At 64.6% G+C, this 54,748-nt stretch carries 59 protein-coding genes and 1 pseudogene (2 of these 60 only partly in view); 26 read left to right on the top strand and 34 right to left on the bottom strand.

Going from position 1 to position 54,748, the window contains the following annotated elements; all coding sequences use genetic code 11:
- The 4 genes from FIV02_RS11150 to FIV02_RS11135 all read left to right on the top strand — a co-directional run.
- Positions 1-31, top strand: partial view of a HAMP domain-containing sensor histidine kinase gene (locus tag FIV02_RS11150; protein WP_152488624.1) — the 3' end only. Its footprint begins 1,238 nt before the window's first position; 31 of the gene's 1,269 nt are visible here — the last part of the coding sequence; its start codon lies beyond the left edge, outside the window; it ends in the stop codon at positions 29-31.
- Between the two features lie 81 nt (positions 32-112).
- On the top strand, positions 113-802 hold the full coding sequence (locus FIV02_RS11145) for a class I SAM-dependent methyltransferase (protein WP_037051954.1): 690 nt from the start codon (positions 113-115) through the stop codon (positions 800-802).
- Between the two features lies 1 nt (position 803).
- On the top strand, positions 804-1,508 hold the full coding sequence (locus FIV02_RS11140) for a lipopolysaccharide kinase InaA family protein (RefSeq protein ID WP_152488623.1): 705 nt from the start codon (positions 804-806) through the stop codon (positions 1,506-1,508).
- Complete coding sequence (locus FIV02_RS11135) at positions 1,505-1,891, top strand: diacylglycerol kinase (RefSeq protein WP_047586472.1); 387 nt, start codon at positions 1,505-1,507, stop codon at positions 1,889-1,891. The genes FIV02_RS11140 and FIV02_RS11135 overlap by 4 nt, the downstream gene beginning before the upstream one ends.
- Here FIV02_RS11135 and FIV02_RS11130 read toward each other — a convergent pair whose 3' ends face one another.
- Both FIV02_RS11130 and FIV02_RS11125 read right to left on the bottom strand, forming a co-directional pair.
- Complete coding sequence (locus FIV02_RS11130) at positions 1,892-2,356, bottom strand: DUF3859 domain-containing protein (protein ID WP_037051948.1); 465 nt, start codon at positions 2,354-2,356, stop codon at positions 1,892-1,894.
- Between the two features lie 65 nt (positions 2,357-2,421).
- Positions 2,422-3,432, bottom strand: coding sequence for an amidohydrolase family protein (locus FIV02_RS11125; protein ID WP_152490111.1), 1,011 nt, complete (start codon positions 3,430-3,432; stop codon positions 2,422-2,424).
- 730 nt (positions 3,433-4,162) lie between these two features.
- On the opposite strand from FIV02_RS11125, the pseudogene FIV02_RS25245 reads away from it, so the two are divergent.
- From FIV02_RS25245 to FIV02_RS11090, 8 genes and pseudogenes are all read left to right on the top strand, one after another.
- A pseudogene (locus FIV02_RS25245) lies at positions 4,163-4,504 on the top strand (methyl-accepting chemotaxis protein); the annotation flags it as partial.
- A gap of 423 nt (positions 4,505-4,927) precedes the next feature.
- On the top strand, positions 4,928-5,068 hold the full coding sequence (locus FIV02_RS25240; RefSeq protein WP_371923278.1) for a PDC sensor domain-containing protein: 141 nt from the start codon (positions 4,928-4,930) through the stop codon (positions 5,066-5,068).
- A 63-nt stretch (positions 5,069-5,131) separates the two neighbouring features.
- Positions 5,132-5,533, top strand: a complete 402-nt coding sequence (locus FIV02_RS11115; protein ID WP_037051940.1) for an OsmC family protein — start codon at positions 5,132-5,134, stop codon at positions 5,531-5,533.
- Positions 5,530-6,390 (top strand): pirin family protein, encoded by an 861-nt coding sequence (locus tag FIV02_RS11110; RefSeq protein ID WP_152488621.1) that lies wholly within the window; start codon positions 5,530-5,532, stop codon positions 6,388-6,390. The genes FIV02_RS11115 and FIV02_RS11110 overlap by 4 nt, the downstream gene beginning before the upstream one ends.
- A gap of 60 nt (positions 6,391-6,450) precedes the next feature.
- Positions 6,451-7,257, top strand: a complete 807-nt coding sequence (locus tag FIV02_RS11105) for a hypothetical protein (RefSeq protein ID WP_152488620.1) — start codon at positions 6,451-6,453, stop codon at positions 7,255-7,257.
- 98 nt (positions 7,258-7,355) lie between these two features.
- The gene (locus FIV02_RS11100) at positions 7,356-7,904 is read left to right on the top strand and encodes a sigma-70 family RNA polymerase sigma factor (RefSeq protein ID WP_152488619.1); all 549 of its coding nucleotides are present in this window, start codon (positions 7,356-7,358) and stop codon (positions 7,902-7,904) included.
- Positions 7,901-8,614, top strand: a complete 714-nt coding sequence (locus FIV02_RS11095) for an anti-sigma factor domain-containing protein (protein ID WP_152488618.1) — start codon at positions 7,901-7,903, stop codon at positions 8,612-8,614. Before FIV02_RS11100 ends, FIV02_RS11095 begins: the two co-directional genes overlap by 4 nt.
- A 167-nt stretch (positions 8,615-8,781) precedes the next feature.
- Positions 8,782-9,561 carry a DUF4394 domain-containing protein gene (locus FIV02_RS11090; RefSeq protein ID WP_047588998.1) on the top strand — a complete coding sequence of 260 codons (780 nt, stop codon included), beginning with the start codon at positions 8,782-8,784 and terminating at the stop codon, positions 9,559-9,561.
- Between the two features lie 46 nt (positions 9,562-9,607).
- Here the strand turns inward: FIV02_RS11090 and FIV02_RS11085 are convergent, their stop codons facing one another.
- The 7 genes from FIV02_RS11085 to FIV02_RS11055 all read right to left on the bottom strand — a co-directional run bounded on the left by FIV02_RS11085 (position 9,608) and on the right by FIV02_RS11055 (position 19,555).
- Positions 9,608-10,396, bottom strand: coding sequence for a dienelactone hydrolase family protein (locus tag FIV02_RS11085; protein ID WP_152488617.1), 789 nt, complete (start codon positions 10,394-10,396; stop codon positions 9,608-9,610).
- A gap of 96 nt (positions 10,397-10,492) precedes the next feature.
- Positions 10,493-11,497 carry a two-component system response regulator gene (locus FIV02_RS11080; RefSeq protein ID WP_037051920.1) on the bottom strand — a complete coding sequence of 335 codons (1,005 nt, stop codon included), beginning with the start codon at positions 11,495-11,497 and terminating at the stop codon, positions 10,493-10,495.
- The gene (locus FIV02_RS11075) at positions 11,494-15,186 is read right to left on the bottom strand and encodes a PAS domain S-box protein (protein ID WP_152488616.1); all 3,693 of its coding nucleotides are present in this window, start codon (positions 15,184-15,186) and stop codon (positions 11,494-11,496) included. The genes FIV02_RS11080 and FIV02_RS11075 overlap by 4 nt, the downstream gene beginning before the upstream one ends.
- Before the next feature lie 140 nt (positions 15,187-15,326).
- A complete protein-coding gene (htpG, locus tag FIV02_RS11070) occupies positions 15,327-17,225 on the bottom strand; it encodes a molecular chaperone HtpG (protein WP_150609440.1) in 1,899 nt (632 codons plus the stop codon).
- Positions 17,226-17,310: 85 nt separating this feature from the next.
- The gene (locus tag FIV02_RS11065) at positions 17,311-18,558 is read right to left on the bottom strand and encodes an MFS transporter (protein WP_152488615.1); all 1,248 of its coding nucleotides are present in this window, start codon (positions 18,556-18,558) and stop codon (positions 17,311-17,313) included.
- Between the two features lie 74 nt (positions 18,559-18,632).
- On the bottom strand, positions 18,633-19,079 hold the full coding sequence (locus FIV02_RS11060) for a PaaI family thioesterase (RefSeq protein ID WP_037051907.1): 447 nt from the start codon (positions 19,077-19,079) through the stop codon (positions 18,633-18,635).
- A complete protein-coding gene (locus tag FIV02_RS11055; RefSeq protein ID WP_037051900.1) occupies positions 19,076-19,555 on the bottom strand; it encodes a PaaI family thioesterase in 480 nt (159 codons plus the stop codon). The genes FIV02_RS11060 and FIV02_RS11055 overlap by 4 nt, the downstream gene beginning before the upstream one ends.
- Before the next feature lie 303 nt (positions 19,556-19,858).
- Here FIV02_RS11055 and FIV02_RS11050 point away from each other — a divergent pair, with 303 nt between their 5' ends.
- Positions 19,859-20,155 carry a hypothetical protein gene (locus tag FIV02_RS11050; RefSeq protein WP_047588985.1) on the top strand — a complete coding sequence of 99 codons (297 nt, stop codon included), beginning with the start codon at positions 19,859-19,861 and terminating at the stop codon, positions 20,153-20,155.
- A 41-nt stretch (positions 20,156-20,196) separates the two neighbouring features.
- Here the strand turns inward: FIV02_RS11050 and FIV02_RS11045 are convergent, their stop codons facing one another.
- The 12 genes from FIV02_RS11045 to sdhC all read right to left on the bottom strand — a co-directional run bounded on the left by FIV02_RS11045 (position 20,197) and on the right by sdhC (position 34,479).
- On the bottom strand, positions 20,197-20,592 hold the full coding sequence (locus tag FIV02_RS11045; RefSeq protein WP_047588983.1) for an MAPEG family protein: 396 nt from the start codon (positions 20,590-20,592) through the stop codon (positions 20,197-20,199).
- Complete coding sequence (locus FIV02_RS11040; RefSeq protein ID WP_037051894.1) at positions 20,589-21,323, bottom strand: DUF599 domain-containing protein; 735 nt, start codon at positions 21,321-21,323, stop codon at positions 20,589-20,591. The genes FIV02_RS11045 and FIV02_RS11040 overlap by 4 nt, the downstream gene beginning before the upstream one ends.
- A gap of 107 nt (positions 21,324-21,430) precedes the next feature.
- Positions 21,431-22,744, bottom strand: coding sequence for a branched-chain amino acid transport system II carrier protein (gene brnQ, locus FIV02_RS11035; RefSeq protein ID WP_152488614.1), 1,314 nt, complete (start codon positions 22,742-22,744; stop codon positions 21,431-21,433).
- A gap of 328 nt (positions 22,745-23,072) precedes the next feature.
- The gene (gene sucD / locus FIV02_RS11030; protein ID WP_037051890.1) at positions 23,073-23,960 is read right to left on the bottom strand and encodes a succinate--CoA ligase subunit alpha; all 888 of its coding nucleotides are present in this window, start codon (positions 23,958-23,960) and stop codon (positions 23,073-23,075) included.
- Positions 23,960-25,126: an ADP-forming succinate--CoA ligase subunit beta gene (sucC, locus tag FIV02_RS11025; RefSeq protein ID WP_037051889.1), complete on the bottom strand. Its 1,167-nt coding sequence runs from the start codon at positions 25,124-25,126 to the stop codon at positions 23,960-23,962. The genes sucD and sucC overlap by 1 nt, the downstream gene beginning before the upstream one ends.
- 242 nt (positions 25,127-25,368) lie before the next feature.
- Positions 25,369-26,805 (bottom strand): dihydrolipoyl dehydrogenase, encoded by a 1,437-nt coding sequence (gene lpdA, locus FIV02_RS11020; protein WP_037051888.1) that lies wholly within the window; start codon positions 26,803-26,805, stop codon positions 25,369-25,371.
- Between the two features lie 66 nt (positions 26,806-26,871).
- A complete protein-coding gene (odhB, locus tag FIV02_RS11015; protein ID WP_037051887.1) occupies positions 26,872-28,101 on the bottom strand; it encodes a 2-oxoglutarate dehydrogenase complex dihydrolipoyllysine-residue succinyltransferase in 1,230 nt (409 codons plus the stop codon).
- Between the two features lie 65 nt (positions 28,102-28,166).
- Positions 28,167-30,998, bottom strand: a complete 2,832-nt coding sequence (locus tag FIV02_RS11010) for a 2-oxoglutarate dehydrogenase E1 component (protein WP_152488613.1) — start codon at positions 30,996-30,998, stop codon at positions 28,167-28,169.
- A 249-nt stretch (positions 30,999-31,247) separates the two neighbouring features.
- Positions 31,248-31,955 carry a succinate dehydrogenase iron-sulfur subunit gene (locus FIV02_RS11005; protein ID WP_037051885.1) on the bottom strand — a complete coding sequence of 236 codons (708 nt, stop codon included), beginning with the start codon at positions 31,953-31,955 and terminating at the stop codon, positions 31,248-31,250.
- Between the two features lie 11 nt (positions 31,956-31,966).
- Positions 31,967-33,739: a succinate dehydrogenase flavoprotein subunit gene (gene sdhA / locus FIV02_RS11000; RefSeq protein ID WP_037051884.1), complete on the bottom strand. Its 1,773-nt coding sequence runs from the start codon at positions 33,737-33,739 to the stop codon at positions 31,967-31,969.
- A 3-nt stretch (positions 33,740-33,742) separates the two neighbouring features.
- Complete coding sequence (gene sdhD, locus FIV02_RS10995) at positions 33,743-34,111, bottom strand: succinate dehydrogenase, hydrophobic membrane anchor protein (protein ID WP_152488612.1); 369 nt, start codon at positions 34,109-34,111, stop codon at positions 33,743-33,745.
- Positions 34,105-34,479 carry a succinate dehydrogenase, cytochrome b556 subunit gene (sdhC, locus tag FIV02_RS10990; RefSeq protein ID WP_037051882.1) on the bottom strand — a complete coding sequence of 125 codons (375 nt, stop codon included), beginning with the start codon at positions 34,477-34,479 and terminating at the stop codon, positions 34,105-34,107. Before sdhC ends, sdhD begins: the two co-directional genes overlap by 7 nt.
- 362 nt (positions 34,480-34,841) lie before the next feature.
- Between sdhC and gltA the strand changes: the two genes are divergently transcribed.
- Positions 34,842-36,122 (top strand): citrate synthase, encoded by a 1,281-nt coding sequence (gene gltA, locus FIV02_RS10985; RefSeq protein ID WP_037051881.1) that lies wholly within the window; start codon positions 34,842-34,844, stop codon positions 36,120-36,122.
- A gap of 58 nt (positions 36,123-36,180) precedes the next feature.
- On the opposite strand, the gene FIV02_RS10980 is transcribed toward gltA, so the two are convergent.
- The 3 genes from FIV02_RS10980 to FIV02_RS10970 form a co-directional block, all read right to left on the bottom strand.
- Positions 36,181-36,780, bottom strand: coding sequence for an START domain-containing protein (locus FIV02_RS10980; RefSeq protein WP_152488611.1), 600 nt, complete (start codon positions 36,778-36,780; stop codon positions 36,181-36,183).
- 65 nt (positions 36,781-36,845) lie between these two features.
- Positions 36,846-37,097 (bottom strand): YkgJ family cysteine cluster protein, encoded by a 252-nt coding sequence (locus FIV02_RS10975; protein ID WP_037051879.1) that lies wholly within the window; start codon positions 37,095-37,097, stop codon positions 36,846-36,848.
- A gap of 74 nt (positions 37,098-37,171) precedes the next feature.
- Positions 37,172-38,044, bottom strand: coding sequence for an NAD(P)-dependent oxidoreductase (locus FIV02_RS10970; protein WP_152488610.1), 873 nt, complete (start codon positions 38,042-38,044; stop codon positions 37,172-37,174).
- Between the two features lie 118 nt (positions 38,045-38,162).
- Here FIV02_RS10970 and FIV02_RS10965 point away from each other — a divergent pair, with 118 nt between their 5' ends.
- From FIV02_RS10965 to rhtA, 3 genes are all read left to right on the top strand, one after another.
- A complete protein-coding gene (locus FIV02_RS10965) occupies positions 38,163-38,711 on the top strand; it encodes an exonuclease domain-containing protein (RefSeq protein WP_037051877.1) in 549 nt (182 codons plus the stop codon).
- A 139-nt stretch (positions 38,712-38,850) separates the two neighbouring features.
- A complete protein-coding gene (locus tag FIV02_RS10960) occupies positions 38,851-39,132 on the top strand; it encodes a pyrimidine/purine nucleoside phosphorylase (protein WP_037051876.1) in 282 nt (93 codons plus the stop codon).
- Positions 39,133-39,202: 70 nt separating this feature from the next.
- On the top strand, positions 39,203-40,054 hold the full coding sequence (rhtA, locus tag FIV02_RS10955; RefSeq protein WP_150609431.1) for a threonine/homoserine exporter RhtA: 852 nt from the start codon (positions 39,203-39,205) through the stop codon (positions 40,052-40,054).
- Here rhtA and FIV02_RS10950 read toward each other — a convergent pair.
- From FIV02_RS10950 to FIV02_RS10930, 5 genes are all read right to left on the bottom strand, one after another.
- Entirely contained in the window at positions 40,051-41,808 is a 1,758-nt protein-coding gene (locus FIV02_RS10950) for an ABC transporter transmembrane domain-containing protein (RefSeq protein ID WP_152488609.1), read from the bottom strand. The genes rhtA and FIV02_RS10950 overlap by 4 nt on opposite strands.
- A gap of 8 nt (positions 41,809-41,816) precedes the next feature.
- The gene (locus FIV02_RS25235) at positions 41,817-42,002 is read right to left on the bottom strand and encodes a DoxX-like family protein (RefSeq protein ID WP_371923253.1); all 186 of its coding nucleotides are present in this window, start codon (positions 42,000-42,002) and stop codon (positions 41,817-41,819) included.
- A 200-nt stretch (positions 42,003-42,202) separates the two neighbouring features.
- Positions 42,203-42,637, bottom strand: coding sequence for a thiol-disulfide oxidoreductase DCC family protein (locus FIV02_RS10940; protein WP_047584302.1), 435 nt, complete (start codon positions 42,635-42,637; stop codon positions 42,203-42,205).
- Positions 42,634-43,224 carry a DUF1287 domain-containing protein gene (locus FIV02_RS10935; protein WP_152488608.1) on the bottom strand — a complete coding sequence of 197 codons (591 nt, stop codon included), beginning with the start codon at positions 43,222-43,224 and terminating at the stop codon, positions 42,634-42,636. The genes FIV02_RS10940 and FIV02_RS10935 overlap by 4 nt, the downstream gene beginning before the upstream one ends.
- A gap of 9 nt (positions 43,225-43,233) precedes the next feature.
- Positions 43,234-44,349, bottom strand: coding sequence for an ATP-NAD kinase family protein (locus tag FIV02_RS10930; RefSeq protein WP_152488607.1), 1,116 nt, complete (start codon positions 44,347-44,349; stop codon positions 43,234-43,236).
- A 147-nt stretch (positions 44,350-44,496) separates the two neighbouring features.
- On the opposite strand from FIV02_RS10930, the gene FIV02_RS24810 reads away from it, so the two are divergent.
- Complete coding sequence (locus FIV02_RS24810) at positions 44,497-44,670, top strand: PA1571 family protein (protein WP_167519224.1); 174 nt, start codon at positions 44,497-44,499, stop codon at positions 44,668-44,670.
- Positions 44,671-44,707: 37 nt separating this feature from the next.
- On the opposite strand, the gene msrB is transcribed toward FIV02_RS24810, so the two are convergent.
- Complete coding sequence (msrB, locus tag FIV02_RS10925; protein ID WP_037051870.1) at positions 44,708-45,103, bottom strand: peptide-methionine (R)-S-oxide reductase MsrB; 396 nt, start codon at positions 45,101-45,103, stop codon at positions 44,708-44,710.
- A gap of 280 nt (positions 45,104-45,383) precedes the next feature.
- Between msrB and FIV02_RS10920 the strand changes: the two genes are divergently transcribed.
- The 3 genes from FIV02_RS10920 (at position 45,384) to htpX (ending at position 48,014) form a co-directional block, all read left to right on the top strand.
- Positions 45,384-46,595, top strand: coding sequence for a pyridoxal phosphate-dependent aminotransferase (locus FIV02_RS10920; protein ID WP_037051869.1), 1,212 nt, complete (start codon positions 45,384-45,386; stop codon positions 46,593-46,595).
- 6 nt (positions 46,596-46,601) lie between these two features.
- A complete protein-coding gene (locus tag FIV02_RS10915) occupies positions 46,602-47,048 on the top strand; it encodes a hypothetical protein (RefSeq protein ID WP_037051868.1) in 447 nt (148 codons plus the stop codon).
- 93 nt (positions 47,049-47,141) lie between these two features.
- Positions 47,142-48,014 (top strand): protease HtpX, encoded by an 873-nt coding sequence (gene htpX / locus FIV02_RS10910; protein ID WP_037051867.1) that lies wholly within the window; start codon positions 47,142-47,144, stop codon positions 48,012-48,014.
- Between the two features lie 58 nt (positions 48,015-48,072).
- Here htpX and FIV02_RS10905 read toward each other — a convergent pair whose 3' ends face one another.
- A complete protein-coding gene (locus FIV02_RS10905) occupies positions 48,073-48,729 on the bottom strand; it encodes a thiopurine S-methyltransferase (RefSeq protein WP_152488606.1) in 657 nt (218 codons plus the stop codon).
- A gap of 105 nt (positions 48,730-48,834) precedes the next feature.
- Here FIV02_RS10905 and FIV02_RS10900 point away from each other — a divergent pair, with 105 nt between their 5' ends.
- A complete protein-coding gene (locus tag FIV02_RS10900) occupies positions 48,835-49,602 on the top strand; it encodes a class III extradiol ring-cleavage dioxygenase (RefSeq protein WP_152488605.1) in 768 nt (255 codons plus the stop codon).
- Here the strand turns inward: FIV02_RS10900 and FIV02_RS10895 are convergent.
- Positions 49,599-50,183: a TetR/AcrR family transcriptional regulator gene (locus FIV02_RS10895; protein ID WP_152488604.1), complete on the bottom strand. Its 585-nt coding sequence runs from the start codon at positions 50,181-50,183 to the stop codon at positions 49,599-49,601. The two genes, FIV02_RS10900 and FIV02_RS10895, sit on opposite strands and share 4 nt — an antisense overlap.
- Positions 50,184-50,287: 104 nt before the next feature.
- On the opposite strand from FIV02_RS10895, the gene FIV02_RS10890 reads away from it, so the two are divergent.
- Positions 50,288-50,725 (top strand): hotdog fold domain-containing protein, encoded by a 438-nt coding sequence (locus tag FIV02_RS10890; RefSeq protein ID WP_152488603.1) that lies wholly within the window; start codon positions 50,288-50,290, stop codon positions 50,723-50,725.
- Between the two features lie 39 nt (positions 50,726-50,764).
- Here the strand turns inward: FIV02_RS10890 and FIV02_RS10885 are convergent, their stop codons facing one another.
- Both FIV02_RS10885 and sohB read right to left on the bottom strand, forming a co-directional pair.
- A complete protein-coding gene (locus tag FIV02_RS10885; RefSeq protein WP_152488602.1) occupies positions 50,765-51,754 on the bottom strand; it encodes a YhdH/YhfP family quinone oxidoreductase in 990 nt (329 codons plus the stop codon).
- A 48-nt stretch (positions 51,755-51,802) separates the two neighbouring features.
- Complete coding sequence (sohB, locus tag FIV02_RS10880; protein ID WP_152488601.1) at positions 51,803-52,822, bottom strand: protease SohB; 1,020 nt, start codon at positions 52,820-52,822, stop codon at positions 51,803-51,805.
- 199 nt (positions 52,823-53,021) lie between these two features.
- On the opposite strand from sohB, the gene FIV02_RS10875 reads away from it, so the two are divergent.
- From FIV02_RS10875 to FIV02_RS10865, 3 genes are all read left to right on the top strand, one after another.
- Entirely contained in the window at positions 53,022-53,720 is a 699-nt protein-coding gene (locus tag FIV02_RS10875) for a histidine phosphatase family protein (RefSeq protein ID WP_037051860.1), read from the top strand.
- 57 nt (positions 53,721-53,777) lie between these two features.
- The gene (locus FIV02_RS10870; protein ID WP_037051859.1) at positions 53,778-54,089 is read left to right on the top strand and encodes an SCP2 sterol-binding domain-containing protein; all 312 of its coding nucleotides are present in this window, start codon (positions 53,778-53,780) and stop codon (positions 54,087-54,089) included.
- 296 nt (positions 54,090-54,385) lie between these two features.
- Positions 54,386-54,748 carry the 5' end (the start) of a phosphotransferase family protein gene (locus FIV02_RS10865; RefSeq protein WP_037051858.1) on the top strand. 705 nt of this gene lie beyond the right edge of the window, so only the first 363 of its 1,068 coding nucleotides appear in the window; the start codon lies at positions 54,386-54,388; its stop codon lies beyond the right edge, outside the window.

The raw sequence follows: 54,748 nt of genomic DNA, 5'->3' as shown, positions 1-54,748 counted from the left end.
CTTCCGCGTGGCCCTGAGCAGCGAGGCTTGACGTTTTTTTCACATCTCTTTGACATTGCCTTGATGCCGCGACGCCTAGGGTGACGAACGTATCCATCAGCGGACGTTCGTCATGCCCAAGCCAAGCCCCATCGAGCTGGAATTCTCCCGCAAGTACGATCTCGACCACGCCCAGCACTACCTGCACAAGCATCGCGACGGCCTGGCCCGTCGCCTGTCGCACTGGCGCGACGTACAGGTGGCACGCCATGCCCTGAAGCTGGCCGATGAACCCAATCTGGTACTCGACCTGCCCTGCGGCGCCGGGCGATTCTGGCCCATGCTCTGCGAGCAGCCCAACCGGGTGATCCTCGCGGCGGACAACTCCGCCGACATGATCGCCACCGCGCGTGCCGCGCAGCCGCCCGAGGTGGTGGCCCGGATCAACAGCTTCCGCACCTCGGCGTTCGATATCGACCTGGGCGCCAACGCCGTGGATTGCATCTTCTGCATCCGCCTGCTGCACCACATCGAGTCCGCCGAGCACCGCGTCGCCGTGCTGCGCGAGTTTCACCGGGTCAGCCGTGACAGCGTGATCGTCTCGCTCTGGGTCGATGGCAACTACAAGGCCTGGAAGCGTCGCCGCCTGGAAGAACGCCGGGCGGCCGAGGGCCGTGCCACGCAGAACCAGAATCGCTTCGTCGTACCGCGCGCAGTGATCGAAGGCGAATTCCGCCAGGCCGGCTTCGAGATCATCGGCCACCTGGACTTCCTGCCGGGCTATGCCATGTGGCGCACCTACGTGCTGCGCAAGGAGGCCTGAGATGGGCATCCTCACCGAGAAGGCCATCGGCGCCCTGCCCTCCACCGAGTTCGATCGCTGGTGGCACAGCCCCGGCGAGTGGGTCGAGCCGGCCAATCAGCGCCGTGGTGGCGAAAGCGGCGTGCTGCTCCTGCAGAGCCGGGACAACGCCCGGCCGCCGCTGTACTGCAAGCGCCAGAACGGCCACATCCATCGGTCACTGCGCCATCCCCTCGGGCGCCCGACCATCCTGCGCGAGCTGCAGGCCTACCGGGCCCTCGCCCGCCTCGGCATCCGCACGCCCAACATCGTCTACTGCGCGGCACGCCGTCAGGCCGGAGACTGGCAGGCGCTGCTGGTCACCGAAGCCCTGCAGGGTTTCATCAGCCTGGAGCAGTGGTATGCCCAGCAGATGCCCACCGCGCTGACCCGGGAGATGCTGCGCCAACTGGCCCTGACCCTGGCCCGCATGCACCTGGGCGGCTGGCAGCATGGCTGCTGCTACGCCAAGCACATCTTCGTCAAGGTACGCGGCGCCGACGATGTCGATATCGCCTTGCTGGACCTGGAAAAGGGGCGCCGCCGCTGGCGCGTCGCCAGTGCTTCCCGGCACGACCTCGGCCAACTGCAACGCCACCGTGGCGACATGCCTGACGGCGACGTGCAGTACCTGCGACAGGCTTACCAGCACGCGCTCAACAACCCCTGGGGAGTGCTGCAGCCATGAGTGAGGCTCCCGACCTCGACGCCCTGTCGTTCAAGGGCCGCAGCGGCCTGACGCGGATCCTCAACGCCACCGGTTACTCGCTGGCCGGCCTGCGCGCGGCCTATCGGGGCGAAGCCGCGTTCCGCCAGCTGGTGTGGCTGAACCTGGTGCTGCTGCCGCTGGCCTGCCTGCTGGATGTCAGCCGCGTCGAACGCGTCCTGCTGATGCTGACGCCGCTGCTGGCACTGGTGGTGGAGCTGCTCAATTCGGCGATCGAAGCGGTGGTCGACCGCATTTCGCTGAACCTGCATCCACTGTCGAAGCAGGCCAAGGACATGGGCAGCGCCGCGCAGTTGCTGGCGCTGCTGATCATTGCCCTGACCTGGGCGCTGATCCTGCTCTGATCAGCGGACCTGAAAGCGCTGCTCGGCCAGCTTGCGATCGCCCTGATAGACGATGAAATGCCACTCGCCGGGCACCACCTCGTGGTGTTCGGTGAACTCGAACGCCATCACGTCCTGCGGCGCCCCGACCACCAGCTTCTGCTGCACTTCGAACTTGTCGTGACGCTGACCATCCGGGGTGACCACGCCAGGCGTCAGGTACAGCAGGGTCAGCGGCAGATCACCCTCGCGCTTGCCGGCCAGGCTGTAGCGCATGCCGAACTTGGTGCCGAGCCTGGCGGGAATCTCCTCGGTACGCTCGATATCCTGATTGCTGCGCGTCAGCACTCGCTCTCCAGGCTGGAAATCCTTGTACTGGCTGCTGAATACGCCGTATTCGACCGGACCTTCCACACGCACATCGGCCTGGACCAGGCCGGAGCAGGCCAACAGGCCGGCAATCAGAGTCATTCGGGTGTGATGCATGACGCGCTCCTCGTTGAAATGAGCGCGAGCCTATGACGCCCGAATGACAGGTTGATGACAACGGATCAGGGGTCGAGCTCGGCCTGCACCCTGCGCGGCAGCACAGAGAGGAAATTGTCGCGCGCGACCTTGTGCGCCACGTCCTCGGGAAGCGCGTCGAGAAATGGGTCGAAGCCCGTCATGTAGTCACCCAGGCTGTCGAAGCGCCCCACCACGTCCGAGCCGATCATGAAACGCTCCGGGTAGCTGCTGACCAGGTGGACCCAGTCCGGGTCCGGCTTGCCGTCCGCATCCAGCAGATACGGGCGCAGCATGGTCCAGGACAGGTCGATGTACAGATTGGGGTACTGGCCGAGCATGCGTTCCAGGGTGTCGAGGAGAAAGTCCAGCTTCTGCTGGTGACGGTGAATCTCCGCGCTGGTGCCGGCATGCGCCCAGATGAAGCGCACATGCGGATGATTGCGCAGCGGTGCCTCGATCTCCTCCAGGTACAGCGGTTCCCGCTCGCGCTTGGAGGTGACGTTGGAGTGCAGCATCACCGGCAGGTCGTACTCCGCCGCCAGGTGAAACACGCGGGCCAGGGCTTCGTTGTCGGCGCGCGGGGCACTGCCGTGAATCAGCGCGGTCAGGTCGTCGTGCCGGGTGAACACCTCGCCGATGCCCTGCCACAACCCCGGGTCCAGTTCGAGCATGCGGCGGATATGTGCATCCGCGTTCTTGTCGTTGGGATTTAAGCCGGAGAGAAAGGGATGGAAGCGTTTGCGCTGCTCGGCCGGCAGGCGCTTGTAGGCGGCGGCGATGAACACGTCGGTGGCGCTGTACCAATAGGCGTTGGCGTCGTCACCGGCGTAGTAGCGCGGACGCTTGGGCTCGTCCTCGTCCCATTTCTTGGCCACCGGAATACCGGAAAACATCACATGCTCGACATTGTTCTCGGCCATCTTCTCCAGCAAGGCATCCATGCCGGCGCTTTCCTGGAAGAAGTCGACATAGTGCAGGTGAGCATCGCTGTAACGGTAATCGCGCGCCTCGGCGCTGCAGGCAATCGCGGCACTGAGCGCGACTATCCATGACATCTTTCGGCGTATGAGCACGTCGAGTCCTCCTGACGGTACGAGCACCATAGACCCGCGGCAGGTGGGGCAAGTTCGCCGGCCTCTTCCCGTTCGCCGCACCCCGCTGGAGCGGCCGGCACGACCGGCGCACCAGATTCGCCCGCCGCCACCCGGCTCCGCCCGCTGTCAGGGCCATGCGGGCGGTGCGGGATGATGGCACCTGGCTTGCAGTGCGTCGGGTAGACCTCAGAGGGGAACCATCATGCTGCAGTTGCTGCGCAAGCCCGCCCGCAAAGCCAGGGACGAGGCCGCACTGGATGCCTTGTTTCAACAACACGATCTCACCATCCGGTTGCCGGAACACTATCAATGGATGACGCGCCTCAACGATTTCAGCGCCGGTCTCCAGCAACGCATCCGTGCCAGCCTGGGCGCCGCCGTCGGCATCGCCGCGCATGCCCCGCAACTGGCCCGCATCGCCGCAGCCAACCAACAGAGCGGCCAGACCCTGGCGCAATCGTCGGAGCTGATCGCCAGCGCCAGCGAACAGGTCACCACCACCCTCGACGCGGAACTGGTGCCGGGTGCCGGCGCGGTCGCGCGCCTGTCGGCGGAGGTGTCCGCGACCCTGCACCAGTGCCAGAAAAGCGGCCAGGCCGTGCTGAGACAGGTCGAGGTGATCGACGCCTGCGAGGCGCAGCTGGCCCAGGTCATCCAGCGCCTGGCCGGGCAGCTCGACGAGGTGAGCAAGGTCATCGGCGTGATCGCCAGCATTTCCCAGCAGACCAACCTGCTGGCACTCAATGCCGCGATCGAGGCCGCGCGGGCCGGTGAGCATGGCCGAGGCTTCGCCGTGGTCGCAGAAGAGGTTCGACGCCTGGCGGGCCACACCACCGACGCCACCGGCCAGGTCAGCGACATCATCGAGCGCTTCCGTGAAGGCATGCAGCAGCTCGGCGATGCCGGGCAGCACATGAACCAGGCAGTGGCCGACGGTCGCGCCGGTATCCTCGCCGTCAGCGACGGCCTGGGCAGCACCCGCCAGGCCATGGACCGGCTGGATGCCCAGGTCGGCCAGATCGCCGCGGGTACCGAACAGATCGGCCAGGCGGTGCGCTCGATCAACGGCGACGTGCAGAACATCGCTCAGGTCGCGGGTGAGCTGCTGGGCAAGGCCGGTCAGGTACTGCACCACAGCAAGGCGGTGCGTGAGGATGGCGACCGCCTGCTCGCCGGCCTGGGTGACTTCCGCCTGGAAATCCACAGCGCGGTACGCGCCAGCGTCGAACAGCTGGCCAGGCAAGCGGCGCTGTCAGGGGATGTGGCGGCTGCCGAACGCCTGCTCGGCGAAACCCTGGCACGCGATGCACGCTTCGAACTCTTCTACCTGGTCGACAGTCGCGGCGTGCAGATCTCCGAGAACGTCTTCGCCGCCGACATCGCACAAGGCAGCGCGGCCAGTTGCCGGGGCCGGGACTGGAGCCAGCGGCCCTGGTTCCGCGCCGTGACCGAGCAGATGCGCAGCCACATCACCCAGGTCTATCGCTCGTCGGCGACCGACGACTTCTGCTTCACCGTGTCGGTACCCATCGTCGATGCGCAGGGTCGCCTGCTGCGTGTGCTGGGCGCCGATGTGCGGCTGTCGGCACTGGTGTGATCCTGCTGCACTGGGCTAGGCTGGCGGACATTGCCGTCCAGCCTCGCATCCTAAGGAAGAGCCATGATCCGCATCCATCACCGCAAGGGCCTGCAACAGGCGATCGAAATCGGCTCGCACCAGCTCCTCGGGGACGTCGCGCCCGAGCTCGGCGGAGAAGGTGCCGGCCCCGACCCGCATGACCTGTTCGACGCCTCGCTCGGTACCTGCAAGGCCATGACCCTGCTGCTCTATGCGCGCCAGCGTGGCCTGCCGCTGGAAGGCATCGACGTCAACGTCGAGCGTGACGACAGCGAGGAGCGCGAAGGCAACTACCGCCTGGTCGTCGAGCTGGCGCTCAGGGGGCCGCTGGACGATGCCCAGCGCCAGCAGCTGCTGCGCGTCGCCGACAAGTGCCCGATCCACAAGCTGATGACCAGCACCGACATCCAGGTCGAGACCCGTCTGGCGGGAGCACTGGCATGAGCGAGCTGCAGCTGATCCGGCCACGTGCCGAGGACATTTCCGGCCAGCCGATCCTGCGCCCCCTGCCCTCGGCACGCTTTCGCAGCATCGGTCCATTCGTCTTCTTCGATCACATGCTGGAACAGGCGTATCCCGCTGGCAGCGGCATGAACATCGCCCAGCATCCGCACATCGGCCTGTCCACCCTCACCTACCTGTTCGAGGGCCAGCTGCAGCACAAGGACAGTCTCGGCTCCGATCAGCTGGTCGAGCCCGGCGACGTCAGCTGGATGACTGCCGGCGACGCGGTGGCCCACGTGGAGCGCACCCCGCAGGCGCAGCTCGGGCAGAACAAGCGCCTGCACGGGCTGCAGGTGTGGCTGGCGCTGCCGGAGGCCGAGGAACGCTGCGCGCCCAGCTACAGCCACCACCCTGCGGCCTCCCTGCCATGCAGCGACGCGCTTGGCGTGCGCATCACCCTGATCGCCGGCAAGGGCTTTTGCCTCGAATCCCCTGTCGCGGTTCGCTCGCCGACCCTCTATGCCGAGCTGCGCCTGGCCGCCGGCGCCAACCTGGTGATTCCGGCCGAGTACAGCGAGCGCGCCCTGTACCTGATCGACGGCGACGCCGAACTGGATGGCGAAGCGCTGCCGGCCCGCGCCATGGCCGTCATCCCTGCTGGAGAAACCCCACTGCTCGGGGCCTGTGGCGAATGCCACCTGGCCCTGATCGGCGGCGAGCCCATCGGCCCACGCCGGATGAACTGGAACTTCGTCGCCAGCAGCGCGGAACTGATCGACCAGGCCCGCCAACGCTGGGCGGCCGGCGACTGGCCGCAGGTACCTGGCGAAACCGCGCGCATCGAACTGCCGCGCTGAAAACACCCATTCACCGGCAGGCAGCAGCGGCTGCCTGCCGACCCGCAAAGGATTGCCCGCATGCCCCGACTCCACTCATTGGCCTGGCTGCTGTTCCTGCCCGCCTGTGCCCTGGCCGACCTGCCTCGCTTCGAACCGCAGAACGGGTTGCAGGCCCAGGTGCTGCAACAGGGCGACGGCTACGTTCTGCAGCAGCCCGACGGCAGCCGTATCGAACTGAGCATTCCCGAGGGTAACGAGGTGGACGCTGCGCCCGGCTTCGAGGTCGACGACTACGACTTCGACGGCCATCCCGACCTGGCCATACGCGTGCCCGTGGGCATGGTCAACTCGAGCTACCACCTCTACCTCTATCGCCCCGACCGGCAGGGCTTCGAGCGCCTGCACATGCCCGAGGCCCTGCTGGACCGCGCCAACTGCGGCGAACTGTCGGAGCTGCAGGCCAAGCCGGCCGAACGCGCTCTGTACAGCCACTGCCGCAGCGGCCCGCGCTGGTATTACGACGCCTACCGGTTCGATGCCTCCGGCACGCCCTGGCTGTACAAGACGCTGCAGGTGCGTCACCACGACCCGGACGCGCCGGTGTTCTTCCACGTATTCGAAAAGACCCTCGACCCGTACGGCAAGGTCATCGCCAGCCGCGCCCTCGACGACGGTGATCAGCCCGTGAGCTGGACCGTCCCCAGCGCGCGCCTGTATCTGCATGCGCGACCGACCGCCAGCAGCCGGAGCAAGGCGTACCTGATCGCCGGTGACGTCTGCGAGGTGCTGGACCAGCAAGGCGACTGGCTGATGATCCGCTACCTCTCGCGCAAGGGCCCGCTGGAGCGCTGGGTCTCGCTCGACGAGGCCTACAGCCGCCCCTGAGGCGGCCTTACACAAGTTTTTTATTGCCTGGCGATGATCCAGTCGTCGTGCTGGCGGGTATAAGCTGCATGAGGATTTCTCAGGCCGACGGACACCCCATGGCTGCGCGCGAATTCGACTATGAAAGTTCCCTGGAAGCCTGTGCCCGCCGAGACGAGCGTGCCTTCCAGGCCCTCTACCGCCAGGAAGCCGGGCAACTGCTGGGGCTGGCCATCAGCATGCTCGGCCGTCGTGATGTCGCCGAAGACTGCCTGCACGACGCCTTCGTGCGCATCTGGCAGCACGCCGCACGCTACCGGCGAGAGCTGGGCAGCGGTCGTGCCTGGGTGCACAGCATCCTGCGCTACCGGGTGCTGAACGCGCTGCGCAGCGGCACCCGCCACATCGAAATGGACGACGGCTTCATCGAGCGTGTACTGGACGACGCTCCCCAGGCCGAAGCACAGGCACTGGAACGCTCCGAGCGACGCCTGCTGCGCCATTGCCTGCAGCGCCTGGAACGGCCGCGCCGTCAGCCGATCCTGCTGGCCTTCTATCGCGGCCTGACGCACGAACAGATCGCCCAGCGCCTGAGCCCCCCTCTTGGCACCATCAAAGGCCGTATCCGCGCCGGCCTGCGCGCGCTGCAGGAGTGTTTGCAAGCATGATTCCGCATGATCCCGAAGAACGCCGCGCCATGATCGCCGAGTACCTGCTCGGCCTGCTCGACGCGTCTGACGCCGCCGAGATACACCAGCTGCTGGAAGAGGATCAGGACGCCGCCCGCATGGCTCTGGAGTGGGAGCGGCATTTCCTCGAACTGAGCGACCAGCTGCCGCCCCAGCAGCCCTCCCCGGCACTCTGGACACGCATCAGGCACAGCCTGGGGACGACAGACACGCCGCGCAGCGGTCTCGTGGCCAGCTGGTGGAACAGCCTGCTGACCTGGCGCCTCACCACTGCGGCTCTGGCCATGGCCCTGCTGGTCGCCATCCTGCTGCCCCTGCTGCAGGCTCCACAGGTCGAAGGTGAGCGCTATACCGTCGTCCTGCAACAGCCAGGGCAAGCGGCCCAGCCCGGCTGGGTGATCCAGGTCGGCGGCGACGGCACGCTGCAACTCGAACCGCTGGTCGCCGATCGCATTCCCGAAGGCCGCACGTTGCAGTTCTGGACGCTGCAGGACCCGGCTGACGGCCCAAGATCGCTGGGGCTGGTCGAGGCTGGCCAGCCACTGCATCTGCCAGCCGAACGGATAGGGGCGGTACAGGCCGGGCAACTGTTCGAGCTCACCCTGGAACCCGCAGGCGGCTCACCCTACAACCGCCCGAGCGGACCGGTGCAATACATCGGCCGTGCCGTGCTGGCCAGCGCCAACTGATGGATCGCCGGCCCTGCGGCCGGCGATTTCACCCTCCGCAAAATATTTTCTGCCTGCCGACATCCAGCGGCGTTCTTCGCGGGTATTGCTATCAGGTGTTTCGTCGAGGCACCTGCGAAGCCACCACGCGGCTTCGTCTCGATGCTGAACCGTTGAGAGGAACCATCATGAAGCGCATTACCCTCCTGTGCACCGCCAGCCTGCTGACCCTGGGTGCAGGCGCAAGCCATGCCACCGAACTGATCGCCCTGGGCGCCGATGGCAAGCTGTTCAAGATCGATGTCGCCGACCTCAGGGTCGCAGCCAGCATGAACGTCAGCGGTGCCAGCGACCTGCGCGGCCTGGACGTGCGCCCGGCCAGCGGCCAGCTCTACGCGCTGGGTGGCAACGACCGGCTCTACACCCTGGACGCCAGCAGCGGCAAGGCGACGCCAGCCAGCACGCTGAAGACCGCACTCCCCGGCAACAGTCAGGCCGTGGTCGACTTCAACCCGGTCGCCGACCGCCTGCGCCTGATGAGCCCGGACGGCACCAACCTGCGGGTCAATGTCGACACCGGCGAGGCGGTGGTCGACGGCAAGCAGGCCTACGGGGCGGACGGCCCCTACGCGGGGCAGCAGCCGCAGGTGGTTGCCGGCGCCTACACCAACTCCTATGCCGGTACGCCGAGCACCGCGCTCTACAACATCGACCTGGCCAGCGGCAGCCTGATGCTGCAGAACCCGCCAAACGACGGCGTGCAGCAGCTGGTGGGCAAACTGGCGGATGGCTTGCAGACGGCCGCACTGGACATCGCCAGCGACGGCATGGGTGGCAATACCGCTTACGTGCTGACAGGCAAGACCCTGCACCGGCTGGACCTGGCCAGCGGCAAGCCGACCACGCTGGGAGATATCGCGAACCTGCCTGACGGCATCATCGACATCAGCGTATTGCCTGCGAAATAGCGCCACCCAGGCTGCGCCCATCGGGCGCAGCCTTCCCCACGAGGTATCACGGCTCGGCGAAGACCTCGCCGAACAGGTCGTTCATCGCCTTGAACGCCCGCGCGGCAACCACCGGGTGGTACTGGTTGCGTCCCGGCACGTTGGCCTTGGGATCGGTGAACGAATGCACCGCGCCACCGTAGCTGACCAGCTGCCAGTCGACCCCGGCGGCCTTCATCTCGGCGACGAAGCCATCCACCTGTGCCTGAGGCACCGCCGGGTCATCCGCACCGTGCAGCACCAGCACCGGCGCCTGGATGTTCTTCGCATCCGCCGGGTTGGGGGTGTCCAGATTGCCGTGAAACGAGACGAAACCCTGCAGCGGTGCGCCCGAGCGAGCCAGTTCGAGCACCGCACCGCCGCCGAAGCAGAAGCCGATGGCGCCCAGCTTGCGGGTATCCAGGGCGACCTCGTCACCCTGCGCCCTGAGCACCTCGACTGCCGCCTGGGCGCGCCTGCGCATCAGCGCGCGGTCGGCGCGCACGCTCGTGGCGGCGGCCCTGGCCTCGTCCGCATTGCTGGGGCGCACCGCCTTGCCGTACATGTCGGCGAGAAACACCACGTAGCGGCTGCCCGCCGCACGGGCGGCCTTGGCCACGGTGTCGTCGTTGACGCCCATCCAGTTGGGAATGGCCAGCAAGCCGGGACGTGGCGTGGTGACCGAATCGTCGTAGAGCAGAACGCCCTCGAAGGCTTCGCCGTCGATCTCGTAGGGAACCGCCTTGGCCACGACGGCCGCGTCGGCAAGACCGGCGAATGCTGCGCACAACAGGGGAACCCATGTCTTCTTCTGCATGCTGAGACCTGCCCTTCGCAATGGTGAGTGCTCAACGATAGACCGCCGGCGGTCGATGACCAAGCCGCAGCACCCGGCAGTGTTGCACAGGACATGTCAGGCGACGGGCTGCTCGGCCCAGCGTTCCTTGATCTGCAGAATCTCCGGCAGGCAGCCGATGAACAGCTCCACCAGGCGCGGATCGAAGTGCCGCCCGCTCTGCTCACGCAGAAAGGCCACCGCCTGCTCGACGGGCCAGGCCTGCTTGTAGGGCCGCACGCTGGTCAAGGCGTCGAACACATCGGCAATCGCGACGATGCGCCCCTCCAGGGGAATGTCCTCACCGCAGAGGCCGTTGGGATAGCCGCTGCCATCCCACTTCTCGTGATGCGACAGGGCAACCCGCTGCGCCGTCCTGAGCAGCCCGGAGCTGTGTTCGCCGATGATCCTCGCACCGATCTCCACATGCTGGCGCATCACCTGCCATTCGGCATCATCCAGCTTGCCCGGTTTGCGCAGTACCGCATCGGGAATGCCGATCTTGCCGACATCGTGCATGGGCGCGGCGTGCAGCAACTCCTCCGCAGCGCTCTCGGAGAAGCCGGCAGCCAGGGCCAGCACCCGGGAGAAGTGACTCATGCGAATCACATGCAGGCCCGTCTCGTTGTCCTTGTACTCGGCCGCCATGCCCAGGCGCTGGACGATCTGCAGACGGGTGTGCGTCAGCTCGTCGACCCTGACCAGCGACAGGTGGGTACGTACCCGGGCGCGCACGATGGGCGGGCTGATCGGCTTGGTGATGTAGTCCACCGCACCGACCTCGAAGCCGTGCGTCTCGTCCTCCACATCCCCCAGGGCGGTGACGAAGATCACCGGAATTCCCTGCAGCAGCGGGTTGGCCTTGAGCTGCTCGCACACCTGGTAGCCGGTCATGCCCGGCATCATCACGTCGAGCAGGATCAGCGCCGGTTGCTCGCGCTCGGCCATTTCCAGCGCGCGCGCACCCTCCTTGGCGAACAGCAGGCGGTAGTCATCCTGCAGTACATGCCGCAGCACCTGCAGGTTGGTGGGTTCGTCATCGACCAGCAGCAACAGCGGACGGGTATCGGCGACCGGGCTCATGATGGGGTGGTTTCCTCGTCTTGCAGCTGCAACAACAACCGATCCAGCGCAGCCAGGGCCTGATCGAAATCGAACTCGTCGAGGGCCTCGCGCAACTCGCTCATGCTGTTCGCGAAGGCCGTGCCGCTCAGTGCCTGCTCGAGCGCGGACAACGCCTGGTCGTCCAGCCCGCCCCTGACCAGCACGGCCCGCAAGTGGCCGGCGCGCTCGCGCAGCAGGGCCGGATCAGCGGCCGCGGATTCTAGCGCATTCGTCTCTTCCGGCAACTGCGGCAACGTTTCGATGACGGCCTGCAGGGCCTGTTCGAGTTCGACCAGAAGCGCGCGCAGACTGTCCTCGTCACGCGCCTCGAAGCCCTGCTCGAGGCTGCGGCCCAGCTGCGTCAGACGGGTCAACGCCAGGTTGCCGGCAGCGCCGTGAAAGCGGTGTGCCAGTGCCCGGCCTTCGTCCCACTCGGCGGCCTCGAGGAACTGCCTCATGCTCGCCACCAGCGCGCCCTGCTCCTTGATGAAGGCGGCAATCGCCTGGGCCATGCGCAGCGGACCGCCCCACAGGTGGCTGCCGCGCACCCAGTCGAACAGCCCCGTCTCCACGTGCGGCCCGCTGGCGCCAGCGGCACGGGCGGTCTCTGTCACGCCGAGCAGCCTGGCCATCTCCCAGAGCAGCGCGGTCATGTCCAGCGGCTTCGAGGCGAATGCGTTCATCCCGGCGTCCAGCGCGGCCTGACGGTCGCGGTCCAGCACACTCGCCGTCAACGCGATGATCGGTATCGCCTGGCGCCCTTCGCTGGCTTCCAGCTGACGAATCCGCCGCGTGGCCTCCAGGCCATCGACACCGGGCATCTGCACATCCATCAGAATCAGGTCGAAGCGCTCCTCGCCGAACGCCCGCAAGGCGCTCTCGCCATCGGCGACGCAGCGTACCTGGTGGCCCCGGTACTGCAGATTGAGCTGCAGCAGTTCGAGATTCTGCGGCACGTCATCGGCAGCCAGGATGTTCAGTACTCCCAGCTCCGGCAGCGTGGTCGGTTGCTGAGGCGCAGAGCGTTTACCGACCTGCAAGGGCAACTCGACACTGAAGCAGCTGCCCTGCCCCTCGACGCTTTCCACGCGCAAGCGCCCGCCCATCAGCTCGACGAGCTGACGGGAAATGGTGGTCCCCAGGCCGGTGCCACCGAAACGCCGGCTCATCGAGGCGTCGGCCTGGGCGAAAGGCTCGAAGATCTTCTCCAGGCGGTCGGCGGCGATGCCGATGCCGGTGTCCTTCACCGCCAGGCGGATCGCACCAGGCTCGCCAGAGACTTTCAGGCACACCTCGCCGTGCTGGGTGAACTTGACCGCGTTGCCCAGCAGGTTCGTCAGCACCTGCTGCAGGCGCAGCGGATCGCCGCAGAAGAAGTCGCTGACCGTGGCCGGGTAATCCAGGTGCAATCGCAGCCCTTTGCCTTCGGCGCCGAGGCGCTGGGTCGTGACGACCTGCTCGCACAGCTCGCGAAGGGAAAAGTCCAGTTGCTCCAGCTCGATCGCGCCACGGTCGAGCTTGGCCGTGTCGAGGATGTCGTTGAGCAGCCCGAGCAGCGAGCGGGAGGACTGCTGCACGGTCGTCAGGTGCCGCCGCTGCTCGCCCGACAGCGAGGTTTCCAGGAGCAGCTCGGTAAAGCCAATGATGGCGTTCATCGGCGTGCGGATTTCATGGCTCATGTTGGCCAGGAAGCTGCTGCGCGCCGCAGCGGCCGCTTCGGCGTGGTCGCGGGCAGCGCGCAGTTCCTGTTCCATCACTCGCCGCGGGGTCAGGTCAGTGGCCAGCTTGACGACCTTGAATGGCTTGCCATCGGTGTTCAGGATCGGGTTGTAGCTGGCCTGGATCCAGACCTCACGCCCGCCCTTGCCGATGCGCCGGTATTCGCCCGTACGGAAATGCCCGGCGCGCAGCTCCTGCCATATCTGGTGATACTTCGCACTGGCGACCAGTTCGGGGTCGCAGAACAGCGAATGGTGCTGCCCGAGCACCTCGGCCCTGTCGTAGCCATACAGGGCCAGGGCATTGTCGTTGATGTCGAGAATCGTACCGTCGAGGTCGAACTCCGTGAGCGCCATGGCCTTGCTGATGGCCGTCACCTTGCCTTCGTACTCGGCATTGCGCCGCTTGGTCTCGGTCTGATCCAGCAGCACGCCGTCGATCCAGCGCGGCACGCCATGCTCGTCGCAAACCGCACTGCCGCTCTCCCAGATCCAGTGCTCCGCCCCGGTGCTGTCGAACAGCCGGTACTCGACGGTGTAGTTGCGGCCCTGTTCGATCGCCTCCACCACCTCGCTGGCGACTCGCTCGTAGTCATCCGGGTGGTACATGTCGGCGATCGAGCAGCGCCGGCTGATGAAGTCGTCAGCGCTGCGCCCGGTCAGGGTCTGCACCGCATCGCTGATGAACAGCATGGTCCAGTCGCGATCCAGCAGACAGCGGAACGACACCCCCGGAATGTTGCTGATCAACGAGCGGTATTGCTGCTCGCTGTCGCGCAGCGCCTTCTCCATGCGCTGCCGCTCGCTGATGTCGGCGACGAACACCACGAACAGCGGCCGGCTGTCGACGTGGGTGATGCCGACGCTGATGCGTATGGGCTTTTCCTCGCCCTGGCGCGTCAGGCCGATCAGGTCCTGCTCGCCCCTGGGCAGGCTCAGGTTGCCGGTGCGCAGGTAGCTGGCCAGCCGCTCCTCCACCTCGCGCACCAGGCGCGCAGGCACCAGCGAGCGGATGTGCATCCCTACCATCTCCTGCGGCGTCCAGCCGAACAGGCCCGTCACTGCGGGGTTGGCGGAACGCACCCGGCCTTCGTAATCGACGGTCACGATGGCGTCCAGGGCGGTGTCGAAGATCGAGCGCAGGTGCTGCTCGCTGGCCTTGAGCTGCAGGCTCAGGCGGCGATAGCGCAGCAGGGTGTTGGCGGCCACCACGAACACCGTCAGCGCCACGGTCAGCAGGGTGATGGCGATGGCGATGTAGCCGCTGTCGACCACCGCCATCGGGCTGTCCGACTCGGGCGTGCCCACGAAGCGAGCGGCCGCCATGCCGGTGTAGTGCATGCCGCTGATGGCCAGGCCCATGACCATGGCACTGATCAGCAGGGCCCAGAGCGCAGGCAGGCGCCCTTCGAGGCCGAAGCGCACCCACAGCGCGATGATGGCCAGGCCGATGGCCACGACGATGGACAGGGCGAACATCCAGGGGTCATAGCGCAGCAACGGCGCCATCTCCATCGCCGCCATGCCGCTGTAGTGCATCGCCCCGATCCCGGCGCCGACCAGCACGCCGCCGACGCACAGCTGCACCAGGCTAAGATTGGGCCGGGCCAGCAGGCTCAGGGCCACCCAGGAGGCGCCGAGGCTGGGCAGCATCGAGAGCAGCGTGATGCCCAGGTCGAAACGCACGGCGGCACACAGCTCGAACGCCAGCATCCCGAGGAAATGCATGGCCCAGATGCCCCCGCCAAGCGCGAGCGAGCCGGTGAGAATGGTGACCTGTCGGGCGATGGGTTGAGTGCTGTTGCGGGCTTCGCCTGCGAGTTGCAGTGCCATGCCCGCAGCGAATACGGAGATGGCAAGAGACAGCAGTACCAGGACGGGGTCGTAACTGCTGAGTATCAGGACGCCGGGGTCCGCACCCATGATGAAGAACAGCTCGAGAATCGACATACAACCCCAAGGAAAACGCCGACAAATGCTATCGGAATGCAATCATCTGAAACGACGGGATAGTTCTTGTCAATTGCGGCCTGTCTATCGCGCCCCATGAAAAAAGCCCGCCGAAGCGGGCTTTTCACAAGCTTAGCCGGTCAGGCGGACAATTCCACCAGCAGCTTGTTGAGGCGCTGCACGTACGCGGCCGGGTCCTTCAGGCTGTCACCGGCAGCCAGCGCGGCCTGGTCGAACAGGATGTGCGACAGGTCGGTGAAGCGGTCTTCGTCCGGCTCGGCATCCAGGCGCTCGATCAGCGGGTGCGCCGGGTTGAACTCGAAGATCGGCTTCGCGTCCGGCACCTTCTGCCCGCTGGCTTCGAGAATCTGGCGCATCTGCAGGCCGAGGTCCTGCTCGCCGATGGCGAGAATCGCCGGCGAGTCGGTCAGGCGGTGAGACACGCGCACCTCGGCGACCTGCTCGCCCAGGGCACCCTTGAGGCGCTCGATCAGCCCTTCCTTGGCCTTGGCGACTTCCTCCTGGGCCTTCTTGTCCTCTTCCGAGTCCAGCTTGCCCAGGTCCAGATCGCCACGCGCCACGTCGACGAACTGCTTGCCGTCGAACTCGGTCAGGTAGCTCATCAGCCACTCGTCGATGCGATCGGTGAGCAGCAGGACCTCGATGCCTTTCTTGCGGAAGACCTCCAGGTGCGGGCTGTTCTTGATCTGTGCGTAGCTCTCGCCGGTGAGGTAGTAGATCTTGTCCTGCCCGTCCTTGGCACGGGACAGGTAGTCGGCCAGCGACACCGATTGCTCGTCGCCTTCACCGGCAGTGGACGCGAAGCGCAGCAGACCGGCGATCTTCTCCTTGTTGGCGAAGTCTTCCGCCGGGCCTTCCTTGAGCACCTGACCGAAGGCCTTCCAGAACGCCTTGTAGTCGTCCGGCTTGTCCTTGGCCAGTTTCTCCAGCATGTCCAGCACGCGCTTGGTCAGGGCTGACTTCATCGAATCGATGACCGGACCGGACTGCAGGATCTCGCGGGAAACGTTCAGCGACAGGTCGTTGGAATCCACCACGCCCTTGATGAAACGCAGGTACAGCGGCAGGAACTGGTCGGCCTGGTCCATGATGAACACGCGCTGCACATAGAGCTTCAGGCCCTTGGGCGCCTCGCGGTGGTACAGGTCGAACGGCGCGCGGCCCGGCACGTAGAGCAGCGAGGTGTACTCCAGCTTGCCCTCGACCTTGTTGTGACTCCAGGACAGCGGGTTCTCGAAGTCGTGGCCGACGTGCTTGTAGAACTCCTGGTATTCCTCGTCCTTGATCTCGGTACGCGGACGGGTCCACAGGGCGCTGGCGCGGTTGACGGTTTCCCACTCGACCTCGGCCGGCGCGTCTTCGCCGTGCTGCTCCTTCGGCAACTCGATGGGCAGGGCGATATGGTCGGAGTACTTCTTGACGATGTTGCGCAGGCGCCAGCCATCGGCGAACTCTTCCTCACCACTCTTGAGGTGCAGGACGATGCGCGTACCACGCTCGGCCTTGTCGATGCTGGCGACTTCGAACTCGCCCTCGCCCTTCGACGACCAGTGCACGCCTTCGCTGGCGGCAGCGCCGGCACGTCGCGTGAAGACTTCGACCTGATCGGCCACGATGAACGCCGAATAGAAGCCCACGCCGAACTGACCGATCAGGTGCGAATCCTTCTTCTGGTCGCCGGACAGGTTCTTCAGGAAATCGGCGGTACCGGATTTGGCGATGGTACCCAGGTGCGCGATCACTTCATCGCGGTTCATGCCGATGCCGTTGTCTTCGAGGGTGACGGTCTTGGCGTCCTTGTCGAAGGACAGGCGAATCTTCAGCTCGGCGCCGCCTTCGAGCAGCTCGGGCTTGGCCAGCGCCTCGAAGCGCAGCTTGTCGGCGGCATCGGACGCGTTGGAGATCAACTCGCGAAGGAAGATTTCCTTGTTCGAGTACAGGGAATGGATCATCAGGTGAAGCAGTTGCTTCACCTCGGTCTGGAAGCCCAGGGTTTCTTTTTGAGTTTCCACACTCATGGTCTTCTAACTCCATCTGCAGGACAGGAACCGCTATCGCGGCGGATGTCCTGCAGATGGGGGCAACCTGATGGATTTCAAGGGCCTAGGGTTCCAGCAGCTCCAGGTTGCCGATCTCCTGCGGCTTGAAGCTGAAGCTGGCCTGCCCGCCGCCGCTGCCCAGTTGCTGGCTGATGCGGATACTGCCGTCGTCGTCGACGCCGACGAAGCGCCCCTCCACGGTGCCCCCGCTGGCGCGCTTGAGGCGCATGCTGAGGTTGCGGTACTGCTCCGGGTTGCGCTGCAGGCGTGCCAGGCTGAAGCGCTGACGACGATCGATACGCCGGCTGAGGCGCTCCTCCGTCAGGGTCGCCTCGGACGGCGGCGCGGCCTGCGCCACGGTGGCCTTGGGCAGCGCCGGGAAATGGTCGCCTTCGACACTCCAGCCCTGGCTGGCGCTCTTGTGCAGGCGCAGCGCCAGGCGTTCGTCGCGCTGCTCGACCCGGGCCTCGACCTCCAGCTCCAGGCGGTCGCCGCCAAAGGTGAACGGCGGCAGCTTCAGGTCATGTACATCGCGGCTGGCGAAGCGTCGTTGCAGGTAGTCCTGCAGGACATGGGCAACGGTGTCGCGCGAGTCGAAACGCCTGTCGACCTGACCGTCGACATAGCGCAGGCGGTCACGATAGAGCTCGACACGGCCACTCAGGCTGGTCTTGAAGCGCGGCGGCAGGACCAGGTGAAAGTCACCGACCAGGCGATTCGGCGCCTGCGGCTGCAGATCCAGGTGCAGGGTGTAGCCTCGGCTCAGGCGCCGCGCCTCGGGCAGGTCCTGCTCCGGAAGCAGCCAGCTCAGTTCCACCTCGGGCAGATCGCCGCTGTCCTGCGGCAGAACGTCGATGCGCACGGGGCCTTCGACAGGCTGTGGCAAACGGATGCTCAGTTCGCGCAGGGCAAAGAAGTCGAGCCCTTCACGCAGGCTCAGCACGCCATCGATCAGCTCGCCCTGTTGCGGCCGAAACGCTTGGCCGTTGAGCTCGCCATCCAGATCGATGGCCAGTTCGGCCGGTGCCTGGGCTTCGGGCTTCAGCCAGTCGAGGCGAGCGATCGCGGCAAGCCGTTCGGCATCCTTGCTGGCGAGCAAGGTGAAACCGACCACCAGCGGGATCACCCCCAGGCCGATGAGCATCACGGCACTGCGCGCGCGCGCCCAATGGCGCACCACGTAGATCAGGGTGAGCGGCGGCAGCAGGCTGCCCCACCCCCACAGCAGGCTCGTGGCGAAGGCCCGCATGACCAGCCAGACCAGACCGGCCAGCATCAACAGCAGACCACCGATTATCAGCAACGCATCCATCTACAGATTCCTTGTCATCATTTCGCTGCGCTACCGATCCGTTCCGTCATGCAAGCAATCACCTCGACAAGGGCTCAGGGCTCATCGACCTTGAAATGGGCACGGGCTGTGGCAATCGGCTCGGTCTGGCTGGTCTGCCAGGCATTGATCGCCACGTTGGCGACCCGTCGCCCCTGGCGCCAGACCTGGCACTGCGCATAGGTGTCACGATAATGGCCGGCGCGCAGGTAATCTATCGAGAAGTCGATGATTTTCGGCAAATGTGGAATTCCCATGAACATCAGCAGATGCAGCATGGCGGCATGCTCCATGAACCCGGCGATCACGCCGCCATGCAGCGCCGGCAGCACCGGGTTGCCGATGCAGTCGCGATTGGCCGGCAGGCGAAAGACCATGTCGTCGCCCAGGCGCAGGCACTCGATCCCCAGCAGCTTGGCGTAGGGGATCAGGCTGATCAGCGGATCGTAGTCGTTCTGCTGGTGCGCGCGTGCGACCAGCTGCTCCAGGTTGAGCTCGCTCATGCCGCACCACCCTGCTGAATGTCTTGTTTCAGCTCTCCGCCGCCTTGCGCGGCCTTGCCCATGCGCATGAAGGCGCCGACCACGTGGGCGATGGGCTGCTCGGGGTCATCCTGATAGGCGTAGCCACGGGTGAAGATGACGTTGGGCGTCACGCGATAGCACTCGGCGAAACCGAACACATCCTTGCCCGGCTCGGCGGGATGCATGTAGTCGATGCGCAGGTCCAGCGTCGGGCAGATCTCGAACTCGGGTAGCACGCACACGGTGGAGATGCCGCAGGTGGTGTCCATCAGCGTGGTGATCGCCCCGCCATGGATGACGCCGGTATCCGGATTGCCGACGATGTGCGGCGCGTACGGCAGGCGCAGGGTCAGGCCCTTGCTGTCAGCGCGCTCGACCGCCATGCCGAGCACCTGACAATGACGCAATGCAGCAAGAAACCGCTGCGCGCGATCCTCAATCGACTGTTCACTCATCTCTCTACTCCCGACCGCACCAGCAGCAATGCCTGGGGCACTCCTGACGTCCGCATGCGTTGGACAATGGATCGCAGCTGCCAGGCGCGTTTCCGGGCGGCGCCGGCGCGGCGCAATGGCCCGACACGCGCGCTGGCAGGCTGCAAAAAGGGCTGCGCATCATAGCGCCTCGAGGCGCTGCCTCACACCGGCGTCGTGCCAGCGAAACGAAAACGCAGGGAACTTGCGCAGTCGATCAAGGTTCAGAGTGGGTGTGCGCTCTTGGGGTCAACCCAGCCACCTATAACTCTCACACATGGAGTGATGACTGTGAACAAACCTCTGACTTATGCCCTTCTGCTTGCCACCGCCCTGGGTCTCGCCGCCTGCGAGAAAACCCCGGAAGACAAGATGGAGTCAGCCAAGGAGTCAGTCTCCGAAGCCATGGAGAATCTGGGCAATGCGGCCGAGGAAACCGGCGAAGCCATCGAGCAGAAAACCAACGAGGCCCTGGGCAACGAGCCCACTACCGGCGAGAAGATCGAGAATGCAGCCGACGACGCGGCCAACGCCCTCGAAGATGCCGGCAACAAGGCCAAGGACGTCGTGGACGGCGAATAAGCCTCAGGCACCTGCGAAAAGGCCCGCATTGCGGGCCTTTTTCATTTCAATGCCGGGCTGATCATCAGCAGCAGGCTGCACGCCAGGCCCACGACCCAGACCAGGCTGCGCTGCCAGTGCAGGTCCCACCAGTAGAGCAGCAGGTACAGCACGCGACTGACGACGAAGGTCACCGCCAGCACGTCGACGAGCACACCGTAGGTCTGGGTGACATGCGCCATCAACACGCCGACGGCGAACAGCGGGAAGGCCTCGATGCTGTTCAGGTGCGCGGCCAGCGCACGTGCGCCAAAGCCGGTAAGACGCGCCTGCTGCGCGCGCGGATGGTGGTTGTCGTAGCGACCACCACCCTCCTTGGCCATCGCCTTGGCGACCGGCGCCTTGGCGATGAAGATCAACAGGGCACTGATGAACACACACCAGAACGGCAGACTCATTCACTCTTCTCCTTGGCCACGTCCGTAGCCGGTGTTGGGGTATAGACCATCACTTCCAGTACATCCGAATGGAACTCGCGGCGGTAGAGGATCAGCACCACGCCGGTGGTCACCAGCATGAAGAACCAGGGGTTGATGAACCAGGCCAGCGTCGACATCCCGAAATAATAGGCACGCAGACCGAAGTTGAACTGGTTCGCGGCCATCGAGATGACCCGCGCGGTGCGCTCGGCGAACGCCTTGCGCTCCTGCTCGGTGACATGGCGCTCCCCCACCATCGGCGCCGAACCGACCAGCACCGCAGCGAAGTTGTACTGACGCATGCACCAGCTGAAGGTGAAGAAGGCGTAGACGAAAATCACCCCCAGGCACAGCAGCTTGATCTCGGACAGGCCGCGGCTGGCCGGTTGCACGAAGGGAATGTCGGCCAGCAGCGAAAGGGCCCGGTCGGACGCGCCGAGCACGGTGAGGATACCGGCCAGGATGATCAGCGTGCTGGAGGCGAAGAACGACGCGTTGCGCTCCAGATTGCCGATCACGTTGGCATCGGCAATGCGGTTCTCGCGCAACAGCATGCGGCGCATCCAGTCCTCGCGGTACAGGTGCAGCACGCTGGCGAGACAGGGCGTGGTCCGGCCCTTCCAGGACGCGTAGCGGGTGTAGCCGCCCCAGCACAGGACGAACCAGAGCACGGCGAGAAAGTGAGGCAGGTACGGGTAGCTGTCGAGCATGCCAACTCCTTGTATGACTGCCGCGGATTATAGCCAGAGCGCCAGGCGACTTGTTCGACAAAAAGAAGGCCGCCTCGTGGGCGGCCTTGCTTTGACGGCGACGTGCCTCAGGCAGTGGCGCCCTGGCGCAGACCGAGGATGCGGTCGAGCACCACGACCAGCGCCAGCGTGATCGCCACCGGCAGCAGCCAGCCCAGGCTCTGCCCTGCCAGCGGCAACTGGCCGAACCACGCCGGCACCTTGTCTGCCCACGGCGTCGCTGCGACGCCATCGGCCACGCCGAAGATCAGCGTCACCGCCATCACCGGCACGAAAACCAGGGACTGCGAAAGCCACAGGCGGTTGGCCAGGCTCAGGGCGACCAGCACGATCGCCAGCGGATAGAGGCCGACCAGCACCGGGATGGAGAAGCTGATCAGCTGGGTCAGGCCCTGGTTGGCCACGATCAGGCTGAACAGGCCGAAAACGATCACCACGCTGCGATACGACACCGGCAGCAGCTTGCTGAAGAACTCGCCGCAAGCGGTCAGCAGGCCGACGGCGGTGGTCAGGCAGGCCAGGGTGATGACCACGGCCAGCAGCAGGCTGCCGGTGGTACCGAAGGTGTGCTGGACGTAGGTGGTCAGGACCTGCACGCCATTTTCCGCATCACCGGCGATGCCCTGGCTGGTGGCGCCGAGGTAGAACAGCGCCAGGTACACCAGCGACAGGCCGATGGCGGCGATCACCCCGGCGACGATCGAGTAGCGGGTCACCAGGGCGCCGTCGGTGACACCACGGTCACGGATGGCACTGGCGATGACGATACCGAATACCAGGGCACCGAGGGTGTCCATGGTCAGGTAGCCCTGGAGGAAACCCTGCACCAGGGGCGCCTCGCGATAGCTGTCGGCGACCACGCCGATCTCGCCAGCCGGTGCGAACAGCGCGGCACCGCCCAGTACCAGCAGCGCAGCCAGCAATACCGGAGTGATGAACTTGCCGATACGGTCGACCAGTTGCCCGGGGTTGAGCGAGAGGAACAGGACGGCAGCGAAATAGACCAGGGTGTAGATCAGCAGCGGCGTGCCCTCGTTGCCGGCGAACGGGGCGATGCCCATCTCGAACGACACCACCGCCGTGCGTGGCGTGGCGAACAACGGCCCGATGGCCAGGTACACCGCCACGGCCAGGATCGCACCGGCGACCTTGCCCAGCGGCGCGGTGAGCAGGTCCATGCCGCCGCCGACACGGGCCAGCGCCACGACGGTCAGCAGCGGCAGCCCGACACCGGTGAGGAGAAAGCCGACTGCGGCAGGCAGCAGGTTGGCCCCGGCAGCCAGGCCGGCGCTGGGCGGAAAGATGATGTTGCCGGCGCCAAGGAACAGCGCAAATGTCATGAAGCCAAGGGCCAGGAGATCCGAGCCTTTCAAACGAGTCATAGAGGGGAATACCACGGGCAGGAAATCGAAGAGTTGCGGGGGTTTCCTCAGGGATCAGGGAAACGTCGCCCGAGCGTTTTGGCTCGAACCACTGCTGGTATCGCCAGGCGCTTGTGGCGCCACGGACACGATAAGCCGCGCATACTAGCGAAAACCGCGCAGCAGCAGCACAGTTGCCGGACGAGCTGTCGAACTGGCGTAACTGCCTGTCGCCTCAGCAACAGTTACCGTGCATTTCCATGCGGCTGCTCACGCCGCGCCGTGCCAGAGCGGGCAGAAAAACAAAAAGGCCACCCGAAGGTGGCCTTTTTGCGAGCATCAGGAACGCTTAGGCGTTCTTGACTTCCCAACCGGTCAGCTCGGCCAGGGCCTTGCCGATGTCAGCCAGGGAACGCACGGTTTTCACACCCGCGTCCTGCAGTGCAGCGAACTTCTCGTCTGCAGTGCCCTTGCCGCCGGAGATGATGGCGCCAGCGTGGCCCATGCGCTTGCCGGGAGGAGCGGTCACACCAGCGATGTAGGAAACTACAGGCTTGGTGACGTTGGCCTTGATGTAGGCAGCCGCTTCTTCTTCAGCCGAACCGCCGATCTCACCGATCATGACGATCGCTTCGGTCTTCGGATCTTCCTGGAACAGCTTCAGGATGTCGATGAAGTTGGAGCCCGGGATGGGGTCACCGCCGATGCCCACGCAGGTGGACTGGCCGAAACCGGCGTCGGTGGTCTGCTTGACGGCTTCATAGGTCAGGGTGCCGGAACGCGACACGATGCCTACCTTGCCTGGCAGGTGGATGTGACCCGGCATGATGCCGATCTTGCACTCGCCGGGAGTGATCACGCCCGGGCAGTTCGGGCCGATCAGGGTAATGCCCAGCTCGTCGCAGATGACTTTGGCATCCAGCATGTCCAGGGTAGGAATGCCTTCGGTGATGCAGACGATCAGCTTGATGCCGCCGAATGCAGCTTCCAGGATCGAGTCCTTGCAGAACGGAGCCGGAACGTAGATGACCGAAGCGTCAGCGCCGGTGGCTTCGACGGCTTCTTTCACAGTGTTGAACACTGGCAGGCCCAGGTGGGTAGTACCACCTTTGCCCGGAGTCACGCCGCCAACCATCTTGGTGCCGTAGGCGATGGCTTGTTCGGAGTGGAAAGTACCCTGCGAGCCGGTGAAGCCCTGGCAGATGACTTTGGTGTCTTTATTGATCAGGACGCTCATTACTTGCCCTCCGCAGCTTTGACGACTTGCTGAGCAGCGTCGGTCAGGCTGGTTGCCGCGATGATGTTCAGGCCGCTTTCAGCCAGGACCTTGGCGCCCAGCTCGGCGTTGTTACCTTCCAGGCGGACGACCACCGGGATCTTCACGCCGACTTCTTTCACGGCGCCGATGATGCCTTCGGCAATCATGTCGCAACGAACGATACCGCCGAAGATGTTCACCAGAACGGCAGCAACGTTGCTGTCGGACAGGATGATCTTGAAGGCTTCGGTCACGCGCTCTTTGGTCGCGCCGCCACCTACGTCGAGGAAGTTGGCTGGCTTGCCGCCGTGCAGGTTGACGATGTCCATGGTACCCATGGCCAGGCCGGCACCGTTGACCATGCAGCCGATGTTGCCTTCCAGGGCCACGTAGTTCAGCTCGAAGCTGGCAGCGTGGGCTTCACGAGGATCGTCTTGCGACGGGTCGTGGAAGGTCTTCAGCTTCGGCTGACGGTACATGGCGTTAGCGTCGATGTTGATCTTCGCGTCCAGGCAGTGCAGGTCGCCGTCGGCCTTGATGACCAGCGGGTTGACTTCCAGCAGAGCCAGATCGTGATCTTTGAACAGCTTGGCCAGACCTACGAAGATCTTGGCGAACTGAGCGACCTGCTTGCCTTCCAGGCCCAGCTGGAAAGCCAGCTCGCGACCCTGGTACGGCTGAGCGCCGACCAGCGGATCGACGGTGGCCTTGAGGATCTTCTCAGGGGTTTCGTGGGCCACTTTCTCGATGTCCACGCCACCTTCGGTGGACGCCATGAACACGATGCGACGGCTGGAGCGGTCCACTACAGCGCCCAGGTACAGTTCCTTGGCGATGTCGGTGCAGGATTCGACCAGGATTTTGCTGACCGGCTGACCATTGGCGTCAGTCTGGTAAGTCACCAGACGCTTGCCCAACCAGTTGGCGGCGAAGGCTTTGGCGTCTTCCTTGCTCTTGACCAGTTTTACGCCACCGGCTTTACCGCGGCCACCGGCGTGGACCTGGGCCTTGACGACCCACTCGCTGCCGCCGATTTTTTCGCAGGCTTCTGCGGCTTCTTCCGGGGTGTCTACCGCGAAGCCCTTGGATACAGGCAGGCCGTATTCAGCGAACAGCTGCTTACCCTGATACTCGTGAAGATTCATGCTTGTCTACCGTCTTCGTTTAGGTATTGCGCATTCGGCGCTGTACTTTTGATACCGCGCCACCTGTGACTGCCGAGGCAGTCCGCCGGGCATTCCGCTGCGAGTCGAGCTCGACGCGGGCCACCCGCCGTGGTTCTGCTTGCAAAAACCACCGCGACGATGAGGCGATTACGCGACGCCCCACCTACCACGGCGGCTTACAACAACTCGGGTGGCCGGCAGATGCCGACCACCTTTCACACTTAGCGCTTCTTGCGGTTGGCGATGTGGATCGCGCCACCGTTCACTGCCAGGGCCGCTTCGTGCAGCGCCTCGGACAGGGTCGGGTGCGAGAAGACCATCATGCCCAGGTCTTCGGCGCTGGTGCCGAATTCCATACCGATGGCGCCTTGCTGTACCAGCTCGGCAGCGCTTGGGCCGATCACGTGAACGCCCAGTACGCGGTCGGTGTTGGCATCGGCGATGACCTTGACCAGGCCGCCGGTGTCGTTGGCAGCCATGGCACGGCCGCTGGCAGCGAACGGGAAGGTACCGATGTTGATGGCAACGCCCTCACCTTTCAGCTGCTGCTCGGTCTTGCCGACCCATGCGATTTCCGGGTGGGTGTAGATGACCGACGGGATCAGGTCGTAGTTCATCTGCGCCTTGTGGCCGGCGATACGCTCGGCGACCATCACGCCCTCTTCCGAGGCCTTGTGCGCGAGCATGGCGCCACGCACCACGTCACCGATGGCGTAGACGCCCGGTACGCTGGTTTCGCACTGATCGTTGACGTAGATGAAACCACGCTCGTCCAGGTCCACGCCGCTGTCGGCGGCCAGCAGATCGGTGGTCACCGGACGACGGCCCACGGCCACGATCAGCTTGTCGAAGACCATCTTCTGCTCGCCGTTGGCGTCGGTGAAGCTGACGGTGACCTGCTTCTTCTTGACTTCCGAACCGGTGACGCGAGCGCCCAGGCGGATGTCCAGGCCCTGCTTGGTCAGGGTCTTCTGGGCTTCCTTGGCGATCTGCTCGTCAGCAGCGGCGAGGAACTTGTCCATCGCTTCGAGCACGGTGACTTCGGAACCCAGACGGGCCCATACCGAGCCCAGCTCCAGACCGATCACGCCAGCGCCGATGACGCCCAGCTTCTTCGGTACGCTCTGGAATTCCAGGGCGCCGGTGGAGTCGACGATGACGTCCTGATCGACCGGAGCCGGCGGAATCTCGACCGGCTTGGAGCCGGAAGCGATGATCACGTGGGCGCCTTCGACCACCTGGGTCTTGCCGTCGGTGCCAGTCACTTCGACCTGCTTGCCAGCCAGCAGCTTGCCGTGGCCTTCCAGCAGGGTCACGCCGTTCGCCTTGAACAGCGAGGCGATACCACCGGTCAGGTTCTTCACGATGGTGGCCTTGCGCCCGATCATCGCCGGAACGTCGATGGTCACGCCCTTGGCTTCGATGCCGTGAACGGCGAAACCTTCCTTCGCTTCGTGGTACTTCCAGGAGCTGTCCAGCAGCGCCTTGGAGGGGATGCAGCCGACGTTCAGGCAGGTGCCGCCGAGGGCGGTCTTGCCGTCCTTGCCCTGATATTTTTCGATACAGGCGGTCTTCAGACCGAGTTGCGCTGCTTTGATGGCGGCAACATAGCCACCAGGGCCGGCACCGATGACTACCACGTCGAATTTCTGGGTCATAACGTATTCCTTCTCGAATAAACCGGACGGCCCTGTAAACAGGGCCGCCGTGGAGGAGACTGGCTTTTAGATGTCCAGCAGCAGGCGAGCCGGGTCTTCAAGCAAGTTCTTGATGGTCACCAGGAAGGTCACGGCTTCCTTACCATCGATCAGGCGGTGGTCGTAAGACAGCGCCAGATACATCATCGGGCGGATCACCACCTGGCCGTTGATCGCCATCGGACGCTGGATGATGTTGTGCATACCCAGGATGGCGGCCTGCGGCGGGTTGACGATCGGAGTCGACATCATCGAACCGAAGGTACCACCGTTGGTGATGGTGAAGGTGCCGCCGGTCATTTCTTCGATCGCCAGCTTGCCGTCACGGGCCTTCTTGCCGAAGGTGGCAATGCCGTTCTCGATTTCAGCCAGGCTCATCAGCTCGGCGTTGCGCAGAACCGGGACCACCAGGCCACGGTCGCTGGATACGGCAACGCCGACGTCGGCATAGCCGTGGTAAACGATGTCGTTGCCGTCGATCGAGGCGTTGACCGCCGGGAAGCGCTTCAGCGCCTCGGTAGCCGCCTTGACGAAGAACGACATGAAGCCCAGGCGTACGCCGTTGTGGGACTTCTCGAACAGGTCCTTGTACTTCGAACGCAGCGCCATGACTTCGGTCATGTCGACTTCGTTGAAGGTGGTCAGCATGGCCATGGAGGACTGCGCCTCGACCAGACGCTCGGCGATCTTGGCGCGCAGGCGGGTCATCGGCACGCGCTTCTCGGTACGGTCGCCAGTGGCGACTACCGGAGCAGCAGCGGCCGGAGCGGCAGCCGGCTTGGCAGCAGCGGCCGGAGCGTTCTTCTTGGCTTCGACGGCGGCGACCACGTCTTCCTTGGTCACGCGGCCACCCTTGCCGGTGCCGGCGATGCTGTTCGGGTCGATGCCGTTCTCTTCGGCCAGCTTGCGCGCAGCCGGGGACAGGATCGCATCGTCACCGCCAGCAGCGGCCGGAGCAGCAGCCTGGGCAGGCGCAGCGGCAGCGGCCGGAGCGGCAGCCGGAGCAGCGGCGGCAGCGCCACCTTCGGTCAGCTTGCCCAGCAGCTCGTTGGACAGAACGGTGTCGCCTTCGTTCTTGATGACTTCAGCCAGGACACCATCGGCCTCGGCCAGGACTTCGATCACCACCTTGTCGGTTTCGATGTCGACGATCAGCTCATCGCGCTTGACCGCTTCGCCCGGCTTCTTGTGCCAGGTGGCCACGGTGCCGTCGGCAACCGATTCCGGGAAGGTTGGGGCTTTGATCTCGATAGCCATTGTATGCGTTTCCTTAAATTCGGTTTTACCGCCAGGTGGCACCTGCCACCTGGCGGATGAAGGCGTTAAACAGTAAAGGCGTCCTGCAGCAGTTTTTCCTGCTGCTCGGCGTGCATCGAGGCATAACCGCAAGCCGGCGCTGCCGACGCATCACGACCGGCGTACTCGAGGAACAAGGCCTTCTTGTGCGCAGTGGCGACGCGACGCATGTGGTGCTGGCTGCAGTACCAGGCTCCCTGGTTCATCGGTTCTTCCTGACACCAGACGATGTGCTTGAGGTTCTTGTACGGTGCCAGCGCCTCGGCCAGGTCCTCTTCCGGGAACGGGTAGAGCTGCTCGATACGCACGATGGCGATATCTTCGCGGCCCTCGGCACGACGCTTCTCCAGCAGGTCGTAGTAGACCTTGCCGCTGCACAGGACCAGACGCTCGACCTTCTTCGGATCCAGCCCATCGATCTCGCCGATGACGGTCTGGAAGGAGCCTTCGGCCAGATCGTCCAGGGTCGAGATGGCCAGCTTGTGGCGCAGCAGCGACTTCGGCGTCAGCACCACCAGCGGCTTGCGCAGCGGACGGATCACCTGGCGACGCAGCATGTGGTAGACCTGTGCCGGGGTGGTCGGTACGCAGACCTGCATGTTGTGCTCGGCGCACAGCTGCAGGTAACGCTCCAGACGCGCCGAGCTGTGCTCAGGCCCCTGCCCTTCGTAACCATGCGGCAGCAGGACGGTCAGGCCGCAGAGACGACCCCACTTATGCTCGCCGCTGGAGATGAACTGGTCGAACACCACCTGGGCACCGTTGGCGAAGTCGCCGAACTGGGCTTCCCAGATCACCAGCGCGTTCGGCGTGGTAGTGGCGTAGCCGTATTCGAAGGCCAGTACGGCTTCCTCGGAGAGGTAGGAGTCGTACAGCTCGAACTTCGGCTGACCTTCGTACAGGTTCTTCAGCGGAACGTAGGTCGCGGCGTCCTTCTGGTTGTGCAGCACCGCGTGGCGGTGCGAGAAGGTGCCACGGCCGATATCCTGGCCGGTCATGCGGATCGGGTGACCTTCGACCAGCAGCGTGGCGTAGGCCATGGTCTCGGCGAAGCCCCAGTTGATCGGCAGGCCACCGGCGCCCATCTTCTGGCGATCCTCGAGAATCTTCGCGACCTGACGCTGGACGACGAAGCCTTCCGGGATTTCCAGCAGCTTGGAGGACAGATCCTGCAGGGTCTTGAGGTCGAAACGCGTGTCGTGACGCGCGGTCCAGGCGTGGCCCAGGTACGGACGCCAGTCGACGAACAGTTCCTTGTTGGGCTCCTTGACCAGGCTCTTGACCACGTGCTGACCGTTGTCCAGCGCGGTGCGGTACTCGTCGATCTTGGCCTGCACGTCGTCGTTGCTCTGCACGCCGGCCGCAATCAGGGCATCCGCGTACAGCTCACGGGTGGTGCGCTGCTTGGAGATCTGCTGGTACATCAGCGGCTGGGTGCCGTTCGGCTCGTCGGCCTCGTTGTGACCACGGCGGCGGTAGCAGACCAGGTCGATGACCACGTCACGCTTGTACTGCATGCGGTAGTCGACGGCCAGCTGGGTGACGAACAGCACCGCTTCCGGATCATCGCCGTTCACGTGGAAGATCGGCGCCTGGATCATCTTGGCCACGTCGGTAGCGTACTCGGTGGAGCGCGCATCCAGCGGGTTGCTGATGGTGAAGCCGACCTGGTTGTTGATCACGATGTGGATGGTGCCGCCAGTCTTGTAGCCGCGGGTCTGCGACATCTGGAAGGTTTCCATGACCACGCCCTGACCGGCGAAAGCCGCGTCGCCGTGGATGGAGATCGGCAGGACCTTCTCACCACCGGCATCGCTGCGGCGATCCTGACGGGCACGTACCGAGCCCTCGACCACCGGGGAAACGATTTCCAGGTGCGAGGGGTTGAATGCCAGCGCCAGGTGCACTTCGCCACCCTGGGTCATCACGTTGGACGAGAAACCCTGGTGGTACTTGACGTCACCGGAGGACAGGCCCTCGGTCTTCTTGCCTTCGAACTCGTCGAACAGGTCGCGCGGGTTCTTGCCGAAGGTGTTGACCAGTACGTTCAGACGGCCACGGTGGGCCATGCCGATGACGATTTCCTTGGTGCCGTAGGAACCGGAGCGCTGGATGATCTCATCCAGCAGCGGGATCAGGCTCTCGCCACCTTCCAGGCCGAAACGCTTGGTGCCCGGGTACTTGGTGCCCAGGTACTTCTCCAGGCCTTCGGCAGCGGTGACGCGCTCGAGCACGTGCGCCTGAACCTCGGCGGAAAACTGCGGGCGACCGCGTACGCTTTCCAGGCGCTGGGCGAACCAGTTGCGCTGACCGGAATCGACGATGTGGGTGAACTCGGCCCCGATGGTGCGACAATATGTCTGCTGCAGCGCATCGCGGATTTCGCGTAGCGTTGCTTCTTCTTTGCCGATGTACAGTTCGCCAGTACGGAACGTGGTATCCAGATCCGCATCGGTCAGACCGTAGTGATTGATCGACAGATCAGACGGCGCAGTGCGCACCCACAGACCCAGAGGGTCGAGCTGGGCGGCCTGATGGCCACGCATGCGGTAGGCCTGGATCAGACGCAGCACTTCCACCTGCTTTTTCTCGTGCTCGCTGCTGACGGCCCCGGCGGAAACCGGCTGGGCACGACGCGAATTCTTGGCGAGCAGGACGAAATGATCGCGAATGGTCGAATGCGATACGTCCGTTGCAGCGCTGCCGTCGGTCGGCAACTTCTGGAAGTAAGTGCGCCACTCTTCTGGCACAGCGTTGGGATCGTGCAGGTAGAGCTCGTAGAGCTCTTCCACGTAGGCAGCGTTGCCACCGGATAGGTGGGCACTGTCCCACATGCGCTGCATCACGCTTTCTTGCATGCTTGGTCACCCTCGGTAAGGGGACACCACCGGCGTGAAAACCGCATGGCCCGATCGAAGTCATGATGCTGCGACTCGGATACAGCCACTTGGGTTCCCGCAGATAGCCCGGGTACCAGCCCGGATGCCCCTGCTGGTCGTCATATTTTTCGAGTATGAACCGCGGCTTTGTGGGCTGCGGTTCTGGCTTTTGCTGCGAAACCGACCTGAGTCGGTCCCGCAGGTGTTACAGGTATAGCAACTTGCGAATCAGGTACCGCTCTGCAGCAGCATGTTGCGCACGTGACCGATGGCCTTGGTCGGGTTCAGGCCTTTCGGGCAAACGTTGACGCAGTTCATGATGCCGCGGCAGCGGAACACACTGAACGGATCATCCAGGGACGCCAGACGCTCGGAGGTCTTGGTGTCGCGACTGTCGGCCAGGAAACGATAGGCCTGCAGCAGCGCAGCGGGACCGAGGAACTTGTCCGGATTCCACCAGAACGACGGGCAGCTGGTCGAGCAGCAAGCGCACAGGATGCACTCGTACAGGCCGTCGAGCTTCTCACGCTCTTCCGGCGACTGCAGACGCTCGATGGCCGGAGCCGGCGTGTCATTCTGCAGGAACGGCTGCACTTTCTCGTACTGCTTGTAGAAGATGCTCATGTCGACGACCAGGTCACGAATGACCGGCAGCCCCGGCAGCGGACGAATCACCAGCTTGCCACCCTTCAGCCCCGCTGCGGAGAGCGGAGTGATGCAGGCCAGACCGTTCTTGCCGTTGATGTTCATGCCGTCGGAGCCGCACACGCCTTCACGGCAGGAACGACGATAGGAGAAACCCTCGTCCTGTTCCTTGATCAGCGCCAGCACGTCCAGGACCATGATGTCCTTGCCGTTGGTGTCGATCTGGAAGTCCTGCATGAACGGAGCAGCGTCTTTCTCCGGGTTGTAGCGATAAACACTGACTTGCAACATATCAGTCACCCTTAATAAGTCCGAACCTTGGGTTCAAACGCCGGAACGGTCTTCGGCGCGAAGTTCACGTCACGCTTGGCTACGCGCTTCTCGCCCGGGAAGTACAGGGAGTGGCACAGCCAGTTCTGATCGTCGCGCTCTTCGAAGTCTTCACGAGCGTGGGCACCACGGGACTCCTTGCGAGCCTCGGCGGCAACCGCAGTCGCTTCGGCGACTTCGAGCAGGTTTTGCAGTTCCAGCGCCTCGATACGCGCAGTGTTGAACGCCTGGCTCTTGTCGGAGATCTTCACCGTCGCGATACGCTCGCGCAGGTCGGCCAGTTGTTGGATGCCCTTCTGCATGTATTCGCCGGTACGGAATACACCGAAGTAGTTCTGCATGCACTGTTGCAGCTCGCGCTTGAGCGGCGCGACCTCTTCACCGGTGCTGCGCTCGTTGACGCCGGCCAGACGGGCCAGCGACTGCTCGATGTCGGTTTCGCTGGCGCCACGCACCTCGACACCTTCCTTGAGCGCTTTTTCCAGGTGCAGGCCAGCCGCGCGGCCGAATACCACCAGGTCGAGCAGCGAGTTGCCGCCCAGACGGTTGGCACCGTGCACCGATACGCAGGCGACCTCGCCAACGGCGAACAGACCTTCGATGATGGTGTCCTTGCCGTTGGCGTCCTGAGTGATGGCCTGGCCATGGATGTTGGTGGCCACGCCGCCCATCATGTAGTGGCAGGTCGGGATGACCGGAACCGGGGCAACGACCGGGTCGACGTGCGCAAAGGTCTTGGACAGTTCGCAGATGCCCGGCAGGCGGCTGTGCAGCACTTCTTCGCCGAGGTGATCGAGTTTCAGCAGTACGTGGTCCTTGTTCGGGCCCACACCGTTGCCGGCGATCACTTCCTTGACCATGGAACGGGCGACGACGTCACGACCGGCGAGGTCCTTGGCGTTCGGCGCATAGCGCTCCATGAAGCGCTCGCCATGGGCGTTGATCAGGTAACCACCCTCACCACGGCAGCCTTCGGTGACCAGTACACCAGCGCCGGCGATACCGGTCGGGTGGAACTGCCACATTTCGATGTCCTGCACCGGCACGCCGGCACGCAGGGCCATGCCCACGCCGTCACCGGTGTTGATCAGGGCGTTGGTGGTGGAGGCGTAGATACGGCCAGCACCGCCAGTGGCCAGGACCACAGCCTTGGAGCGGATGTATACGGTCTCGCCGGTCTCGATGCAGATGGCGATGATGCCGACGATGGCGCCGTCCTGGTTCTTCACCAGGTCGACGGCGTACCACTCGTTGAGAAACGAGGTGCCAGCCTTCAGGTTGGCCTGGTACAGGGTGTGCAGCAGCGCGTGACCGGTACGGTCGGCAGCGGCGCAGGTACGAGCAGCCTGGGTCGGATTGTCCGGACCCTTGGACTGGCCACCGAACGGACGCTGGTAGATGCGACCCTGTTCGGTACGGGAGAACGGCAGGCCCATGTGCTCGAGCTCGAACACGGCTTCCGGACCAACGGAGCACATGTATTCGATGGCGTCCTGGTCACCGATGTAGTCGGAGCCCTTGACGGTGTCGTACATGTGCCAGCGCCAATCGTCGTTCGGGTCGGCCGAAGCGATGGCGCAGGTGATGCCACCCTGGGCGGAAACGGTGTGCGAGCGAGTCGGGAACACCTTGGTGACCACGGCAGTCTTGTGACCGCCCTGGGCCAGTTGCAGCGCAGCACGCATGCCGGCGCCGCCGCCACCTACGATGATGGCGTCATAGGAAAGAGTACGGATGCTAGACATGAATCAGAAACCCCACAGAATCTGCACGCCCCAGACGAACATCGCGAACATGGCGATGCCACACACGGCCTGGAACAGGAAACGCACACCAGTCGCCCACTTGCCCAGCGCCATCGGCGTCAGGTAGTCGGTGGAAATGGTCCACATGCCGACCCAGGCGTGCACGCTCAGTGCAACCAGTGCCAGCAGGCTGAAGATGCGCACTGCGGTACTGGAGAACAGGCCGTGCCATTCGGCGTAGCCCATGCCCGGATTGCAGATCACATAGCCCAGCAGGAACAGCGTGTAAGCCGCGAGAACGACCGCAGAAACGCGCTGAGCCATCCAGTCATAGAGGCCCGAACGCGAGAAGTTCGTGACATTAGTTACCATATCCATACCCCCAGCAGCACGATCACGACCGCAGCAACGGCGATGACGATTTTCGAGCCCAGCTTGCCGCCTTCCAGCGTCTCACCGATGCCCATGTCCATGATCAAGTGGCGCACACCGGCCACCAGGTGGTACAGCAGAGCGGACAGAAGACCCCAGATCACGAACTTGGCCAGCGGGCTGGTCAGGCATTCTTTCACCTGGGCGAAGCCCTCTTCGGACGCCAGCGACTTGTCGAGGCCGAACAGCAGAATGGCGATACCGACAAAGAGGATGACACCGGAGATACGGTGAAGAATGGACGTGTAAGCGGTGATTGGGAGCTTGATAGTCCTAAGGTCTAGGTTTACAGGTCGTTGGCTATTCACGGCTTTTTATCACACTGAGAGCCCCTAAACTTCAGGGCAAAGTTGTTGGGAAGTGCACTGGTCAGGTACCCATCACCCAAGGAGTGACGACCGCCATGATATGGCCGCAAAGCCCCTGGCGGTCGGGCGCAGAGTATAGACAGTTAGCAGACTAATGACAATGCAATGGCCTACCCCAAAAAGCGCATTGCAGCCTGCAAACAAATGGCGTAAATAGCGGCCTTTTTTCGCTGAAAATCCCGCCCAAACCCTTCTACTGCCTGGGTTCTCGCAAATTGACTTTCGAATTTATCCCACTATAGTGGTGCGGGCCCTGCGTGGGGGGCCGTCTGATGATTTCAAGCATAACTAGGAGGCCACATATGGCTGACAAAAAAGCGCAGTTGATCATCGAGGGCAATGCCCCCGTCGAACTGCCCGTTCTGACCGGCACTGTTGGTCCCGATGTAATCGATGTGCGGAGCCTGACCGCCACGGGTCGGTTCACATTTGATCCTGGTTTCATGTCGACCGCCTCTTGCGAGTCGAAGATCACCTATATCGACGGCGACAAAGGGATTCTGCTGCACCGCGGCTACCCCATCGAACAGCTCGCTGAGCAATCCGACTACCTGGAAACCTGCTACCTGCTGCTCAACGGCGAACTGCCGAGCAAGGAAGAGAAGGCCAAGTTCGTCAGCACCATCAAGAATCACACCATGGTTCACGAGCAGCTGAAGACCTTCTTCAACGGTTTCCGCCGTGACGCCCACCCGATGGCCATCATGTGCGGCGTGGTCGGCGCCCTGTCCGCTTTCTATCACGACTCGCTGGACATCAAGAACCCGCAGCACCGTGAAGTGTCCGCCATGCGCCTGGTCGCCAAGATGCCGACCATCGCCGCGATGACCTACAAGTACTCCATGGGCCAGCCCATGATGTACCCGCGTAACGACCTGAACTACGCGGAAAACTTCCTGCACATGATGTTCAACACCCCGTGCGAGATCAAACCGATCAGCCCGGTGCTGGCCAAGGCGATGGACAAGATCTTCATCCTCCACGCCGATCACGAGCAGAATGCCTCCACCTCCACCGTACGCCTGGCTGGCTCCTCGGGCGCCAACCCGTTCGCCTGTATCGCAGCCGGCATCGCCGCGCTCTGGGGTCCGGCTCACGGCGGCGCCAACGAAGCCGTGCTGACCATGCTCGACGAGATCGGCAGCGTGGACAACATCGAGAAGTTCGTGGCCAAGGCCAAGGACAAGGATGACCCGTTCAAGCTGATGGGCTTCGGCCACCGCGTGTACAAGAACTTCGACCCGCGCGCCAAGGTCATGAAGCAGACCTGCGACGAGGTTCTGGCGGAGCTGGGCATCAACGATCCGCAGCTGGAGCTGGCCATGAAGCTGGAAGAGATCGCGCGCAACGATCCTTACTTCAAGGAGCGCAACCTCTACCCGAACGTGGACTTCTACTCGGGCATCATCCTCAAGGCCATCGGCATTCCGACCTCCATGTTCACCGTGATCTTCGCCCTGGCACGCACCGTGGGCTGGATCTCGCACTGGAAGGAAATGCTCTCCGGTCCGTACAAGATCGGCCGTCCGCGCCAGCTGTACACCGGCTACGAGCAGCGCGACCTGCCCGCCGACCGCGGCTGATCGATCGCTGCACGACAAGAAAGGCTGCCATCCGGCAGCCTTTTTTCATTCCCGCCCGTCAGCGCCCCTCGACTCGGGCACGCAAGCCCTGCAAGGTCTGCAGCGGCGCGTCGACGACGAAGCTGTTGGCCAGCCACGAAGGCACGCTCCCGCCCGGCTCGGTATGCACCTCGTAGGTCACCTCTACCCTGCCCTCGCCCATTGGCTGCAGGTGCCACTGGCCGTCGACCCGCTGCACCCGCACGAAATCATCGTTTTCCGGCAAGCGCTGCGGCACCGCCTCCAGCACCCGCGTGACAGCGCCATCGGCCTCCGTGCGCGTCGTGACCTCGATCACCGAGTCGCGCGCCTTGACCGGCCAGGGCATGTCGAAGCGCGTGTACACCTCGCTCACCTCGCCCTCGTGCTTGAGCAGGCGTTGCTGCTGGCAACTGAATATCCAGGCACAGGAGCCGGCGACATCCTCCTGGGCGGCCTGCACGGCGGCCAGATCCCCCTTGATCATCACCACGCCGCGATAGGCCTTGTACTTGGAGCCCGGCACGTCGGCCAGATAGACGCGCACGCCATCCTCCTCACGCTCCAGCTGCCATTGCCTTTCGGCAGCCTGGGCGGCGCTTGCACACAGCATCACGACCAACACGGACATACGGATCATCTTGGAACCTGTTCTCTGGGTAGTGTTTGCGTTTCGACCGCAGCAAGGGGAAACGGGTTCAGCCGTCAGACCGTCGCCTGCTCCAGCCAGCCGAGCATGCGAATGGCGCTGTCGCGACTGTCGCCGCAAAGCTCGACCTCGGCCTTGAACGCCGAGCAGACGGGCGGCCGCTCCGGTTTGCCGAACAGGGCACAGAGCGCATCGACGGACAGATGAATGCAGCGCACACCCGCCGGTTTGCCGTCGGGCATACCAGGGATGGGCGAACTGATGGAGGGCGCGACGCAACAGGCGCCACAGCCGGCACGGCATTCCATGGGGAACCTCGACGAGGCAGAACGAACGGCGCGATGCTAATGAGCCGCGCGCCGTCAGTCGAGGGCTTTCGTGATCAGCGGTTACGCTGCAGGCGCGCCAGCAGGCTGGAGGTATCCCAGCGTCCACCGCCCATGGCCTGGACGTCGGCGTAGAACTGATCGACCAGCGCCGTCACCGGCAACTGCGCACCGTTGCGGCGCGACTCCTCGAGCAGGATCGACAGGTCCTTGCGCATCCAGTCGACGGCGAAGCCGAAGTCGAATTTCCCGGCCAGCATGGTCTTGTAGCGGTTCTCCATCTGCCAGGACTGCGCGGCGCCCTTGCTGATCACATCGACCACCGCCTGACCATCGAGCCCGGCGCACTGCGCGAAGTTCAGCGCCTCGGCCAGGCCCTGCACCAGGCCGGCAATGCAGATCTGGTTGACCATCTTGCTCAACTGCCCGCTGCCCGCAGGCCCCATCAGGCGCATCATCCGCGCGTAGCTCTGGATCACCGGCTCGGCCACCGCATAGGTCTCCGCCTCGCCGCCCACCATGACCGTCAGCACACCATTGACCGCCCCCGCCTGGCCACCGGAGACCGGCGCATCGAGAAAGCCCAGTCCGCTCTCGGCGGCTATGTTCGCCAGCTCGCGGGCGACATCGGCGGATGCCGTGGTGTGGTCGACCAGGATCGCCCCCGGCGACATCCCGGCGAAGGCGCCCTGCTCACCCAGGATCACGCTGCGCAGATCGTCGTCGTTGCCCACGCAGCACATCACCAGCTCGGCGCCCTGCGCGGCCTCGCGCGGCGTCGGCGCCGCACTGCCGGCGTACTCGCCGAGCCATTGCTCGGCCTTGCCCGGCGAGCGGTTGTACACCGTCACCTGGTGACCGTTGCGGGCGAGATGCCCGGCCATCGGATACCCCATCACGCCCAAGCCGATAAACGCGACCTTAGCCATAGCAACCTCCTGCGGACATAGGCGGCAGAGCCTAACACGACGTTTGCCCTCGCCGGAAAGCCCTTCCATACTGCCAGCGGACCCGCTCGAACCGGGCATCGGACGCTAAGGAGTGCCAATGGGACATTGGTTGGTCATCGACCTGGAAGCCACGACCGACGAAGGCGGCTGGCCGGTGGAAGAAATGGAAATCATCGAGATCGGTGCCAGCCTGGTCGGAGCGGACGGCCATGAACGCGACCACTTCCAGCGCATCGTCAGGCCGCAACGACGCCCCTGCCTGACCGACTTCTGCCGTCAGCTCACCCACATCACCCAGGCGGACGTCGACAGCGCGGCGCCACTGCCCCAGGTCTGGGCGCAGTTCGAGCGCTGGCTGACGCAGCATGCGCCGCGCCTGGTCGGCTGGAGCAGCTGGGGCGACTACGACCGCCGCCAGCTGCACCAGGAGTGGCGCCAGCACCAACTCCTCAGCCTGCTCGCCGACGTGCCCCACCTGAACCTCAAGCAGGCCTTCGCCAAGGCCCGCCAGCTGCAGCGCCCGGTAGGCCTGCACAGCGCCCTGCAACTGGCCGGCATGCAGTTTCAGGGGCAGCAGCACCGTGCGCTCGAGGATGCCCGCAACACCGCTCGCCTGCTGCCGCTGGTACTGCCCATCAAAGGGTGATGACGAAAAAAAGGCGCTTGGGCATACTGGCGCCCCTTTTGTGGCCATGCCCGCCGTGGCGGCCTGCCTTCGGGGCGGCGCCAGGCGACGTTGCAAATGGCCCCCAGCAGTTTGTCCACCCACTTCCGAGGAATCGCAGATGTTCAAGGTCAACGAGTACTTCGACGGCACCGTCAAATCCATCGGCTTCAGCATGGCTGAAGGCCCGGCCACCCTCGGCGTCATGGCCCCGGGCGAATACGAGTTCGGCACCAGCCAGCTGGAAGTGATGCACGTCGTGGCCGGCGCCCTGACCGTCAAGCTGCCGGGCACTGACAGCTGGACCACCTTCGAGGCCGGCAGCCAGTTCACCGTCGAGGCCAACAGCAAGTTTCAGTTGAAGGTCGCCGTGGATACCGCGTACCTCTGCGAATACCGCTAAGCCGCAAGCCTCATGAAGAACCGGCCCCTGCGGCCGGTTTTTTCGTTGAACAGCACCAGGACACAGCCTCATGCCACGCTCCGCCCTCCTTGTCCCCATCGCCCTGCTCGTGGTGGCCATGACCTCGATCCAGAGCGGCGCATCGCTGGCCAAGAACCTGTTCCCCCTGGTCGGCGCCGAAGGCACCACGGCCCTGCGCCTGGTGCTTGGCGCGATCATCCTGTCGCTGGTGATGCAGCCCTGGCGCGCCAGGCTGGACCTGCGCAAGTGCCATGCCCTGCTCGCCTATGGCCTGGCCCTCGGCGGCATGAACCTGTTGTTCTACATGTCGCTGCAGAGCATTCCGCTGGGCATCGCCGTCGCCCTGGAGTTCACCGGGCCGCTGGCCCTGGCGCTGTTCTCGTCGCGACGCCTGCTGGATTTCGTCTGGGTGATCCTGGCCATCGCCGGCCTGTGGCTGCTGCTACCCACCGGCGCGACGCAAAGCGCCATCGACCCGCTCGGCGCGGGTCTGGCACTTGGCGCCGGCGTGTGCTGGTCGCTGTACATCATCTTCGGCCAGAAAGCCGGCGCGCAGCATGGCCGTCACACCGTCGCGCTGGGCACCTGGGTCGCCGCATTGCTGGTCCTGCCGGTCGGCCTCTGGCACGCCGGCGGCGACCTGTTCGACCTCGACCTGCTGCCCATCGCCCTCGGCGTGGCGGTGATGTCATCGGCGCTGCCGTACAGCCTGGAAATGATCGCCCTGACACGCATGCCCGCGCGCACCTTCAGCGTGCTGATGAGCCTGGAGCCGGCGATAGCCGCGCTCTGTGGCCTGATTTTCCTCGGCGAGAAGCTGCTCTGGGGGCAGTGGCTGGCCGTGGCGGCGATCATCATCGCCTCGACCGGCGCCGCCGCCACCATCAAGCCGCAACGTTAACTGCCGAACTGCAGCTCTGCCAGGCGCGCATACAGCGTGCTGCTGTCGATCAGCTCGGCATGCCGGCCAATGGCGGCCAGACGCCCGCGCTCGATCACCGCGATGCGGTCGGCCTGCTTCACCGTGGCCAGACGGTGGGCGATCACCAGGGTCGTGCGCCCGGCCATCAGCGACGGCAACGCCTGCTGGATCAGGTGCTCGCTTTCGGCGTCCAGCGCACTGGTCGCCTCGTCCAGCAGCAGGATCGGCGCATCGGCGAGCAAGGCGCGGGCAATCGCCAGGCGCTGGCGCTGCCCACCGGACAAGCCCAGCCCCGCCTCGCCCAGATGAGTCTGATAGCCCTGCGGCAGGCGCTGGATGAACTCGTGCGCATGCGCGGCGCGCGCAGCGGCCTCGACCTCGGCCTGACTCGCATCCAGGCGGCCATAGCGGATGTTGTCTTCGATCGAGCCGTAGAACAGCGCCGGGTTCTGCGACACCAGCGCGAAGCAGGCTCGCAGCTCACGCGGATCGAGCTGATCGATCGGCACCCCGTCGATGAGGATGCGCCCTTGCTGCGGGTCGAAGAAGCGCAGCAGCAGATCGAACAGGGTCGACTTGCCGGCCCCGGAGGGGCCCACCAGCGCCAGCGTCTCGCCTGCGGCCACCTGCAGGTCGACGCCATCGATGGCATAGCTGTCCGCACGCGACGGATAGGCGAAGCGCACCCCCTGCAATTCGATGCGCCCCTGCACCGGCCGCTGCAGCGGCTGCGGCCGTTCCGGCGCCACGATGGCGTTGCGCGAACGCAGCAGCTCGCCGATGCGCTCCGCTGCCCCGGCTGCACGCTGCAGCTCGCCGATCACCTCGCTCAGCGTACCGAAGGACGAGCCGACGATCAGGCTGTAGAACACGAAGGCCGCCAGCTCGCCACCGGAAATGCGCCCGGCGATGACATCCATGCCGCCGACCCAGAGCATCACCCCCACCGCGCCGAGCACCAGCACGATCACCACCGTGATCAGCCAGGAGCGCTGGGCGATGCGCTTGCGTGCGACGTCGAAGGCCGCCTCGGCGGACTCGCCGAAACGCCGCTTGTCTTCATCCTGGTGGTTGTAGGCCTGCACGGTCTTGATCTGCCCCAGCACCTCGCCGACGTAGCTGCCGACGTCGGCCACGCGATCCTGACTCTGCCGCGACAGCGCACGCACGCGTCGGCCGAACAGCAGGATGGGCGCCACCACCAGCGGCAAGGCCAGCAGCACGATACCGCTGAGCTTGGGATTGGTGACCACCAGCAGGATGCTGCCGCCGATGAGCATGATCAGGTTGCGCAGCGCCATCGACAGCGATGAACCGATCACCGATTGCAGCAAGGTGGTGTCGGCGGTCAGCCGCGACTGGATCTCCGAACTGCGGTTGCTCTCGTAGAAACCGGGGTGCAGCTCGATCAGGTGATCGAACACCCGCCGGCGGATGTCGGCGACCACCCGTTCACCGATCCACGACACCAGGTAGAACCGCGTGTAGGTGCCGAACGCCAGTGCCAGCACCAGCACGAAGAACAGCAGCAGGGAATGCCGTAACGCGGCCGGTGACTGCGTGGCCAGGCCCTGGTCCACCAGCAGCTTGATGCCCTGGCCCATGGACAGGGTGATGGCCGCCGTGAACAACAGCGCCAGCAGTGCACCCAGCACGCGGCCGCGATACGGCGCGATGAAGCGCCAGGCCAGGCGGACGGCGCCACGCTGGCGAGAAGAAAGCATCGATGTCATGACAGGTCTCAGGAGTCAGCAGCCGAGGGCGCTTCGGCCAGCCAGGCCAGTGCGCACAAGGCCAGCGCAGCCAGGTTGGTGGAAAGCGGGTTGAACGCCTGAAGCAACAGATGGGGACTGAACAGCGCAACATCAAGCCGCAGCACCAGCAATACCGCGACAGCGACCCGCAGCGGCCAGCTCCGGCGACGCATCGTCAGCAGAACGATACCCGGAGTCTTTCCCCCACGCCGGCGATGCGGGCGATCAGCTCCGGCGCAAACAGCGGGTGCTGCGGGCGCCCATGGGCACCGATCATCGCCACCTCGTCAGGACTGAGCCAGAGGATCTTCGGCGCCAACCCATGCCAGATGAACGCCAGCGCCAGGGCCAGGCGATCCGCGCCAGACGCGGCTCAGTCATGCAGGAAGCGTTCGCCATGGTCGGCCGTGGGCAGCAGGCAGACGTCATGCCGACCGAACAGGCGGTAGCGATTCAGCGCGATCCGGTCATAGCACCAGTCACGCAGCGGCCTGGGCACCAGGCGCAGCCAGCTCAACCCGCGCCATGGCCAGGGCAGCCTGGCGAGAATGCGCAGCAGCGCGGAGGAACGCAGGTGCAAGCCCTGCTCGTCGATCAGCGCCATGCTGTCGAAGTGATCGGTCGGCAGGCCGTACCAGGCCAGCAGCGCCTGACCCTGTGCGGACTGCACCGAGGCCAGACGAAAGCGTCGTTCGGGGTCATGCCGGATGAGAAACTTCGCCCAGCCGTTGCACAGCTTGCAGACGCCGTCGAACAGCACGACGCGCTCTCCAGCGGCCAGCCCCGGCGGCAGATTCGACTGCGTCATCGCGCGGCACTCGCCTGTTGCGCCTGCGGGCGATAATGGCCGGTGATCCGGAAGGCGAACAGGATGTCCTCCTCCTGCGTGCCACGGCCGATGTTGTGCAGCACCAGTGGCACGCCATCCGGTGCCCGACGGTCGCTGACGATGCCGATATGGGTGAGGCCACGCCCCAGATCCCAGGTGACGATATCACCGGCCGCGTAGGCGGCTGGCTCCTGGCTGACCGGCACGGACCAGCCCTGGCGCGCGAACCAGGTCATCAGGTTCGGCACGCGGCGATGGTCGATGTTGCTGTCCGCCCGCTTCAGCCCCCAGTGCTGCGGATACACCGCGAAGTTGCCGCGCATGTCGCGGTGCACCGCCTCCTGCAGGTCCAGCCCCTGCTCGCGCAACGCCCGGATCACCACATCGGTGCAGACCCCGGTGGCCATGGGCACGTCGCCGCCCGGGTAGCTCAGGCGCCGGTACGCCGGGTCATAGCTCAGGGTCACACCCACCTGCTTGCGCGCATCCAGCACCAGCCGGTCGGCCTCGATGGCCTGCGCGGCGAACGCCAGCGACCAGGCCAGCAACAGCATCACTACCCGCATTTCGATCTCCTATCGACTCAGGGGATAAAGCAATTCTTCCTTGTAGCCTGCCCAGACCCGCACGGCATCGGGAAAGGCGTCGTCCAGCGTCACGTCGCCGCTGTCGACCAGCAGCGGGCGGCCTTCCAGCGTCGCCAGCTTGCGCTTGGTGGCGACCACCCGCAGGCGCTTCAGGCCGACTTCGCGCAGCACGCGCGGGCTGATCTGCTGATTGCCACGGCCGATGACATGCCCCTGGCCGCCGATGGCGGTCACCAGGATGTAGGCGGAATGGCCGGCGACCAGGGCGAACAGTTCGGCCTCGTTGACGTCGCGGGCGATCACCTGACCATCCTCGATCACGTCGACGCCCAGCAAGGTTGTTTCCAGTCCCAGATTCTGCGCCAGGCCGTGCAGGGTCGAACCGGGGCCAAACACATAGCGCACGCCCGACTCCCACTCCGTTTCCAGCCAGGCAGCAAGGTCGGCCAGCACCAGCTCCTCGGACTCCATGCCACCCTGCTTGACCGCCTGCACATAGCCGCCCTCCTGCGGCACGCACAGCTCGCCGTACCAGCGCGCGGTAACGCGCCCCTCACGCAGGGCGCTCTCGTCGATATCGCGCACCTCGCCACTGGCCAGGCGCACCAGGCCGCCCTCCACCAGGCGAGCGGTCAACTCGCCCGCCGCGCGCGGGCTGATGGCATAGACCCCGGACTGGATCTTCACCCCGGCCGGGATGCCCAGCACCGGCTGCCCCTCTCGCACCACCGCGCAGACATCACGCGCCGTCCCGTCACCCCCGGCGAAGAGGATCAGCGCCACACCGGCATCCTGCAGTTGCTGCACGGCGCGCCGGGTATCCTCGGCAGTGGTCGGCTGCGCAGCCAGCGAGCCCAGCAGGCGGTGCTCGAAACCCATCTGCGCCAGCAGATCGCCGCCCATGGCACCGGGATAGGTGACGAACTCGATACGCTCATGCAAGCCCTGCAGCTGTTCGAGCGCGGTACGCGTACGCTGCGCCGCCTTGGCCTCGACACCCAGCGCCAGCGCCTGCTCGGCCATGCCATCGCTGCCCTTGAACGCAGCCGGACCGCCAAGCCCGGCCAATGGATTGATGATCAGCCCAACATGAAAACGCGACATGTATTCCTCGTTCCACGCAGGCTGGCACGCAGCCTGCAATACCACTTTCGCACTGTGTTTCGTGACGGAATTCCGCCGTCGCAGCTGTCACCGCGCCTTCATCTGGACTTCCTAGAATGGCGCGCATCACTGATCAGGAGACAGGCCATGAGCTTGCACGACAACGCCGCCCAACGCCCCGACACATCGACCCGGCAGCTGCCGGTCGGGGGCTTCGTCATCGACGCCGAAGGCCGCGAAGTGCCCATCACAGAAGACATGATCCAGCGCGCCTGCAGCGAACTGGAAGAAAACCGCCAGGCCAGCGACGAGCCGGATTGAATCGCACGCCAGACAGGATCGAGCCTGGCGCGCAGGCTCAATCGCGCGGCACCAGTTTCAGCGACAGCGAGTTGATGCAGTAACGCAGCCCGGTAGGCCGTGGCCCATCGGGAAACACATGCCCCAGGTGGGCGTCGCACTTGGCGCACTTGACCTCGATGCGGTGCATGCCGTGGCTGAAATCATCGACGCTGGCGACCACCTCGTCGTTGACCGGCTGGAAATAGCTCGGCCAGCCACTGCCGGAATCGTACTTGGCAGCGGAATCGAACAGCGCCTCGCCGCAGCAGGCGCAATGGTAGATACCCGGTGTCTTGCTGTCATGGTACTCGCCAGTGAACGGCCGCTCCGTGCCCCCCAGGCGGCACACGTGAAATTGCTCCTGCGACAGCTCTTCGCGCCAGGTTTCCAGGGATTTGTCGACTTTATCCACGGGCTGCTTTCCTCCTCGACGATCAGGTGAACGGTGGCGACGGTGAATCTTCGTGATCGCGGCCAGTCCAGGCGCAGTCCGCACGGCACTGCCGCCATCCTCCGCCTCGTTGCCAGGGTAGCAGGCATGAAAAAAGCCCGACTGGTACCTTTGCCGCGATCAGGTCGCCACGTATGATTCGACCCCAGTCTGTCACCCACGTTACAGGCTGCCAAGACTCACCCACGGGGAATCTCGGCAGCCTGAGCCGGTGGGTTCTTCATAGATCGGGATCCCATACATGCAGGTCAGCAAATCGAACAAGCTCGCCAACGTCTGCTACGACATCCGCGGGCCCGTGCTCAAGCACGCCAAACGCCTGGAAGAGGAAGGCCACCGCATCCTCAAGCTGAACATCGGCAACCCGGCACCGTTCGGTTTCGAAGCACCGGAAGAGATCCTCCAGGACGTCATCCGCAACCTGCCGACTGCACAGGGCTACAGCGACTCCAAGGGGCTGTTCAGCGCGCGCAAGGCGGTGATGCAGTACTACCAGCAGAAGCAGGTCGAAGGCGTCTCCATCGAGGATATCTACCTCGGCAACGGCGTCTCCGAACTGATCGTCATGGCCATGCAGGCCCTGCTCAACAACGGTGACGAAGTGCTGATCCCGGCGCCCGACTACCCGCTGTGGACCGCCGCTGTGGCGCTGTCCGGCGGCAAGCCGGTGCACTACCTGTGCGACGAACAGGCTGGCTGGTTCCCCGACATCGCCGACATGCGCGCCAAGATCACCCCGAACACCAAGGCGCTGGTACTGATCAACCCGAACAACCCGACCGGCGCGGTGTATTCGCGGGAAGTCCTGCAGGACATCGTCGAACTGGCCCGCCAGCACAACCTGGTGATCTTCTCCGACGAGATCTACGACAAGATTCTCTACGACGAAGCCGTGCACATCAGCACCGCCTCGCTGGCACCGGACGTGCTCTGCCTGACCTTCAACGGCCTGTCCAAGAGCTACCGCGTGGCGGGCTTCCGCTCCGGCTGGGTAGCCATCTCCGGGCCCAAGCACCGGGCACAGAGCTACATCGAAGGGCTCGACATCCTGGCCAACATGCGCCTGTGCGCCAACGTGCCGAGCCAGCATGCGATCCAGACCGCCCTCGGCGGCTACCAGAGCATCAACGACCTGGTGCTGCCCAACGGCCGCCTGCTGGAACAGCGCAACCGCGCCTGGGAGCTGCTCAACGACATCCCCGGCGTCAGCTGCGTCAAGCCCATGGGCGCGCTGTACGCGTTCCCGAAGATCGACCCCAAGGTCTGCCCGATCCACAACGACGAGAAGTTCGTCCTCGACCTGCTGCTCTCGGAAAAGCTGCTGATCGTGCAGGGCACCGCCTTCAACTGGCCCTGGCCCGACCACTTCCGCGTGGTCACCCTGCCCCGTGTCGACGACCTGGAGCAGGCCATCGGCCGCATCGGCAACTTCCTCAAGGGCTACAGCCAGTAAACCGGCATGGACCTGCAGATAGACGATTTCTACAAGGACGCGGCCAGCGGCCTGCTCATGCTCTACCAGGCCTTCCCGCGCAAGATGGCGCTGTACGTGGAAGACCTGATAGGGCGTGAGGAGCCGGATGAGTTCGGCCTGCCCAGCAAACGCCATCAGGCCTGTCTCGGCGCACTGCTGTGGCTGGCCGAGGAAGGCTACCTGCGCTTCGAGTCGACCATCGCCTACGACGCGCTGGATCAGGCGGTGCTGACCGAGAAAGGCTTCCTGCGCCTGTCGCGCTCCATTCCCCACGCCCTGCGCGAAGGCGAAGTGCTGCCGCCGAGCGTGCGCCGCGTGCACGCAACGCTGGCCTTCCAGCTGCGCGAAGCCCTGGCGCAGCGCCACGGCGAGCGCACCGCACGGCTGACTCGCCTGCTGTTCGAGAGCACGCTGCACGGCCAAGAGACATAGTTTGAAATAGTCGCCGGTTGAAAGCCCCGGGGGCGCGCCCTTATATAGCCCGCATTACTCGTACGTCTTTCCCGTGAGGAGTCCGTTCACACCATGATGCGCATTATGTTGTTCCTGGCCACCAACCTGGCGGTCCTGGTTATCGCCAGCATCACTCTCAAACTGCTGGGCGTCGACCGCTTCACTGGCCAGAACCACGGCAGCCTGCTGATCTTCTGCGCTGTGTTCGGTTTCGCCGGCTCGCTGGTCTCGCTGTTCCTCTCCAAGTGGATGGCGAAGATGAGCACCGGCACGCAGATCATCACCCAGCCGCGCACCCGCCACGAACAGTGGCTGCTGCAGACCGTCGAGGAGCTGTCCCGCGAAGCCGGCATCAAGATGCCGGAAGTCGGCATCTTCCCGGCCTACGAGTCCAACGCCTTCGCCACCGGCTGGAACAAGAACGATGCGCTGGTCGCCGTCAGCCAGGGCCTGCTCGAGCGTTTCTCGCCGGATGAAGTACGCGCGGTGCTGGCCCACGAGATCGGCCACGTCGCCAACGGCGACATGGTCACCCTGGCGCTGATCCAGGGCGTGGTGAACACCTTCGTCATGTTCTTCGCACGCATCTTCGGCAACTTCGTCGACAAGGCGATCCTGAAGAACGAGGAAGGTCACGGCATCGGCTATTTCGTCGCGACCATCTTCGCCGAACTGGTACTGGGTATCCTGGCCAGCATCATCGTCATGTGGTTCTCGCGCAAGCGCGAATACAAGGCCGACGAAGCCGGCGCCCGCCTGGCCGGTACCGGCGCGATGATCGCCGCCCTGCAGCGCCTGCGTGCCGAACAGGGCGTGCCGGTGCAGATGCCCGACAGCCTCACCGCCTTCGGCATCAACGGTGGCCTGAAGAATGGCCTCGCCGGCCTGCTGATGAGCCACCCGCCGCTGGAAGACCGCATCGAGGCGCTGCGCCGCCTCGGCTGATCGACAGCCGCAAAAGAAAAGGCGACCCCAGGGTCGCCTTTTTCATGCCGCTGCCGAATCAGCGCCGCGTGAGGTGGAACACCACCTCGTCCACCGCCTCGAGCTGGTTCTCGCTGAAGCGCGGATTGCCGCTCAGCACATCCTTGCGTTCGACCTCCTGCAGCGCCCAGCCCCCGCTGAAGAGGCGCTCGGCCTCGGCATCCTCGACCGAGAATGGCGGGCCATCCATGCGCTGCTGGTCGTAGACCAGGGTCACCAGCAACCCCTGACAGGCAGCCGGCAATATCGCCAGCAGGTGCGCGGCATAGCGCTCGCGCATCTCGGCCGGCAAGGCGATCAGCGCCGCACGGTCATAGAACGCCTGGCACCCGGCAACGTCCTCGCCAGTCAGGGCGAAGAAGTCGCCACAGAGAATCTGCAGGTTGCCGGCGGCATAGACCTTGTATGCACCGCGTTGCGAGATCTGCGGCTGCACATCGCGCTCGGCGAAGAAATCCTGCACGGCGCGCTCGGCCAGCTCCACGCCGATCACCGCATGCCCTTGCTCCGCCAGCCAGGCCAGGTCGAGGCTCTTGCCGCACAGCGGCACCAGCACCGTCGCCTGCGCCGGCAACCCCAGGGCAGACCAGTGACGACGCAGGTAGCCGTTGACCTTCTCCTGGTGAAAACCAATCTGGCTACGCGCCCAACGATCCTGCCAGAACGCCTCGTGCATCAGAAACCCTCCATGAAATTCGATAGGAATACTCAATAATTTATACTGGAAGTCGATACTTCCAGCGCCGAAGATGGCCACATCCTACTTCAGGAGCCAACTTCCATGCTGCCTTCCCTGTACATTTCCCACGGTTCCCCCATGCTCGCCCTGGAGCCCGGCGCCAGCGGCCCGGCACTGGCGCGCCTGGCCAGCGAACTGCCGCGGCCGCAGGCCATCCTCGTGGTCTCCGCGCACTGGGAAAGCCGGCGCCTGCTGCTCACGGCGGCTGAACGACCGGAAACCTGGCACGACTTTGGTGGCTTTCCAGCGGCGCTCTACGCCGTGCAATACCCGGCACCCGGCGCTCCGCAGCTGGCCGAGACGATCGCCCGGCAACTGGACGCCGCCGGCCTGCCTGCCGAGCTGGACGCACGTCGCCCCTTCGACCATGGCGCCTGGGTCCCGCTGTCACTGATGTATCCGGACGCGGACATCCCGCTGCTGCAACTGTCGCTGCCCAGCCAGCTCGGCCCCGAGCTGCAGACACGCGTGGGCCGAGCGCTGGCGAGCTTGCGCGAGCAAGGCATACTGCTGATCGGCTCCGGCAGCATCACCCACAATCTCGGCGAACTGGACTGGCGGGCCGGGCCGGATGTCATCACGCCCTGGGCCAAGGCGTTTCGCGACTGGATGGTGGAGCGACTCGAAGCCGGGGACGAGCAGGCGCTGCACCACTACCGCCAGCGGGCGCCAAGCGCCGTACGCAACCACCCCAGCGAAGAGCACCTGCTACCGCTGTTCTTCGCCCGTGGCGCTGGCGGCAGCTTCTCCGTGGCGCACACAGGCTTCACCTACGGCGCACTGGGCATGGACATCTATCGCTTCGACTAGCCGCCGTTCCTCACGCTGTCCCAGGCGATCTGCGCCAGCAGCTCGCGGCAATCGCGCAGCTCGCTGCGGGTCCGCCCAGCCAGCCAGTTGCGCGCCAGGTCCTGCGCCGGGCCGATCACCACCGAGGCGAAGCAGTCATCCGGCAGTGCCTTGAACAGCCCCTGCTGACGGTATTCGGCCAGCGCCGCGAAAATCTGCGCGAAGTGCTCACGGTTGGCCTCGCGCAGCGCATCCCCCATCTCCCCCGCCTCGACCCGGCTGCGGCTGTGCAGAATGAAGCGCGCCCAGTCCGGGTTGGCCACCACCCAGTCGATGTAGCTGGTCACCAGCAGCCTGACGCAGGCCTCGGCACTGTCAGCACTGGCGAAACCGCTCTGCAGCATTTGCGCGTACTGCGCGGTGCCGCTCATGTACAGCGCAGCGATGATCCGCTCCTTGTTGCCGAAGTGGTGATACAGGCTGCCGATGCTCGCACCGGAGCGGTCACGGATCATCTCGATGGTGGTGCCATCGACCCCCTGCTCGGTGACGCAGGCCAGTGCGGCCTGGAGGATTTCGTCTTTGCGTGATGGACGGGCCATGCCGCTCCTTGCTGACTAGAATATATTTCTAGAATAATTTTCTAACGCTCGTATACTGCCTCGGCGCGCGCTCATCTTCAATCGCAGACACGCAGGAGAGAGTCATGAGTCAGATGTTGCAGATGTTCCAGCAGGCCGGCGCTGCCCAGTTCAGCGCGATGATCGGCCAGGTCGCCCCCTACTTCGCCAGCATCGCCCCGCAGATGGTCGAGTTGCGCCCCGGCTACGCCGAGGTGCATTTCGCCAAGCGTCGCGAAGTGCTGAACCATATCGGTACGGTGCACGCCATCGCCCTGTGCAATGCGGCGGAACTGGCCGCCGGCAGCATGACCGATGCCTCGATTGCCAGCGGTTGCCGCTGGATTCCCAAGGGCATGACGGTGGAATACCTGGCCAAGGCCGATGGCGACATCCGCACGGTGGCCGACGGCAGCGCGGTGGACTGGAGCCAGACCGGCGATATCAACGTGCCGGTGATGGCCTACGTGGGCGACAAGCCGGTGTTCCGCGCCCAGATCACCATGTACGTCAGCCAGGCCTGAAAACACGAGGCCCGTCATCGACGGGCCCCGTACCTGCATTCAGTCCAGCCGCACCAGGATACGGCCGACCATGCCGCCGGAAAGTATGCGCTCGATGGCTGCCGGCAACTCCGCCAGGCCAATTTCCTGGCACAGCGGCGCAAGATCGAGTTTCCACTGCAGCGAGAGCTTGTCCCACATCGACGCCTTGACCACCAGTGGCAGCTCCACCGAGTCCACGCCCAGCAGGTTGACCCCACGCAGGATGAACGGCAGCACGTTGGCCTGGAAGCCAACGCCGGCCGTCAGCCCGCAGCAGGCCACACTGGCGCTGTGACGCAGCGACTTGACCACGTTGAACAGAATCTCGCCGCCCACGGTGTCCACCGCGCCAGCCCAGCGCTCCTTGAGCAGCGGACGCTCCCCACCCTGCTGCAGCTCCTCGCGGCTGACGATCTCGTCGGCCCCGAGCCCACGCAGGAAATCACCCTGCTCGGCCTTGCCGGTCGCGGCAGCGACCCGGTAGCCCAGCTGCTTGAGCAGCACCACGGCAATGCTGCCAACGCCGCCCGTGGCGCCGGTGACCAGCACCGTGCCGGCCTCGGGAACCACGCCGGCCTGCTCCAGTTTGTCCACGCACAGTGCGGCAGTCAGTCCGGCGGTGCCGAGGATCATCGCCTCGCGCAGCGGCAAGCCCTGCGGGCGCTTGATCGCCCAGGCAGCCGGCACGCGGATGTACTGGCCAAAACCGCCCGCCGTGTTCATGCCCAGGTCGTAGCCGGTGACGATCACCTCGTCGCCCACCGCGAACTCGGCCACGCCGGACGCCTCGACCACCCCGGCGGCGTCGATCCCCGGCGTATGCGGATACGCCTTGGTGACACCACGGTTGCCGCTGGCGGACAGTGCATCCTTGTAATTGAGCGAGGAGTAGCGCACCCGGATCAACAGCTCGCCCTGCGGCAACTGTTCGACGTTGCGCCCGACCACTTCACGCTTGAAGCCGCCAGTGGCGTCTTCGCTGACCAGCAAGGCCTTGAACTCAGTCATCACCCTCTCCTCTTGTCATTGTTCGCGCTGTACGCCGTACACGAAGCGCTACCAGAAACGCTGCTGATTGAGACGACTCAACCAGGTCAGGACGAAGCGGTCCAGCGCCATGCTGGCAGCCAGGCCGACACGCTCCTGCAGACTCTTCTTCTGAGCGAAGTGCAGATGGAACAGTTCAGCCTCGGCGGCCCGCTCGGCCAGGTACTGGTCGCTGGTCTTCAGCTCATCCACCAGCAGCCGCTCCTGCGCCGCCATGCCCAGCCAGACCTCGCCGGTGGCGATGGCATCGATGTCCAGTTGCGGGCGATAGCGCGCGACGAAGCCCTTGAACAGCTCGTGCGTGGTTTCCAGGTCTTCCTGGAACTTCTCCCGGCCTTTCTCGGTGTTCTCGCCGAATACAGTCAGCGTACGCTTGTATTCGCCGGCGGTGAGCACTTCGAAGTCGATCTCGTGCTTCTTCAGCAGGCGGTGCACGTTCGGCAGCTGCGCCACCACGCCGATGGAGCCGAGGATGGCGAACGGCGCGCTGAGGATCTTCCCGCCGATGCAGGCCATCATGTAGCCGCCGCTGGCCGCCACCTTGTCCACGCATACCGTCAGCGGGATACCGGCATCACGGATACGCACCAGTTGCGAGGATGCCAGGCCGTAGCTGTGCACCATGCCACCCCCGCTTTCCAGGCGCAGCACCACCTCGTCATCGGCCCTGGCCATCGACAGCAGCGCCGTGACCTCGTGGCGCAGGTTCTCGGTGGCCGATGCCTTGATGTCGCCATCGAAGTCGAGCACGAACACCCGCGCCTTGCTCGACGGTGCCTTCTTCTCCTGCCTGGCTGCCTTGGCCTCGGCCTTGCGCACGGTCTTGAGCTGATCCTTCGACAGCACGCTGTGCTCGAGACGCTCGCGCAGGTCCTTGTAGAAATCGTTGAGCTTCTGCACCTGCAACTGGCCGTTGCCGCGTCGCCCCTTGCCGCGCGTGGCGGCCACCACTAGCAACACCGCGACGATGGCGACCAGCACGGTCAGGGTCTTCGCCAGAAAGCTGGCGTACTCGCTAAGAAACTCCACGGATCCCCCTTGGGTAATACAGCGGCGCCTGGGCGCACAAAGGCCCAAGCATACCGGCGCGGCAACGGGTCGGCCAAGCGCGATGGCGGTTCAGGAATGCCATACAAGCATTTCAAACAAGCGTATGTTTTTTCATTGACAGCCCCCGAGCTTCCTCATAACCTCGCGAAACCTTCAACGTGCCGAGACCGATACGGACGTGGGCAGCATTTACCTGATTCGACATGGCCAGGCTTCATTTGGTGCAGACGACTACGATGTCCTGTCTCCCGTCGGTGTACGCCAGGCCGAAGTGCTGGGCGAGCACCTCGAGCAGCTCGGCATCGCCTTCGATCGCTGCGTCAGCGGCAGTCTGCGCCGCCAGCAGCATACGGCCACGTCGGCCCTGCAGCGCATGAGCAGTGCCCCGGCACTGGACATCGACGACGCCTTCAACGAGTTCGATGCCGACGCGGTGATCCGCAGCCTGCTGCCCGACTTGCTGCCCGAAGAACCCGAGGCGCTGCACATCCTGCGCAACGGCGCACAGAACCGTGCCGAGTTCCAGCGCCTGTTCGCCAAGCTGATCCAGCGCTGGGTATCGGGCGAGCACGACACGCCCGAGCTGCAAAGCTGGCAGGCCTATGTCGAGCAGGTCGCCGGCGGCCTGCAGCGAATTCTCGAACAGGCCCACAGCAAACAGAACATCGCCATCTTCACGTCCGGCGGCACCATCACCGCCCTGCTGCGCCTGATCACCGGCGTACCGGCAGAGAAGGCCTTCGAACTGAACTGGCAAATCGTCAACACCTCGCTCAGCCTGCTGAAGTTTCGCGGCAGCGAGGTAAGTCTGGCTTCCTTCAACAGCCATGTGCATTTACAGCTGCTGAAGGCGCCGGAGCTCATCACCTACCGTTGAGCTCCAGCCCACTGCGGCCATCAGGCTGCGCGAAAAACCCGAGAAAAGGATAAGACCATGAGCGTTGCTGACATCGTCCAAACCATGCAATCCAAGTTCAACGCCAGCGCCGCTGCGGGCCTGGATCTGGTATTCCAGTTCAACATCGAAGATGGCGAGAACTACGCGCTGATCGTCAAGGATGGCACCTGCGCCATCGAACAAGGCGACAACCCGAACGCCAACGTGACCCTGATCATGGACAGCGAAACCCTCAAGGGCATCGTCAGCGGCGAAACCGACGGCATGCAGGCCTTCATGGCTGGCAAGCTGCGCGCCGAAGGCGACATGATGCTGGCGATGAAGCTGGGCGAACTGTTCCCGGTCTGATCGGCGAGCCGAGCGCAAGACACGAAAACCGGAGTCCTGGACTCCGGTTTTTTATTGCCCGGCATCCTGGGCGGCGATCCTGCGGACTGCCGCCAGGCGACGTCAAAAGCGTTCTCCTGAAATTTTTTCCACACCGGTGCACTGGCGAATGGCTCAGCGCGAAGATGACTGATCAGGCAGTTTGATCGTGGTGCAACACGCCCGCCTATAACGGCGCGTATTGCTTGTGACAGCCTGAGCGCAGCATTAGATTAGCCAATTATCTAGGGCACCCATCATAAGTAGAAGGGATAAGCATGGCGCTCACTGACCAGTCCACCCGTATCCGCTCAGGCGAAGAGCTCGACGCCAGCGTCATCGACGCCTACCTCAAGGCCAACATTCCCGGCCTGAGCGGCGAAGCCAGGATCAGCCAGTTCCCTGGCGGCGCTTCCAACCTGACCTACCTGATCGAGTACCCGCAGCAGGAGTTCGTCCTGCGCCGTCCGCCGTTCGGCCACAAGGCCAAGTCGGCGCACGACATGGGCCGCGAGTACCGCATCCTCAACCAGCTCAACGCAGGTTTCCCCTACTGCCCCAAAGCCTATGTCCACTGCACCGACGACGCGGTAATCGGCGCCGAGTTCTACGTCATGGAGCGCGTCAAGGGCATCATCCTG

The sequence above is a fragment of the Pseudomonas sp. THAF187a genome (assembly GCF_009363395.1).
Lineage (GTDB): Bacteria > Pseudomonadota > Gammaproteobacteria > Pseudomonadales > Pseudomonadaceae > Aquipseudomonas > Aquipseudomonas khazarica.
Note: the sequence above shows the minus strand (reverse complement) of the source record. Positions and strands in the feature narration are given on the sequence as shown.

Bases quoted from the DNA above. Each gene is read 5' to 3' on its own strand.
- FIV02_RS11145 (WP_037051954.1), top strand. From the start codon at position 113: ATGCCCAAGCCAAGCCCCATCGAGCTGGAATTCTCCCGCAAGTACGAT.
- FIV02_RS11140 (WP_152488623.1), top strand. From the start codon at position 804: ATGGGCATCCTCACCGAGAAGGCCATCGGCGCCCTGCCCTCCACCGAG.
- FIV02_RS11135 (WP_047586472.1), top strand. From the start codon at position 1,505: ATGAGTGAGGCTCCCGACCTCGACGCCCTGTCGTTCAAGGGCCGCAGC.
- FIV02_RS11130 (WP_037051948.1), bottom strand. From the start codon at position 2,356: ATGCATCACACCCGAATGACTCTGATTGCCGGCCTGTTGGCCTGCTCC.
- FIV02_RS11125 (WP_152490111.1), bottom strand. From the start codon at position 3,432: ATGTCATGGATAGTCGCGCTCAGTGCCGCGATTGCCTGCAGCGCCGAG.
- FIV02_RS25240 (WP_371923278.1), top strand. From the start codon at position 4,928: ATGCGCAGCCACATCACCCAGGTCTATCGCTCGTCGGCGACCGACGAC.
- FIV02_RS11115 (WP_037051940.1), top strand. From the start codon at position 5,132: ATGATCCGCATCCATCACCGCAAGGGCCTGCAACAGGCGATCGAAATC.
- FIV02_RS11110 (WP_152488621.1), top strand. From the start codon at position 5,530: ATGAGCGAGCTGCAGCTGATCCGGCCACGTGCCGAGGACATTTCCGGC.
- FIV02_RS11105 (WP_152488620.1), top strand. From the start codon at position 6,451: ATGCCCCGACTCCACTCATTGGCCTGGCTGCTGTTCCTGCCCGCCTGT.
- FIV02_RS11100 (WP_152488619.1), top strand. From the start codon at position 7,356: ATGGCTGCGCGCGAATTCGACTATGAAAGTTCCCTGGAAGCCTGTGCC.
- FIV02_RS11095 (WP_152488618.1), top strand. From the start codon at position 7,901: ATGATTCCGCATGATCCCGAAGAACGCCGCGCCATGATCGCCGAGTAC.
- FIV02_RS11090 (WP_047588998.1), top strand. From the start codon at position 8,782: ATGAAGCGCATTACCCTCCTGTGCACCGCCAGCCTGCTGACCCTGGGT.
- FIV02_RS11085 (WP_152488617.1), bottom strand. From the start codon at position 10,396: ATGCAGAAGAAGACATGGGTTCCCCTGTTGTGCGCAGCATTCGCCGGT.
- FIV02_RS11080 (WP_037051920.1), bottom strand. From the start codon at position 11,497: ATGAGCCCGGTCGCCGATACCCGTCCGCTGTTGCTGCTGGTCGATGAC.
- FIV02_RS11075 (WP_152488616.1), bottom strand. From the start codon at position 15,186: ATGTCGATTCTCGAGCTGTTCTTCATCATGGGTGCGGACCCCGGCGTC.
- htpG (WP_150609440.1), bottom strand. From the start codon at position 17,225: ATGAGTGTGGAAACTCAAAAAGAAACCCTGGGCTTCCAGACCGAGGTG.
- FIV02_RS11065 (WP_152488615.1), bottom strand. From the start codon at position 18,558: ATGGATGCGTTGCTGATAATCGGTGGTCTGCTGTTGATGCTGGCCGGT.
- FIV02_RS11060 (WP_037051907.1), bottom strand. From the start codon at position 19,079: ATGAGCGAGCTCAACCTGGAGCAGCTGGTCGCACGCGCGCACCAGCAG.
- FIV02_RS11055 (WP_037051900.1), bottom strand. From the start codon at position 19,555: ATGAGTGAACAGTCGATTGAGGATCGCGCGCAGCGGTTTCTTGCTGCA.
- FIV02_RS11050 (WP_047588985.1), top strand. From the start codon at position 19,859: ATGACTGTGAACAAACCTCTGACTTATGCCCTTCTGCTTGCCACCGCC.
- FIV02_RS11045 (WP_047588983.1), bottom strand. From the start codon at position 20,592: ATGAGTCTGCCGTTCTGGTGTGTGTTCATCAGTGCCCTGTTGATCTTC.
- FIV02_RS11040 (WP_037051894.1), bottom strand. From the start codon at position 21,323: ATGCTCGACAGCTACCCGTACCTGCCTCACTTTCTCGCCGTGCTCTGG.
- brnQ (WP_152488614.1), bottom strand. From the start codon at position 22,744: ATGACTCGTTTGAAAGGCTCGGATCTCCTGGCCCTTGGCTTCATGACA.
- sucD (WP_037051890.1), bottom strand. From the start codon at position 23,960: ATGAGCGTCCTGATCAATAAAGACACCAAAGTCATCTGCCAGGGCTTC.
- sucC (WP_037051889.1), bottom strand. From the start codon at position 25,126: ATGAATCTTCACGAGTATCAGGGTAAGCAGCTGTTCGCTGAATACGGC.
- lpdA (WP_037051888.1), bottom strand. From the start codon at position 26,805: ATGACCCAGAAATTCGACGTGGTAGTCATCGGTGCCGGCCCTGGTGGC.
- odhB (WP_037051887.1), bottom strand. From the start codon at position 28,101: ATGGCTATCGAGATCAAAGCCCCAACCTTCCCGGAATCGGTTGCCGAC.
- FIV02_RS11010 (WP_152488613.1), bottom strand. From the start codon at position 30,998: ATGCAAGAAAGCGTGATGCAGCGCATGTGGGACAGTGCCCACCTATCC.
- FIV02_RS11005 (WP_037051885.1), bottom strand. From the start codon at position 31,955: ATGTTGCAAGTCAGTGTTTATCGCTACAACCCGGAGAAAGACGCTGCT.
- sdhA (WP_037051884.1), bottom strand. From the start codon at position 33,739: ATGTCTAGCATCCGTACTCTTTCCTATGACGCCATCATCGTAGGTGGC.
- sdhD (WP_152488612.1), bottom strand. From the start codon at position 34,111: ATGGTAACTAATGTCACGAACTTCTCGCGTTCGGGCCTCTATGACTGG.
- gltA (WP_037051881.1), top strand. From the start codon at position 34,842: ATGGCTGACAAAAAAGCGCAGTTGATCATCGAGGGCAATGCCCCCGTC.
- FIV02_RS10980 (WP_152488611.1), bottom strand. From the start codon at position 36,780: ATGATCCGTATGTCCGTGTTGGTCGTGATGCTGTGTGCAAGCGCCGCC.
- FIV02_RS10975 (WP_037051879.1), bottom strand. From the start codon at position 37,097: ATGGAATGCCGTGCCGGCTGTGGCGCCTGTTGCGTCGCGCCCTCCATC.
- FIV02_RS10970 (WP_152488610.1), bottom strand. From the start codon at position 38,044: ATGGCTAAGGTCGCGTTTATCGGCTTGGGCGTGATGGGGTATCCGATG.
- FIV02_RS10965 (WP_037051877.1), top strand. From the start codon at position 38,163: ATGGGACATTGGTTGGTCATCGACCTGGAAGCCACGACCGACGAAGGC.
- FIV02_RS10960 (WP_037051876.1), top strand. From the start codon at position 38,851: ATGTTCAAGGTCAACGAGTACTTCGACGGCACCGTCAAATCCATCGGC.
- rhtA (WP_150609431.1), top strand. From the start codon at position 39,203: ATGCCACGCTCCGCCCTCCTTGTCCCCATCGCCCTGCTCGTGGTGGCC.
- FIV02_RS10950 (WP_152488609.1), bottom strand. From the start codon at position 41,808: ATGACATCGATGCTTTCTTCTCGCCAGCGTGGCGCCGTCCGCCTGGCC.
- FIV02_RS25235 (WP_371923253.1), bottom strand. From the start codon at position 42,002: ATGCGTCGCCGGAGCTGGCCGCTGCGGGTCGCTGTCGCGGTATTGCTG.
- FIV02_RS10940 (WP_047584302.1), bottom strand. From the start codon at position 42,637: ATGACGCAGTCGAATCTGCCGCCGGGGCTGGCCGCTGGAGAGCGCGTC.
- FIV02_RS10935 (WP_152488608.1), bottom strand. From the start codon at position 43,224: ATGCGGGTAGTGATGCTGTTGCTGGCCTGGTCGCTGGCGTTCGCCGCG.
- FIV02_RS10930 (WP_152488607.1), bottom strand. From the start codon at position 44,349: ATGTCGCGTTTTCATGTTGGGCTGATCATCAATCCATTGGCCGGGCTT.
- FIV02_RS24810 (WP_167519224.1), top strand. From the start codon at position 44,497: ATGAGCTTGCACGACAACGCCGCCCAACGCCCCGACACATCGACCCGG.
- FIV02_RS10920 (WP_037051869.1), top strand. From the start codon at position 45,384: ATGCAGGTCAGCAAATCGAACAAGCTCGCCAACGTCTGCTACGACATC.
- FIV02_RS10915 (WP_037051868.1), top strand. From the start codon at position 46,602: ATGGACCTGCAGATAGACGATTTCTACAAGGACGCGGCCAGCGGCCTG.
- htpX (WP_037051867.1), top strand. From the start codon at position 47,142: ATGATGCGCATTATGTTGTTCCTGGCCACCAACCTGGCGGTCCTGGTT.
- FIV02_RS10905 (WP_152488606.1), bottom strand. From the start codon at position 48,729: ATGCACGAGGCGTTCTGGCAGGATCGTTGGGCGCGTAGCCAGATTGGT.
- FIV02_RS10900 (WP_152488605.1), top strand. From the start codon at position 48,835: ATGCTGCCTTCCCTGTACATTTCCCACGGTTCCCCCATGCTCGCCCTG.
- FIV02_RS10895 (WP_152488604.1), bottom strand. From the start codon at position 50,183: ATGGCCCGTCCATCACGCAAAGACGAAATCCTCCAGGCCGCACTGGCC.
- FIV02_RS10890 (WP_152488603.1), top strand. From the start codon at position 50,288: ATGAGTCAGATGTTGCAGATGTTCCAGCAGGCCGGCGCTGCCCAGTTC.
- FIV02_RS10885 (WP_152488602.1), bottom strand. From the start codon at position 51,754: ATGACTGAGTTCAAGGCCTTGCTGGTCAGCGAAGACGCCACTGGCGGC.
- FIV02_RS10870 (WP_037051859.1), top strand. From the start codon at position 53,778: ATGAGCGTTGCTGACATCGTCCAAACCATGCAATCCAAGTTCAACGCC.